General features: G+C 34.0%; 52 protein-coding genes, 2 tRNA genes, 1 pseudogene and 1 riboswitch (1 of these 56 cut by a window edge). Of the genes and pseudogenes, 37 read left to right on the plus strand and 18 right to left on the minus strand.

Annotation, left to right across the window (positions count from 1 at the left end; all coding sequences use genetic code 11):
- Window positions 1–14: 14 nt before the first annotated feature.
- Window positions 15–85, minus strand: a tRNA-Gln gene (locus ACFFLS_RS14530).
- A 116-nt stretch (window positions 86–201) separates the two neighbouring features.
- A tRNA-Gln gene (locus tag ACFFLS_RS14535) sits at window positions 202–272 on the minus strand.
- A 245-nt stretch (window positions 273–517) separates the two neighbouring features.
- Here ACFFLS_RS14535 and ACFFLS_RS14540 point away from each other — a divergent pair.
- Together ACFFLS_RS14540 and ACFFLS_RS14545 are read left to right on the plus strand one after the other, a co-directional pair.
- Window positions 518–3,844: a glycosyltransferase family 117 protein gene (locus ACFFLS_RS14540; RefSeq protein ID WP_379684773.1), complete on the plus strand. Its 3,327-nt coding sequence runs from the start codon at window positions 518–520 to the stop codon at window positions 3,842–3,844.
- Window positions 3,845–3,937: 93 nt separating this feature from the next.
- Window positions 3,938–4,579, plus strand: a complete 642-nt coding sequence (locus ACFFLS_RS14545; protein WP_379684772.1) for a polysaccharide deacetylase family protein — start codon at window positions 3,938–3,940, stop codon at window positions 4,577–4,579.
- Window positions 4,580–4,604: 25 nt separating this feature from the next.
- Here the strand turns inward: ACFFLS_RS14545 and ACFFLS_RS14550 are convergent, their stop codons facing one another.
- The 6 genes from ACFFLS_RS14550 to ACFFLS_RS14575 all read right to left on the minus strand — a co-directional run bounded on the left by ACFFLS_RS14550 (window position 4,605) and on the right by ACFFLS_RS14575 (window position 9,085).
- A complete protein-coding gene (locus tag ACFFLS_RS14550) occupies window positions 4,605–4,907 on the minus strand; it encodes a thioredoxin family protein (RefSeq protein ID WP_379684771.1) in 303 nt (100 codons plus the stop codon).
- A 74-nt stretch (window positions 4,908–4,981) separates the two neighbouring features.
- Window positions 4,982–6,217: a metallophosphoesterase gene (locus ACFFLS_RS14555; protein WP_379684770.1), complete on the minus strand. Its 1,236-nt coding sequence runs from the start codon at window positions 6,215–6,217 to the stop codon at window positions 4,982–4,984.
- Window positions 6,218–6,390: 173 nt separating this feature from the next.
- Window positions 6,391–6,594: a hypothetical protein gene (locus tag ACFFLS_RS14560; RefSeq protein ID WP_379684769.1), complete on the minus strand. Its 204-nt coding sequence runs from the start codon at window positions 6,592–6,594 to the stop codon at window positions 6,391–6,393.
- Between the two features lie 104 nt (window positions 6,595–6,698).
- The gene (locus ACFFLS_RS14565; RefSeq protein ID WP_379684768.1) at window positions 6,699–8,027 is read right to left on the minus strand and encodes a sensor histidine kinase; all 1,329 of its coding nucleotides are present in this window, start codon (window positions 8,025–8,027) and stop codon (window positions 6,699–6,701) included.
- 8 nt (window positions 8,028–8,035) lie between these two features.
- Window positions 8,036–8,710, minus strand: a complete 675-nt coding sequence (locus ACFFLS_RS14570) for a response regulator transcription factor (protein ID WP_379684767.1) — start codon at window positions 8,708–8,710, stop codon at window positions 8,036–8,038.
- 177 nt (window positions 8,711–8,887) lie between these two features.
- A complete protein-coding gene (locus ACFFLS_RS14575) occupies window positions 8,888–9,085 on the minus strand; it encodes a hypothetical protein (protein WP_379684766.1) in 198 nt (65 codons plus the stop codon).
- 324 nt (window positions 9,086–9,409) lie between these two features.
- Here ACFFLS_RS14575 and polA point away from each other — a divergent pair, with 324 nt between their 5' ends.
- The 6 genes from polA to ACFFLS_RS14605 all read left to right on the plus strand — a co-directional run bounded on the left by polA (window position 9,410) and on the right by ACFFLS_RS14605 (window position 17,561).
- Window positions 9,410–12,241, plus strand: a complete 2,832-nt coding sequence (gene polA / locus ACFFLS_RS14580) for a DNA polymerase I (RefSeq protein WP_379684765.1) — start codon at window positions 9,410–9,412, stop codon at window positions 12,239–12,241.
- A 63-nt stretch (window positions 12,242–12,304) separates the two neighbouring features.
- Window positions 12,305–12,811 carry a hypothetical protein gene (locus ACFFLS_RS14585; RefSeq protein WP_379689475.1) on the plus strand — a complete coding sequence of 169 codons (507 nt, stop codon included), beginning with the start codon at window positions 12,305–12,307 and terminating at the stop codon, window positions 12,809–12,811.
- A 185-nt stretch (window positions 12,812–12,996) separates the two neighbouring features.
- Window positions 12,997–13,488 (plus strand): DUF4280 domain-containing protein, encoded by a 492-nt coding sequence (locus ACFFLS_RS14590; RefSeq protein ID WP_379689476.1) that lies wholly within the window; start codon window positions 12,997–12,999, stop codon window positions 13,486–13,488.
- Between the two features lie 7 nt (window positions 13,489–13,495).
- Window positions 13,496–15,490, plus strand: a complete 1,995-nt coding sequence (locus ACFFLS_RS14595; protein WP_379689478.1) for a phospholipase effector Tle1 domain-containing protein — start codon at window positions 13,496–13,498, stop codon at window positions 15,488–15,490.
- A 320-nt stretch (window positions 15,491–15,810) separates the two neighbouring features.
- Window positions 15,811–16,989: a DUF2931 family protein gene (locus ACFFLS_RS14600; protein ID WP_379684759.1), complete on the plus strand. Its 1,179-nt coding sequence runs from the start codon at window positions 15,811–15,813 to the stop codon at window positions 16,987–16,989.
- A 212-nt stretch (window positions 16,990–17,201) separates the two neighbouring features.
- Window positions 17,202–17,561 (plus strand): hypothetical protein, encoded by a 360-nt coding sequence (locus tag ACFFLS_RS14605; RefSeq protein ID WP_379689480.1) that lies wholly within the window; start codon window positions 17,202–17,204, stop codon window positions 17,559–17,561.
- A gap of 40 nt (window positions 17,562–17,601) precedes the next feature.
- Here ACFFLS_RS14605 and ACFFLS_RS14610 read toward each other — a convergent pair whose 3' ends face one another.
- On the minus strand, window positions 17,602–18,627 hold the full coding sequence (locus tag ACFFLS_RS14610; RefSeq protein WP_091493493.1) for a LacI family DNA-binding transcriptional regulator: 1,026 nt from the start codon (window positions 18,625–18,627) through the stop codon (window positions 17,602–17,604).
- Between the two features lie 208 nt (window positions 18,628–18,835).
- Between ACFFLS_RS14610 and ACFFLS_RS14615 the strand changes: the two genes are divergently transcribed.
- From ACFFLS_RS14615 to tsf, 6 genes are all read left to right on the plus strand, one after another.
- Window positions 18,836–19,582, plus strand: a complete 747-nt coding sequence (locus ACFFLS_RS14615; RefSeq protein ID WP_379689481.1) for a ferritin-like domain-containing protein — start codon at window positions 18,836–18,838, stop codon at window positions 19,580–19,582.
- Between the two features lie 26 nt (window positions 19,583–19,608).
- The gene (locus ACFFLS_RS14620) at window positions 19,609–20,421 is read left to right on the plus strand and encodes a ferritin-like domain-containing protein (protein ID WP_379689483.1); all 813 of its coding nucleotides are present in this window, start codon (window positions 19,609–19,611) and stop codon (window positions 20,419–20,421) included.
- Between the two features lie 193 nt (window positions 20,422–20,614).
- Entirely contained in the window at window positions 20,615–21,070 is a 456-nt protein-coding gene (gene rplM, locus ACFFLS_RS14625) for a 50S ribosomal protein L13 (protein ID WP_379684753.1), read from the plus strand.
- Entirely contained in the window at window positions 21,070–21,456 is a 387-nt protein-coding gene (gene rpsI, locus ACFFLS_RS14630) for a 30S ribosomal protein S9 (RefSeq protein ID WP_026728618.1), read from the plus strand. Before rplM ends, rpsI begins: the two co-directional genes overlap by 1 nt.
- Window positions 21,457–21,632: 176 nt before the next feature.
- Window positions 21,633–22,397 (plus strand): 30S ribosomal protein S2, encoded by a 765-nt coding sequence (rpsB, locus tag ACFFLS_RS14635; protein ID WP_379684752.1) that lies wholly within the window; start codon window positions 21,633–21,635, stop codon window positions 22,395–22,397.
- A gap of 140 nt (window positions 22,398–22,537) precedes the next feature.
- Window positions 22,538–23,500, plus strand: a complete 963-nt coding sequence (tsf, locus tag ACFFLS_RS14640) for a translation elongation factor Ts (protein ID WP_379684751.1) — start codon at window positions 22,538–22,540, stop codon at window positions 23,498–23,500.
- A gap of 97 nt (window positions 23,501–23,597) precedes the next feature.
- Here tsf and ACFFLS_RS14645 read toward each other — a convergent pair whose 3' ends face one another.
- Window positions 23,598–25,718: a M3 family metallopeptidase gene (locus ACFFLS_RS14645; protein ID WP_379684750.1), complete on the minus strand. Its 2,121-nt coding sequence runs from the start codon at window positions 25,716–25,718 to the stop codon at window positions 23,598–23,600.
- Window positions 25,719–25,888: 170 nt separating this feature from the next.
- Here ACFFLS_RS14645 and ACFFLS_RS14650 point away from each other — a divergent pair, with 170 nt between their 5' ends.
- From ACFFLS_RS14650 to ACFFLS_RS14715, 14 genes and pseudogenes are all read left to right on the plus strand, one after another.
- The gene (locus ACFFLS_RS14650) at window positions 25,889–26,569 is read left to right on the plus strand and encodes a queuosine precursor transporter (protein WP_379684749.1); all 681 of its coding nucleotides are present in this window, start codon (window positions 25,889–25,891) and stop codon (window positions 26,567–26,569) included.
- Entirely contained in the window at window positions 26,566–27,192 is a 627-nt protein-coding gene (locus tag ACFFLS_RS14655; protein WP_379684748.1) for a hypothetical protein, read from the plus strand. The genes ACFFLS_RS14650 and ACFFLS_RS14655 overlap by 4 nt, the downstream gene beginning before the upstream one ends.
- Window positions 27,192–27,756 (plus strand): annotated as a pseudogene (locus ACFFLS_RS14660) (DNA-3-methyladenine glycosylase I). Before ACFFLS_RS14655 ends, ACFFLS_RS14660 begins: the two are co-directional and overlap by 1 nt.
- A 100-nt stretch (window positions 27,757–27,856) precedes the next feature.
- A riboswitch (TPP riboswitch) is annotated at window positions 27,857–27,953 on the plus strand.
- A gap of 66 nt (window positions 27,954–28,019) precedes the next feature.
- Window positions 28,020–28,226 carry a sulfur carrier protein ThiS gene (gene thiS / locus ACFFLS_RS14665; RefSeq protein WP_379684747.1) on the plus strand — a complete coding sequence of 69 codons (207 nt, stop codon included), beginning with the start codon at window positions 28,020–28,022 and terminating at the stop codon, window positions 28,224–28,226.
- A gap of 145 nt (window positions 28,227–28,371) precedes the next feature.
- The gene (gene thiC / locus ACFFLS_RS14670) at window positions 28,372–30,195 is read left to right on the plus strand and encodes a phosphomethylpyrimidine synthase ThiC (protein ID WP_379684746.1); all 1,824 of its coding nucleotides are present in this window, start codon (window positions 28,372–28,374) and stop codon (window positions 30,193–30,195) included.
- Window positions 30,196–30,234: 39 nt separating this feature from the next.
- Window positions 30,235–30,858, plus strand: a complete 624-nt coding sequence (locus ACFFLS_RS14675) for a thiamine phosphate synthase (protein WP_379684745.1) — start codon at window positions 30,235–30,237, stop codon at window positions 30,856–30,858.
- Entirely contained in the window at window positions 30,816–31,556 is a 741-nt protein-coding gene (locus ACFFLS_RS14680; RefSeq protein ID WP_379684744.1) for a hydroxymethylpyrimidine/phosphomethylpyrimidine kinase, read from the plus strand. The genes ACFFLS_RS14675 and ACFFLS_RS14680 overlap by 43 nt, the downstream gene beginning before the upstream one ends.
- Window positions 31,549–32,199, plus strand: coding sequence for a thiamine phosphate synthase (locus ACFFLS_RS14685; protein WP_379684743.1), 651 nt, complete (start codon window positions 31,549–31,551; stop codon window positions 32,197–32,199). Before ACFFLS_RS14680 ends, ACFFLS_RS14685 begins: the two co-directional genes overlap by 8 nt.
- Window positions 32,168–32,944, plus strand: a complete 777-nt coding sequence (locus ACFFLS_RS14690) for a thiazole synthase (protein WP_379684742.1) — start codon at window positions 32,168–32,170, stop codon at window positions 32,942–32,944. Before ACFFLS_RS14685 ends, ACFFLS_RS14690 begins: the two co-directional genes overlap by 32 nt.
- A 130-nt stretch (window positions 32,945–33,074) precedes the next feature.
- A complete protein-coding gene (locus ACFFLS_RS14695; protein ID WP_379684741.1) occupies window positions 33,075–33,452 on the plus strand; it encodes a GxxExxY protein in 378 nt (125 codons plus the stop codon).
- A 69-nt stretch (window positions 33,453–33,521) separates the two neighbouring features.
- The gene (thiH, locus tag ACFFLS_RS14700) at window positions 33,522–34,649 is read left to right on the plus strand and encodes a 2-iminoacetate synthase ThiH (protein WP_379684740.1); all 1,128 of its coding nucleotides are present in this window, start codon (window positions 33,522–33,524) and stop codon (window positions 34,647–34,649) included.
- Between the two features lie 110 nt (window positions 34,650–34,759).
- Complete coding sequence (locus ACFFLS_RS14705) at window positions 34,760–35,470, plus strand: HesA/MoeB/ThiF family protein (protein WP_379684739.1); 711 nt, start codon at window positions 34,760–34,762, stop codon at window positions 35,468–35,470.
- Between the two features lie 104 nt (window positions 35,471–35,574).
- A complete protein-coding gene (locus ACFFLS_RS14710) occupies window positions 35,575–37,461 on the plus strand; it encodes a DUF3858 domain-containing protein (protein ID WP_379689485.1) in 1,887 nt (628 codons plus the stop codon).
- Complete coding sequence (locus ACFFLS_RS14715) at window positions 37,458–39,350, plus strand: DUF3857 domain-containing protein (RefSeq protein WP_379689487.1); 1,893 nt, start codon at window positions 37,458–37,460, stop codon at window positions 39,348–39,350. The genes ACFFLS_RS14710 and ACFFLS_RS14715 overlap by 4 nt, the downstream gene beginning before the upstream one ends.
- Here the strand turns inward: ACFFLS_RS14715 and ACFFLS_RS14720 are convergent.
- The 4 genes from ACFFLS_RS14720 to ACFFLS_RS14735 all read right to left on the minus strand — a co-directional run bounded on the left by ACFFLS_RS14720 (window position 39,347) and on the right by ACFFLS_RS14735 (window position 42,215).
- The gene (locus tag ACFFLS_RS14720) at window positions 39,347–40,141 is read right to left on the minus strand and encodes an MOSC domain-containing protein (protein WP_379689489.1); all 795 of its coding nucleotides are present in this window, start codon (window positions 40,139–40,141) and stop codon (window positions 39,347–39,349) included. The genes ACFFLS_RS14715 and ACFFLS_RS14720 overlap by 4 nt on opposite strands.
- Window position 40,142: 1 nt before the next feature.
- Window positions 40,143–40,781 carry a leucyl/phenylalanyl-tRNA--protein transferase gene (aat, locus tag ACFFLS_RS14725; protein ID WP_379684731.1) on the minus strand — a complete coding sequence of 213 codons (639 nt, stop codon included), beginning with the start codon at window positions 40,779–40,781 and terminating at the stop codon, window positions 40,143–40,145.
- Window positions 40,782–40,937: 156 nt separating this feature from the next.
- Entirely contained in the window at window positions 40,938–41,309 is a 372-nt protein-coding gene (locus tag ACFFLS_RS14730) for a DUF3127 domain-containing protein (protein ID WP_379684730.1), read from the minus strand.
- Between the two features lie 30 nt (window positions 41,310–41,339).
- On the minus strand, window positions 41,340–42,215 hold the full coding sequence (locus tag ACFFLS_RS14735; RefSeq protein ID WP_379689490.1) for a flavin reductase family protein: 876 nt from the start codon (window positions 42,213–42,215) through the stop codon (window positions 41,340–41,342).
- Between the two features lie 161 nt (window positions 42,216–42,376).
- Here ACFFLS_RS14735 and ACFFLS_RS14740 point away from each other — a divergent pair, with 161 nt between their 5' ends.
- The gene (locus tag ACFFLS_RS14740) at window positions 42,377–43,528 is read left to right on the plus strand and encodes a sensor histidine kinase (protein WP_379689492.1); all 1,152 of its coding nucleotides are present in this window, start codon (window positions 42,377–42,379) and stop codon (window positions 43,526–43,528) included.
- Window positions 43,529–43,579: 51 nt separating this feature from the next.
- Here the strand turns inward: ACFFLS_RS14740 and ACFFLS_RS14745 are convergent, their stop codons facing one another.
- Both ACFFLS_RS14745 and greA read right to left on the minus strand, forming a co-directional pair.
- A complete protein-coding gene (locus ACFFLS_RS14745) occupies window positions 43,580–43,969 on the minus strand; it encodes an HIT family protein (protein ID WP_379687908.1) in 390 nt (129 codons plus the stop codon).
- Between the two features lie 9 nt (window positions 43,970–43,978).
- Window positions 43,979–44,455 carry a transcription elongation factor GreA gene (greA, locus tag ACFFLS_RS14750; RefSeq protein ID WP_091493555.1) on the minus strand — a complete coding sequence of 159 codons (477 nt, stop codon included), beginning with the start codon at window positions 44,453–44,455 and terminating at the stop codon, window positions 43,979–43,981.
- A gap of 159 nt (window positions 44,456–44,614) precedes the next feature.
- On the opposite strand from greA, the gene ACFFLS_RS14755 reads away from it, so the two are divergent.
- Entirely contained in the window at window positions 44,615–45,031 is a 417-nt protein-coding gene (locus tag ACFFLS_RS14755; RefSeq protein ID WP_379687909.1) for a Rieske (2Fe-2S) protein, read from the plus strand.
- Window positions 45,032–45,075: 44 nt separating this feature from the next.
- Here ACFFLS_RS14755 and ACFFLS_RS14760 read toward each other — a convergent pair whose 3' ends face one another.
- Together ACFFLS_RS14760 and ACFFLS_RS14765 are read right to left on the minus strand one after the other, a co-directional pair.
- Window positions 45,076–47,250 (minus strand): TonB-dependent receptor, encoded by a 2,175-nt coding sequence (locus ACFFLS_RS14760; protein ID WP_379687911.1) that lies wholly within the window; start codon window positions 47,248–47,250, stop codon window positions 45,076–45,078.
- A 389-nt stretch (window positions 47,251–47,639) separates the two neighbouring features.
- A complete protein-coding gene (locus ACFFLS_RS14765; RefSeq protein WP_379684726.1) occupies window positions 47,640–50,774 on the minus strand; it encodes a leucine--tRNA ligase in 3,135 nt (1,044 codons plus the stop codon).
- 194 nt (window positions 50,775–50,968) lie between these two features.
- On the opposite strand from ACFFLS_RS14765, the gene ACFFLS_RS14770 reads away from it, so the two are divergent.
- The 7 genes from ACFFLS_RS14770 to truB form a co-directional block, all read left to right on the plus strand.
- Window positions 50,969–51,316 carry a winged helix-turn-helix domain-containing protein gene (locus tag ACFFLS_RS14770; protein WP_379684725.1) on the plus strand — a complete coding sequence of 116 codons (348 nt, stop codon included), beginning with the start codon at window positions 50,969–50,971 and terminating at the stop codon, window positions 51,314–51,316.
- 96 nt (window positions 51,317–51,412) lie between these two features.
- Window positions 51,413–53,416: a TonB-dependent receptor plug domain-containing protein gene (locus ACFFLS_RS14775; protein ID WP_379689494.1), complete on the plus strand. Its 2,004-nt coding sequence runs from the start codon at window positions 51,413–51,415 to the stop codon at window positions 53,414–53,416.
- 21 nt (window positions 53,417–53,437) lie between these two features.
- Window positions 53,438–54,031 (plus strand): molybdopterin-dependent oxidoreductase, encoded by a 594-nt coding sequence (locus ACFFLS_RS14780; protein ID WP_379684723.1) that lies wholly within the window; start codon window positions 53,438–53,440, stop codon window positions 54,029–54,031.
- 832 nt (window positions 54,032–54,863) lie between these two features.
- Complete coding sequence (locus ACFFLS_RS14785) at window positions 54,864–55,739, plus strand: cell division protein FtsX (RefSeq protein ID WP_379684722.1); 876 nt, start codon at window positions 54,864–54,866, stop codon at window positions 55,737–55,739.
- Window positions 55,740–55,816: 77 nt separating this feature from the next.
- Window positions 55,817–56,089: a DUF3098 domain-containing protein gene (locus tag ACFFLS_RS14790; protein WP_379684721.1), complete on the plus strand. Its 273-nt coding sequence runs from the start codon at window positions 55,817–55,819 to the stop codon at window positions 56,087–56,089.
- Window positions 56,090–56,161: 72 nt separating this feature from the next.
- Window positions 56,162–56,971, plus strand: a complete 810-nt coding sequence (locus tag ACFFLS_RS14795; protein WP_379684720.1) for an undecaprenyl-diphosphate phosphatase — start codon at window positions 56,162–56,164, stop codon at window positions 56,969–56,971.
- A gap of 5 nt (window positions 56,972–56,976) precedes the next feature.
- A protein-coding gene (gene truB, locus ACFFLS_RS14800; protein WP_379684719.1) for a tRNA pseudouridine(55) synthase TruB crosses the window boundary here: on the plus strand, window positions 56,977–57,671 show its 5' portion. The gene runs 1 nt beyond the window's last position; 695 of the gene's 696 nt are visible here — the first part of the coding sequence; it begins with the start codon at window positions 56,977–56,979; the stop codon is cut by the window's right edge — 2 of its three bases fall inside, at window positions 57,670–57,671.

Here is a 57,671-nt window from a genome sequence, read left to right on the forward strand (position 1 = left end):
AGAGGCTTTTTACGTTGGTCTACTAGGACTCGAACCTAGAAAGACGGCACCAAAAACCGTAGTGTTACCATTACACCATAGACCAATACATGTGTCGCGGTTAAGCGGGTGCAAAATTAGAATTTTATTTAATCTATGCAAATTTTTAAGGCAACTTTTTTTGCATAAAAAAAAGCCTCTCATTTCTGAGAGGCTTTTCTGTTGGTCTACTAGGACTCGAACCTAGAAAGACGGCACCAAAAACCGTAGTGTTACCATTACACCATAGACCAGCAGTGCTGTAAAGCGAGTGCAAATTTAAGGCTTTATTTAGTTTGTGCAAACTTTTTAACCAAAAAAAATCATTTTTTAGTTTTTTTTTCACTTTGAAATTCTCTTGGACTTCAGAAGCACTTCAAAGACAACAAATTACCACCCCTAGAGAGTTTTGTAGAATTTTTTGTTAATGCTCGTTTCTTTACATAAAAAAACATTTTCTTTGTAGGATAGAAAAAATACAAAATTTTAACACCTAAATATGGCACAATTCAATTTCAATAAATGGAATACAATTATTGGTTGGTTTGCATTTGCAATCGCTTTAATTACTTACACACTAACTGTTGAACCTACAATGAGCTTTTGGGATTGCGGCGAATATATTGCTACCGCAGCCAAACTAGAAGTAGGCCATCCTCCGGGAGCACCGCTCTTTCAGATGATGGGAGCATTTTTTGCGATGTTTGCTATAGACGCACAGCATGTAGCGGTAATGGTTAATATGATGTCTGTTTTTTCAAGCGCTTTTACAATTCTTTTTATGTTCTGGTCTTCTTCTATGATTTTGAAGAAAATTGTGGAACAGACTTCAGAAATTACACAAAGCAATTCTATCGTTATTTTAGGAAGCTCATTGGTTGGGTCTCTAGCCTATACTTTCTCTGACAGTTTCTGGTTTAATGCAGTAGAAGCCGAAGTTTATGCAATGGCTTCTTTATTAATTGCACTGCTATTCTGGCTTGGATTACGCTGGGAACAGGATATGGATAAACCAAAAGGAAACAAATGGCTTTTGATTATTTCTCTTGTTATCGGGCTTTCGTTTGGTGTTCACTTTATGGCGCTTTTGACTATTCCTTCCATCGGGTTCCTATACTACTTTAAACATTATGAAAAAGTTACACTTAAAAACTTCATTATTGCCAATATTGTAGTAATCGGAATTCTGTTGTTTATCTTCAAGTTGTTGCTTCCGTTGACAATGGCATTTTTTGGAGAAAGCGAAATCATAATGGTAAACAATATGGGATTACCATTTAACTCGGGAACTATTTTTGTTGCGCTTTTATTTATTGCATTTTTCTATTTCGGATTAAAATATACCAGACAAAATGGTTTTATTTTTTACAATACTATTATTCTCTGCATCTTATTTATATTGATTGGTTTTTCTACTTGGCTAATGCTTCCAGTACGTGCCAATGCAAATCCGGTTATCAACGAAAACAAACCTTCAGATGCTGCAGAGGTTCTGGCTTATTACAACCGTGAACAATATGGTGTAAACCCATTGTTTTATGGTCCTCAATACACTGAAGTTTTTGCTGGTCTTGATGCTGAAACCCCTTATTTGGATAAAAAACCAAACTACGAAAGAGATTATAAAACTGGAAAGTATATCATCACTAACAACTATAAGAATGCAGAACAAAATTCTGATGACAATCAGAAAACGGTACTGCCAAGAATGTGGAGTACAGAAACGCCTCATATTCAAAACTATATAAACTTTACAAATCCTCCAAAATTCAAGATTGACCCAAATCATGACTATGGAGAAGATTTGTCCAAATACGGAATCGACGCACAGCAATTATCAGAAGAGGAATACAACAAAGCTGTTGCACAATTGCGTAACGAAGTTGAAAATACAGTTTCTGAATTTAGAAGAGCTTTTGCTCAAAAACAGATCGACAACGAAGGCTATGTTAAATTCTTGAAAAGTTATGGCGAATATTTGGTTGTTGAAAAACCTTCAACAGTAGATAATCTTGCCTTTATGTTTGAATACCAATTCGGATATATGTACTGGAGATATTTGATGTGGAATTTCGTAGGACGTCAGAATGACATTCAAGGTAAATATGACAACCTAGACGGAAACTGGATCAGCGGTATCAAACCTTTAGACTCTATTCATTTAGGCTCTCAAAACAACCTACCAGCAGATGTTTTAAATAATAAAGGACGAAATGCCTATTACTTCCTACCATTTATTTTAGGCCTAATCGGTATTATGTATCACGCCAACAAAGACCTGAAGAGCTTTTATGTGCTTTTGGCTTTATTCTTATTCACTGGTATTGCACTTAAAATTTATCTTAACGAAAGACCTTTTGAACCGCGTGAAAGAGATTATGCTCTTGTAGGATCATTTTATGTTTTTGCCATCTGGATTGGTTTTGGAGTTTATTCATTATATGAAAGCCTACGAAACTATATTGCTCCAAAAATTGCCGGACCGATAATTATTGCTGGAAGTTTACTCGCAGCCCCAGTACTAATGGCGTCTCAAAACTGGGATGATCACGACAGATCTAATCGTTATACTGCAGTTGCAATGGCAAAAGCATATTTAAGTTCGTGCGACAAAAATGCCATTTTGTTTACGATTGGAGATAATGACACTTTCCCGCTGTGGTACGCACAGGAAATTGAGCATTTTAGAACCGATGTTAAGATTGTAAACACAAGTCTTTTCATGACAGACTGGTATATCGATCAAATGAAAGCCAAATCATACGAATCTGATCCGTTACCAATATCATTTAAACATGAACAGTATGTGGGAGATAATCTTGATTATGTTGCGCATATTCCTAAAATTGAAACCCGTTGGAACATCCATGATTTCCTTGATTTCATCAAAAATCCAAAATCGACTGTAGGGCTTCAGAATGGGCAAACTATTCACTTTTTCCCAACTAATAAAATCAGGGTAAATGTTGACAAAGAAACTATTATAAAGAACAAAGTCGTGAATCCTAAATACAATGATTCTATTGTTCCTTATCTAGATATCGACATTAAAGGAAGTGCATTATACAAAAACAGATTAATGATGCTTGACATTTTAGCAAACAATAACTGGAAACGTCCTATTTACTTTAGTGGTGGTGCATTTGATGACGAGGATTATTTATGGCTAAAAAACTATTTGCAACTAGACGGAATGGTTTATAAACTTGTACCAGTTAAAAACACGCCTTCTAAAGATGGCGGACCAATGGATATGGGACAAATTGATGCTGATAAAATGTATGATATTGTAATGAAATGGGATTGGGGCAACAGCGAAAGCGATAAAATCTATCACGATCCTGAGACCAGAAGAAACAGTATTACCTACCGTACCAACTTATCACGTTTGATGGACCAACTGATTGCAGAAGGGAAAATAGACAAAGCCAAAAATGTAATCAATCTGGCAATGACTAAACTGCCTTTGGATAAGTTTGGCTACTATTCTCTAGTTGAACCGTTTGCAAATGGTTATTACAAAGTTGGAGAAACTGCCAAAGCCCAGGATCTGTTAAATAAACTGGTAGAAAAATACAAAGAAAACCTAAATTACTACAGTACCCTGCAGCCTACAGATCAAGTTGATTTAGCGATGGATATTGTTACAGACATTGAGCGTTACAGAAGCTTGCTTCATGTAATGAAAAACAACAAAGACAAAGCTTTTTATGAAAAACACAAAATCGCATTTAACACCTATATAAATGTATTTGAACGTTTTGACAGAGATCCTGAAAGAAATCAGGAACCAGACGCTAAAAATGATTCTGTGAAAACTAAATAATATACAAAAAAACTAATAATTAAAAAAATGCAGCACGGTTTGAAAAATCGCGCTGCATTTTTTAATTTTATAAGGTCTAAAAATAATCATCAAATGGGCTTTTATTGGGTAAAAACTAACGCATTTATCAAAAAGGTGTTTTCTAAATATTGCTGGGATATTCCTAACAATGAGAAGAAAATATACCTTACTTTTGATGATGGCCCAACTCCTGAAATTACAGACTGGGTGCTTTCTGAATTAAAGAAATTTGATGCAAAGGCCACTTTTTTCTGTATTGGAAAAAACATAAAAGCCAATTTAGCTTTGTTCGAAAAACTGATTACCGACGGTCATTCGATAGGAAACCACACTATGAACCACGTAAACGGATGGAAGATTCACACTGATGACTACATACGTAACGTACAGAATTGCGCTGAAGTTTTAGAAGAACAAAAAAAAGCACCAAACAGATTATTGTTTCGTCCGCCTTACGGAAAAATCAAAAAGGCGCAATCTAAAATCCTTAGAAAATTAGGCTATAAAATTGTTATGTGGGATGTTTTAAGCGCCGACTTCGACCAGAACATTACTCCCCAGAAATGCCTTGAAAATGTTACGAAAAATGTAAAATCAGGAAGCGTAATTGTATTTCATGACAGCATTAAGGCTTCGCCAAACTTAAAATTTGCGCTGCCAAAAACCCTGCATTTTTTAAAAGAAAATGGATATCAGTTTGATATTATTCACTAAACAAAATCAAACCTAAAGAAGTTTTTTAAACATTAAACTGCTCCTGAACAATTCCGATCAGCGTATTTGCGTCAAGTTCTCCGGATTGTCTCCAAATCATCTGTCCGTCTTTATAAATCATAAGTGTAGGAAGTCCTTTTATACGAAGTGCTTCGGCAAGTTCCTGATTTTTATCTACATCAATTTTGATTACCTTCGCCTTATCGCCAAGCGCAGCTGCAACATCCTTAATCACAGGATGCATAGAAACTGATGATTCGTTCCAGTCTGTATAAAAATCAATTAAGACAGGGACTTGTGCATTTATTAGTTCTCCAAATTTTGACATAAAACCAAAAATTTAATTCTTTTCTAATTTAATAAAAAGAGGTAATTATATACAAATGTAGCATTTTTAACGAATTAAGCCACATTGTTGCCCTTTTTTAGTTCTATCACTGTTATTTCGGGCATAATACCAACTCGACCTGGATAGGCATGAAAACCGAATCCGCGGTTTACATAAATGTATTTTCCGGCTGTTTCGTACAAACCAGCCCATTGTTTATAAAGGTATTGCGCCAGACTCCATTTAAAATAACCTGGAATCTCAATTCCAAACTGCATTCCATGTGTATGACCTGCAAAAGTCAAATGAAAGTTTTTAGGATGCTCTCTAATTTCTGCATCCCAATGGCTCGGATCGTGACTCATAAGCACTTTAAAATCGTCTTGAGCAACATCTTTTGAAGCTTTATTCAAATCTCCAGCTTTTTTAAAATCAACACCCCAGTTCTCTACTCCAATCAAAGCAATTTTATCATCGCCTTTCTGAATATATCGGTGTTCATTCAGTAATAATTCAAAACCAATTTTACCATAAAGTTCTTTGATTTCTTTAAAATTCTCTTCTTTTTGTTTTTCTGAAGGCCAAACCACATATTCGCCATAATCGTGATTCCCTAAAACCGAAAACTTACCGTATTTGTAATTTTTAATACGGCTAAAAGTCTCCAACCACGGATGCATTTCTTTTGCATGCGTATTTACAATATCTCCTGTAAATAAAATCATGTCTGCTTCCTGCTGGTTGATCAAATCAATTGCATAATTTATCTTTTCAGGATTATCAAAACTCCCGCTATGTACATCTGAAATCTGAGTAATTCTAAAACCATCAAAAGCATCTGGCAAATCAGGAAAAAAGACAGTTTGCTTAATTACTTTAAAATTATATTTCCCTTCAAAAATTCCGTAAATCAGAGATAAAAATGGCACCGCTGCGAGGCCGAGTGCAATCTGACTTATAAACTTTCGCCTGTCTGGCATTATTTCTTTTCGGGGAGCATTGTAAACAAAATAATTCAGGATGCTCGCCCCTATTCTAAAAATGTCTTCTCCAAATAAAACCAGTGTCATTACAATTTTAGGAACATAAATGAGCAGCATCAAACCTGTTGTAAACATAAACTGTTTGGTTTGACCAACAGATCTATCTATTTGAGAAAAAGAATATATGATGAATACCAAAATCAAAAAACTGATAATCTGGCAGGTTATTAAAACCCATCTCAATTTAATAAGAGTTCGTAAAACTTGGTAGGAATAAAATTCAATAAGCAGCAAGAGGCCGCAAAGAATTAAAAATTTAAGGATCATTAAATATAGTTTTAAGCAAAGTAACAAAGAATGAAAATTCTATTGCTTTTCATTATAAAAAATTTAACGCTCTTAAAGCCAAAAAGCCGACAGATTTCTCCATCAGCTTTTACATTACAATTTTTTTCAAGTTTACCTTTCTCAGCCTTTTAATTGACTAAAAACGATATTTTTTATTTTTTAGCTTTTGTTGCTTCTGGTTTTGCTTCTGTTTTTTTCTCTTCTTTTGCTTTTTTGTGCCCTTTTTTATCGTGTTTAGAAACCTTAACTTCTTTTGCTGGAGCCGCTGAAGCTGGAGCTGATTGAGCATTTACCATTGAAATTGTTCCTAATACTGCTACTGCTAAAAATGCTAGTTTTTTGATTTGTGCTTTCATGACTTTTAAGTTTTTATGATTATTATTTCATTATTTATAAGTCAAAACTACATCTGAAACATGAAGACAAAATGAAGAAAAAGTCTTATATTAAAATTTAACTTTTAATTGGCTATCGGGAACAACAATCGAAAAATACTGCCTTCGTTCATTTTTGATTCTACCGTAATCTGAATGTGATGAAAAACGGCAATACTGGAAGCAATTGCAAGTCCAAGCCCCTGCCCGTCCTGATCTGAATTTATTCTCGCGAATCGATTAAAAATCTTTTCCAACTGAGAATTGTCCATTCCAATTCCCGAATCACTAATCTGAACAAAATAATAATCCTGCAGAAAACCGTCTGAAATTGTAATACTCCCATCAGTTTTATTGTATTTTATTGCATTGGTGACTAAATTGTAAATTAAAATGTGAATCAAAGTTTTATTTCCTCTAAAAGTGAAATCATGCTGCATTGTATTGGTAAATACAATTTTCCTGTCTTCAATACGGTCTTGAAGATCTTCATAAAGATCGCACACTATTTCTTTTAAATGAATTTCTTCATTTGCTTCATATTGATTGTTTTCTATTCTCGAAATCAGCAACAGATTGTTGATGATTTTTTTCAGCATGTCTAATGTTTTCAAAGAACCCGCAATTTTATCTACCGCGATATCGTCTAATGACTCGTTCTGAAGCAAATTTTCGAGTTTATTTTTAAGAAGTGCAATTGGAGTTAAAAGTTCGTGCGAAACGTTGGAGATAAATTGTTTTTCTTTTTTGAAAAGCTCTGCAATGCGATCCATCATTTGGTTTAAAACAAAATCCAGTTCCCTAAAATCTCTTGAAGCCGCTTTTATCGGAGTGTGATCAAAAGCTTCAGGTTCGTTTACGCGCCTAATTTTTGTATCTATAATGCGATAAAAAGGTTTTAAAAGATATTCGATGTAAAAAGTATCAGCCAAAAAAGTAATAAACAAGATGACCACAAAAACGATGATAATAAAAAAACGGATGATAAAAGTAAGATCATTCACTTCACTTAAACTGCTTCCAATTTCGAGCTGATAGTTCTCATTTTCATAGCTGAAACAATGTTTTAGTATTCGGTATTCGTTCTCTTCTCCTTCTATAATTCTGTATTCGTTTGAAAAAGTTGTTTGTTTTTGAGTGGGTTTGATTGTACTTTTTGAAAGAACCAGAAATTCACTGTGAAGAGTCGAAAACTGAGAGTATGTCTCAGTATTATTGTCTTCATTTTCTATAAAATCATCAATTTCTTTTCGGTTTAAATGATCTATAAATTTTTTCTTTTTTTCAATAAGCCCATTGTTTATGTGCCTGTACACTACATTTTGCACCAAAATAGGAAGCATCAACCATAGAATGAGAATCACCAGTAATCTGGTCAGGGCATTAAAAATGGCTAATTGATGTTTGATTTTCATCCTGAATATTATTCGTTTATTCGATAACCCACATTGCGAACGGTTTCAAACCAATCAATAGATCTGTGTTTGTCTAGTTTTTTTCGGAGATTCCGCACATGTACATCAATGAAATTAGAATCTGAATTGACTTCCAAAATATCTCCCCAAATATGTTCTGTAAGCTGTAAACGAGTAATTACGCGATTTTTATTCAAAACGAGATACTGAAAAATATCAAATTCCTTTTTGGTCAAATTAATCGGAACATCATTAAAAGTCACTTTATAGTCCTGCAATTGAAGCAGGAATCCGTGAATGCTTAAATTATTCAATGTAAATCCGTGTATCCTGCGGATAACGGCAAATAATCTTGCGCTGAGTTCTGTAAGCGCAAAAGGTTTCGTCAAATAATCATCTGCTCCAAGATGTAGTCCGTTGATCCTGTCGTCGAGTTCGCCACGCGCGGTAAGAACAATTACCGCCATTTTTGATTTTGTTTTACGAACGGTTTGCAGGACATCAAAACCATCGCCGTCAGGAAGACCAAGATCCAGCAACATTGCATCATAATCATTACCCGTAAATTCTTCAAGAGCATCACTGCAATTATTTGCGATTTTACAAATGTAACCGGCTTTGCAAAGAAAATCATAAACTTCTGCCGCGAGTTCTTTATTATCTTCTACAATTAAAACATTCATCAGAAATTAGGTTTAAGCACCGTTAAAATTAATCAATATATAAAACTGATTTTGTGCATTATTAAAAAATTAACGAATAAAAAAAGCTGACAAATTTCTTCATCAGCTTTCTCCATCTGCATTCAGCATAAATATTCTTATCTGGTTTTAAAGATTCAGAACCAGACAAACAAATATTTATTTTTTCACTTTCTCTGTTTCTGTTTTAGAAGTTTCTTTTTTATCTGATTTCATTTTTTTATCAGATTTATGTTTTGGATGTTTTACCGCTTTAACCTCTTTTACAGGAGCTGTTTTTACATCTTTTGCAGGGAACGCTTGAACCATTGCACTTGTTCCTAAAACTGCCACTAATAACATTAATAAATTTCGCATGATTTCTAAGTTTTAAATTAATAACCTTTTATTTTACAGTTCAAAATTACCTTCGTAAAATGAAGAAAAAATGAAGAAACCACTATCACTAAACATTTTAACTTGATATTAACTCTTCGCAGTTTTTCTACCATATTTAGTTATATAAATTCATTTAAATAATATTCATAAAAAATATTAGACGCACTGCGGTGCGTCTCTACAGAAGATATCTTTACTAAAATGAACTTATATAACTTATATGGTTTCAAAAAAATTAATTTTCATGAACAAATCTGTTTTTAAAACCCAATTGTTTATTTTTACAGACTAATATTTTTAAATATGTCAACTCAAAAACGCCTTTTTCTTCTAGATGCTTATGCATTAATTTTTCGTGGTTATTATGCCTTTATTAAAAACCCGAGAATCAACTCAAAAGGAATGGATACATCTGCAATTATGGGTTTTATGAACTCACTTCTAGATGTAATCAAAAGAGAAAAACCAGATCATTTGGCTGTTGCTTTTGATAAAGGCGGAAGCCATGTAAGAACCGAAATGTTTGTTGAATACAAAGCCAATCGCGATGCTACTCCAGAAGCAATTAAGATTGCTGTTCCTTATATTCAAGAATTATTAAAAGCCATGCACATTCCGATTATTGAAATCGAAGGCTGCGAGGCTGATGATTTAATTGGAACAATTGCAAAACAGGCAGAAAAACAGAACTATAAAGTTTTTATGGTAACTCCAGATAAGGATTTTGCACAATTGGTTTCTGAAAATATTTTCATGTACAAACCTGCCCGAATGGGTAACGGAATCGAGATTTGGGGAATTCCTGAAGTTCTAGCAAAATTTGAGATTGAAAGACCAGAACAGGTAATTGATTTTCTTGGAATGATGGGCGATGCTGTCGATAACATTCCTGGATTACCTGGCGTTGGTGAAGTGACTGCTAAAAAATTCCTGAAAGAATTTGGCACAATAGAAAACCTTTTGGCAAATACAGACAAACTAAAAGGCAAAATGAAAGAAAACATTGAAGCCAATAAGGAAAAAGGAATTTTATCTAAAAAACTCGCAACCATTATCTGTGACTGTGATGTTGTTTTTAACGAAGATGACTACGAGCTTTCTCGTCCAGATATTGAAAAAACAGACGCAATATTTCAGGAATTGGAATTTAGAAGAATGGCAGAACAGTTTGACAATCTTTTTAAAACAGATGGAACGCAGACTTCAACTCCGGCTTCGGATGCCAAATTGTATAAAAAACAACAAAAAAACGAAGATCAATTTGACCTTTTCGGAAGTACTACAGATGAGGATTCGGAAACTTCGAGAACTTCATTCTACAATACTTTAGAAAATACGGAGCATTCTTATCAGACGATTCAAGGAGATTTAGGAATTAAATTGCTTTTGCAGAATTTAGAAAAGCAGACTTCCGTATGTTTTGATACTGAAACTACAGGAATCGATGCTTTACATGCAGAATTGGTCGGAATATCGTTTTCTTATGAAAAAGGAAAAGCATTTTATGTTCCGTTTCCAGAAAATCAAGAAGAAGCAAAAGTTTTAGTTGAGAAATTTGTTCCGTTTTTTGAAAATGAAAACATTGAAAAAATAGGTCAGAATTTAAAATACGACCTAAAAATCCTTTCTAATTACGGCGTTACTGTAAAAGGAAAACTTTTTGACACCATGATTGCGCATTATCTAATTAATCCGGATATGCGTCATAATATGGATATTTTGGCAGAAACCTATTTAAAATATTCACCAAAATCAATCGAGACTTTAATTGGTAAAAAAGGAAAAAATCAGCTTTCGATGCGCGATGTTGCTTTAGAAGATATTAAAGAATATGCCGCAGAAGATGCCGATGTGACTTTACAATTAAAAGAAATCTTTACCACAGAATTAGACAAAACAGAAACTAAAAAGCTTTTCGACGAAATCGAAATTCCGTTAGTAAGTGTTTTGGCAGCTATGGAAACGGAAGGAATTCGTTTAGATGTTGATTTCTTAAAAGAAATGTCTAAAGAGATGGATGTTGAAATTAAATCTCTTGAACAACAAATCTATGAAACTGCCGGGGAAAAATTCAATCTGGCTTCTCCAAAACAATTAGGAGACATTTTATTTGAAAAGCTTAAAATTGGAGGCGCTAAACAAAAGAAAACTAAAACAGGGCAATACGCGACGGGCGAAGAAGTTCTAACTTATTTAGCAAACGATAATCCAATCGTAAAACAAATTTTGGATTGGCGTCAAATGGTGAAATTACAAAGCACTTATATTTTGGCCCTACCAGAGCAAGTTGACAAAAAAACACAACGCGTTCATACCGATTATATGCAGACTGTTGCTGCAACAGGACGTTTAAGTTCGAATAATCCGAACTTGCAGAATATTCCAATTCGTACCGAAAGAGGCCGTCAGATTCGTAAAGCTTTTGTGGCACGCGATGAAAATTACACTTTAATCTCTGCCGATTACTCGCAGATTGAATTGCGTATTATTGCAGCTTTGAGTGGAGAAGAAAATATGATTAAAGCTTTCCAAAACGGCGAAGATATTCACAGAGCAACTGCTGCAAAAGTTTTTGATGTGGCGTTGGAAGAGGTTTCTCGCGAACAAAGAAGCAACGCTAAAACCGTAAACTTCGGAATCATCTATGGTGTTTCTGCTTTTGGATTAAGTAATCAGACTTCATTATCCAGAAGCGAAAGCGCTGCTTTGATCGATGCATATTACAAAACCTATCCGCGTCTTAAATCTTATATCTCAGAGCAAGTTGAGTTTGCTCGTGAAAAAGGATATGTACAAACTATTTTAGGTCGTCGCCGTTATTTAAAAGATATTAATTCTGCAAATGCTGTGGTAAGAAGCGCTGCTGAACGAAATGCTGTAAACGCACCAATCCAAGGAAGTGCTGCCGATGTGATTAAAATCGCCATGATTAATATTCACAAAAAACTTCGTGACGAAAACTGGAAATCTAAAATGTTGCTTCAAGTGCATGATGAGCTTGTGTTCGATGTTCACAAAGATGAACTCGAAAAAATCCAGCCGATGATTAAACACGAAATGGAAAATGCATTTAAAATGTCGGTTCCTTTAGAAGTTGAACTTGGAATGGGTAAAGACTGGTTAGAGGCGCATTAAATAGGATTTTAGATTTCAGATTGTTGATTTTAGATTTATGAATAACTTAAATTATAGTTTTTAATGAAAGAAAGAACAATCTTAATCAAGATGTTTTTTATTTTGATTATAATAATGCCGAAATTTGGCAATGCTCAAGTAAAAGACGAACATTTAAGACTTGAAGTTCTTCATAAAAACAAAATTGGAAAAGAATTTATTTTTGGGAAATGGAATGACAAAGGAGGAACAGAGACTTCTCTAACCTATTTAGGAATTTTAAAAACCGACAAAGGCAAGGCTTACAAAATCATGAATTCCGTCTGGACATGGGGTATGTCATGCAGAAGCACAAGTAGAATCTTAATTTTTAATGCTAAAAATCAATACCTAGGAAATTATTACATTTTTAGAGAAAGTGAATTACCAAAAGAAATTAAAAATGACTTTTTGATTTTTAACAATACAGCTGATACTGAATGCGACAAAAAGGTTTTCACAAAAATTAGTTTCAAAAATGGACTGCCTAAAAAAATCTTTATAGAATGCAAAAATAGATACGGAAACTTTTATCCGTTTGAAGGAGATTAAGCAAAGACCTACAACAAGCACATTAAAAATAACTTTAGATTACCCATAAAATTAGAGCCATATTTTCAAAAAGAAAATATGGCTCTTTTGTTTTAATAATCTATTTATGTTTAAGAAAAATATTACATTTTTTTAGCGTGTATAAGATTTTATTTGATATTTTTAACTTCTTAAATTAACTGGCAATGGCAAAAAAACATTTAGTAGTACAAGGCGCAACAGTAAAATGTAAGTTTAGCGTTGTGCCTAAAACGGACATTCTTTTAGTAAAATCACATCAAAAACATTATGCCAACGATAACGATGCTGAGAACAAACTAGTGGCAACAACTAAAGAGATTGGACAAACTCTAGAAAAAAACACTTTTGGAAAATGTAAAAAACAACCATCTGGAAATGATTATTTGCCATGTCAAGTGATACTAACCGAATGGAGTGAATTTTACGAAAAAGTTACTCTTAGTAATCAAGGCAAGATTTTACTAGAAGACAGCAAAGCTACATGCCCAATAGGAGGAAAAGATTGCATCGAAGTGGTTAATCACGGACAAAAAGTTGAAATTTCTATATCAAATATAATGAGTACAAATGCTATGCTTCACAAGCAGATAAATCCATTAGTAGATATGGAAGCTTTTCAAAATAGATTAGTTGGTAAGCCTGAAGTAGAAAAATAAAGAAATCATGAATATTCATATTATAGGAAATCCAAAACCGATACTTGGAAAAAACATTTATGTTTTAAGTGGTAATAATATTAAAGAACAACATTGGAAACTTTTAAAAAACGGTAAAACCATATTAGACTTAGGAACAGATGGCGGCATTACTTTTAATCAAACAAGTCTTGGTGAAAACTATATTATTGAGGTAAACTATGTTAATGAGAAAGGGATAAGAGGTTCTGATAGATTAAGCATAACCCCTATTGCAGGAAAACCCGAAATACAGCAAGTAGCTTGGAAAGATGAGTATTATAATGAAATTGGTGAAAAAATAGTAGGCTATGCTGACAATATAAGACTGTATATCTTTACACTCAACATACCTGCAGGAGAAACACTCAACATAACTATTTGGGAAGACCAAGGAACAGATGGTCACGCCGACAGCTCTCGCAATATGGGAACTTACACCGCAAAGGTCGATAAATATGGTAAGGCCGAAGTTTACTTCAACAATATAAAGGTTTTCATGAATAACCTCAATAGTAAAGATATATTTAATGAGTCTGAACATGAATTTTATGCTCAAATTAAATATAAAAATGTTCTCAATAAATTTGAAGACACAACGCAGTTAAAAGTAAAAAACACTTTAGAAAAACTAATTTCTCCTCCCAAACATAACAAGGTCGCAGTTGTCGATATTCCAGACAAAAAGAAAAAACCTGAAATTAAAACTGGTGTAAAAATTACTGTCAATGTATTTTTTGATGGCACTAAAAACAATGCTACCAATACAGAAGCAAGATTATTATATCTCAAACAAAAAAAAGGCATCCAACTAACCGACAAAGAAACAGAAAAAGCTGACGCCTACAAACGCAATAAAGAAGCTGAAAGCAGTTACGAAAATTTTTTCTCGAATGTAGCAATTATGCACCAACTTAACTCTGTTAATAAAACAAATAGAGAAATTAAGGTTTACATTGAAGGTGAAGGCACTGAAAATTTATTAAATGACGATAATATGGGTTATGCTTTTGGCGGTGGCATAACAGGAATTCGCTCGAAAGTTACCAAGGCCTTTAAAAAAATAAAAGAAGACATCGACAGCCTAAGAAAAGACAATATAATAAAAGAGAATGAATTTGTAAACGAAATTCATCTTAATGTATTTGGCTTTAGTCGTGGTGCCGCCGCTGCCAGACATTTTGTATCGAGAAGGCATGAATTGCAAAACATATTTACTCATGTGGAGTCTAATAATTTTCACATCATGTTTGTTGGACTATTTGATACTGTTTCTTCTTATGAAGAAGAAGGCGAGCACGGTTCACCTGGAGCTGCACTTTCACACGATTTTGATAATGATGTTGAAGAATTAAAATTAAAATTAGAAGGAAATGTTGCCAAAGTAGTGCACTTGACCGCTGCAGATGAGTATCGTAAGTTTTTTTCGCTCACAAATATCAAAAGTTCTATTGAAGCCGGTATAGGTTATGAACTTCAATTACCAGGCGCACATAGCGATATTGGTGGAGGCTATGGCGAAACCGAAAATGAAGTACGTGATTTAAATTTAGAACAAGAATATGACAACATCAAAGAATCTGTTATAAAAGAAGGATGGTATTTACCCTACCAAATTGTTAGACCCCAACAAAGTAATACCACTATTAGAGCAACTCGCAATGGAATACCAAACAGTTATCAATACATTCCTTTAGCAATTATGATACAATTAGCTGAAAAATATGGCTTAAAATTTAATAAATCTTTGACATATACAGAAGGCTTAGATTATAGTGTTCCTGATGATTTACTTGAGGCAAAGGAATCACTATTGAAGTATGCTTTGGAAAATGACGCAGCAAAAAGCGAAAAAATAACGATTCGTTCAGAATATTTACATCCGATTCGAAATAAATATTTACATCGTTCCGCTTACATTGCTATTGGCAAAGTAGGAAGATATAAAGATGGCAAACCTTACAGAAAACATCACGATGGTTAAAAATGTAAACTTATAAATATAATAAATCACATGAATAAATTAAATCTTTTTCAAAATAAAATATTATCCATACTACTTATTCTCATTCTTACATTTTTAAGCTATAAGTTACTTCCTGATAATTTCAAAGATGCCAAAAGTATTCAAGGGATTATTTACAATGCTATTCCTGTTTTTACTATATTTTTTTCAGGTTTTGTATATGTATATGAGTTCAAAAAAAAACTATCAAAAATACTGTTTGCATTATTGATATTACTCACATTGTCTAATTTAATACTTCGTGCAATTGTACTTCAAATAAAATAACAACACTTTAAATGAACTATTTAAACAAAATATATATTGCCTTAGTCATTATTTTATTGGCTTTTGTGGGACGCAAATTATGGCAAGAAAAAGGAACGGAACTATTTTATTATTTTTTATCAGATAAAAAACAAAAAGAAATGCTTGTAAAAACAGAAAAATTTGAATGGCTGGCAAATGTAGGCGCAGACCTTACAGCCCCTATGGAAGTGGTACATGGCGATTTTACAGATTCTAAAGGAGAATCACAATGGATACCAAGCGGCGAATATTTAGGCAACAATCGTTGGGAAGACGGTGGCGGTATTTATGTTGTGGGCAATGAAAAAAGAAGAATACCTGAACGCATGAGCATTACTTGGTTTTCGTATGCAGAAGATAAATTTTATACGGGAGATTTTGAACTCCCTCAAAAAAAAATATACGATCTTTTTAAAAAAGATTACGGAACCTACAAAAATGATAATGGAACGGAATCTGAAAACAAATACAGCACTTTTTTATTAGGCATAGCCCCAAAAGGTTTGGTAACCTTATGGATTAGTGGTTGTGCTGTTATTGAAATAGGCACCTATCAGGCGCATGAAACACAAATGAATTGGAACGATTTTCATAAAGGAGATAAATCTGTACTATTAGAAGTATATCGAAAACAAATGCCTCTTTTTGTTCAAGAAGAAATCAAACAAAACAAAATAAGCAATGAATATTACAAAAACCGTTTAAAACGTTATCATTATACTATTGTTGTTAATAATCCCGATTTTAAAATTTACGATTATTCGCTTCACTTTATAAACCATGAGAACTATTATATATACAATAACGGTTTAGATTTTTTAACAGACACAACAAATACAAAAGCCCTAGTCTCAGAAATGGTGCTTTATATAAAAGATCGTTTTCATCATCAGCTTGAAGTTCGTATTAATATTGGTCTGCTTGATGGTAAAATCCCCTATCAAAATTTAGAGCCTCTTGAAGCGAGACAATATAACAATCAATTAATGAATCGTTTTCAAACTTTTTACGAACATAATATAGACGTGCAATTATATATCAAATTTGATGATAAAATCGTAAAAAGCAATATCAAAAAGCCTGTTTATTGTGGCAAAGTTTGTCTGAAATCACCAACAAATGAAATGGAAATACCAAACTCATTTGTAGAAGTATTTGATGCAGAATAATAAAATAATAAAAAATGAAAAGTCACACACTATTAGCAATTATAGCAATAAGTATACTTTTACTAGTGCAACTCTGTAGATTTATTCGTTTAACAATACCTATGGATCAGGATGCTTATGATTGGTTGTTTCGTATTTTTGAAGTTTTATCATATGTATGTTTATTACCTTTTTTTATAAAATTATATAAAAAACAATAAATACAAAATACAATGAACCAAGAACTAAATGAACTATTTGAAATTAAAAAACCTAATTCCAATAATACTGATACAAAGATTTTTGATGTGATGATACATATTGCTGCCAGAATTTTAATCCCATCAATCATATTTTTTCTATTGTACTTAATTGGAGAATTTGTAAAAATGGGATTAGAAGGTCTTTTGATACTTATCTTTTTTTCAACTTTTATCCTATTTCTAATTAATATAGCTCTAATAATGGAGGTACTTGATTTTAGTAAACACAAAAAAATAAATCTAAGAAATGCAAATTATTTTTTATTGTTGTTATTTTTCCCAACTTTAATTATTGGATTTTATGCATGTTTTGGGATTTTAAATTTTTAAACAAAAAACCATCAGCTAAAACTGATGGTTTTTCTCTTATTTAGACTTTTCTAGTCGATTCTCGTTCTTTTAATTTCGTCTTAATCACGATTGTTTCATATTCTGAAACCGTTCCTTCCGGTTCTTCTAATCTTTCGATTAATCTTTTAGCCGCTACTTCTCCAATTTCAACTCCATGTTGGCTTACAGTTGTCAAACTTGGCGATAAACGTCTAGAAGCTAAAATTCCGTCAGCAAAACCAATGATTGAAATATCTTCTGGAACTCTGTATCCTTTTTTCAAACTTACTCTTAATGCCGCAACCGAATCATTTTCATCCAAAGCAAAAATTCCGTCGATTTTATGATCAAAAATTCCTTCGATCTTAGCTTTCATATCCTCTTCCGAATCAGTACGAAGAATAATTTTTTCGTTTATCGGAATATTATTGTCTTTTAGTGCTTTTAAATATCCTTCTGTTCTTAGTTTTCCGACACTAATATTATCTACAGAAGAGATTAGAGCAATATTTTTACAACCCAAATTAATCAAATGCTGCGTGGAGTTGATAGCCGAATCATAATCGTCTACAACTACTTTGTCACAATCTACTTCATCAGCAATACGATCAAACATTACGATTGGGGTTCCATCATTTATAATTTCAGAAAAATGATTGTAATCTTGAAGTTTTTGAGCTTCTTGCGAAACAGACAAAATAAATCCGTCGATGGTTCCATTGCTCAGCATTTCTAATGTATGAACTTCTTTCTCTAAAGATTCATTAGAGATACACGTAATTACATTGTATCCTTTTTTATCGGCAACTTTTTCGATACCACTAAAAACTTTCGCAAAGAAAGAGTTCAATATATTAGGTATAATTACTCCAATCGTTTTGGTTTTACGATTCTTTAAATTCAGACCAATAACATTTGGCTTATAATTTTTGAGTTTTGCATACTCCTTAATCTTCACCTTCGTTTGCTCACTAATTTCTGGACTGTCATTCAACGCTTTAGATACAGTCGAAACAGAAACACCAAGTTCTTTCGCAATTTGTTTTAGAGTTGCTTTAGCTTTCATCCAATTGAATTTTATGTAATTAATACAAATATAGTAGAATTACCGAAAATAAAACAAAAAGAAGCTATTAGTATTTAAAAATCTCAGTCATTTCGAAATAATAAATAAATAAACCCATTTTCTAAAACCGCCCTTACAAAAATTTCGTTAATACTTAAATACCAAATAACTAGAGACCAACTGTTGTTAACTATTAAAAAACTTAATTATGAAAAACGAAGTTAAAATTCATGAAGTTGATCCCTCACTGAATAGCAGAAGAAGCTTTCTTAAGCTCAGTGGATTAACATTAGCGACAACAGGTCTGGTTTTGGCCGGATGTAGCGACAATGACAATAATGATGATATGGAAGACACCTCTCTTCCTGGGATACGAAATGGCGTCTTCGATTTAGGTTCTGGAGATTTCGGCGTTCTTACCTATGCCTATGCTTTAGAACAATTAGAAGCCGATTTTTATACAAAAGTTGTAAATGCAAGTAGTTTTAATACCGTATTCAGTACTGTTGAACGTCAAGTGTTAACAGATTTATATCATCACGAAGTTATTCATAGAGATTTTTTTAAAGCCGCTTTAACCGGAGCACTTCCAAATCCGAGCTCTCAATTACTTCCTTCTTTAGCTTTTAATTACGGTTCTTTAAATTTCAACAGCCGTACAGAAGTTTTAGCTACAGCAAAAGCATTAGAAGATACAGGCGTTGCTGCTTATAATGGAGCAGGCAAATTAATTAAAACTGCAGACTATTTATTGTTAGCAGGAAAAATTGTATCAGTAGAAGCGCGTCATGCTTCTGCCATTAGAAGCTTGATTAATCCGAATTCTAAAGATTTTGCCGGAGATGATATTGTAAATATGTCAACAGGTTTAGACGATGCAAAAGATCCGTCTAAAATCCTGCCGATTGCCGCCAATTTTATTACCACAAAATTTACTGCTAAATACTTGCCTTAATCCTAACCAGCTAAAAATCAGAAATTATGAACATCTTAAAATTTATAGAATCCTTTACGGATGACAACTTAATGAATAGTACTGGTTCTAGAAGAGACAGTTTTTCACAGTTTGGGAACATTGGAAAAAATTTAGCCTTAGCATCTATCCCTTTCGGATTATCGGCACTGGCGAATAAAGCATTAGCAAAAGACATTACAGCAACGCCTGCTACTCCAATTGGAGCTTTACAATTTGCACTGACGTTAGAATATCTTGAAAATGAATTTTATGCCATGGCATTAGATTCTGGCGTAATTCCGGCCTCTGAAAATGGCGGACGTGATTTAAAAGTATTTCAACAAATCGCTGCACACGAATCTGATCATGTAAAATTTTTAATTGCGGGATTAGGCGGAACTTCCAGCGCCAATTTTGTTCCAAAACCCACTTTTGACTTTACAGTAGGAGGCGCTTTTGACCCTTTTCACGATTACCCGACTTTTTTAGCTTTGGCTCAAGCCTTTGAAGATACAGGAGTAAGAGCCTATAAAGGACAGGCTGCAAATCTAATTACTACTCCAGATTTATTAACAGCTGCTCTTCAGATTCATTCGGTTGAAGCTCGACATGCTTCTGAAGTAAGAAGACTTAGAGGTTTAAAAGGATGGATTTCCAATGCCGAAAGAGGTGCTGGAATGCCCGCCGCAACACAAGCAGTATATGATGGCGAAGGCGTAACGATGCAGGCTGGATTTAATACTGCAACGGCATTTGGAGCGGCAGCAGGCTCAGAAGCTTATGACGAACCACTTACAACACAGCAAGTAGTTGACATAGCCAATATTTTTATTGTATAATAATTATTTTTCCAAATATTTAACCGTCTTTACTTTATTGTACAGACGGTTTTTTTATTCCCTAATTAATTCAAAAACTGAATGCCTGATTTTCAGCCAATAAAATATTCTTTCAGGTATTTGGTTTTAAAATAATTAATTGTACTTTTGCATCCCCTTTATTGGGGATGGAATGTTTAATTAAAATAATATTATGGACGCATTAAGCTACAAAACAGTTTCGGCAAACAAAAGCACTGTAACTAAAGAGTGGATTGTTGTTGACGCTGAAGGTCATAACTTAGGACGTCTTGCTTCAAAGGTCGCTATGATCTTAAGAGGTAAGTACAAACCAAGTTACACACCGCACGTTGACTGTGGAGATAACGTAATTGTTATCAACTCAGAAAAAATTAACCTTACAGGTACAAAAATGAATGACAAAATTTACATGCGTCATACAGGTTACCCAGGAGGACAAAGAACTTTAACTGCTAAAGTATTGCAAGCTAAAAATCCAGCTGCATTAGTAGAAAAAGCTGTAAAAGGTATGTTGCCTAAAAACAAATTAGGAGCAGAACTTTTTAGAAATCTAAATGTTGTTGTAGGATCTGAGCACAAACACGGAGCTCAAAAACCTAGAACTGTTAACCTAAATGATCTTAAGTAATGGGAGTTATTCACAAAATCGGTAGAAGAAAAACCGCTGTTGCACGTGTATACGTTTCTGAAGGAACTGGAAACATCACTGTAAACAAAAAAGAATTCGCAACTTACTTTCCAACTGCAACTTTACAATACAAAGTTTTACAACCGCTTTCTATGACAGAAAACGCTGGTAACTTTGATGTAAAAGTAAACGTTTACGGAGGTGGTACAACTGGTCAGGCAGAAGCTGTAAGAATGGCATTAGCACGCGTAATGTGTGAAGTTAACGCTGAAAACAGAGCTATCCTTAAACCAGAAGGTTTGTTAACAAGAGACCCAAGAATGGTTGAACGTAAGAAATTCGGTCAGAAGAAAGCTCGTAAGAGATTCCAGTTCTCTAAACGTTAATATTACCTGTCTTGTTCAGATGGGACAAGACATTATCAATTATTTATTGAAATTAAAAAACACAGTTATTGTTGCTCTCCTATCGAGGTAGGATATAGTTTAGCATCTAAATGTATAAAGCCAGAGAAATCGCCATTTATACATTGCTAATCAACAGAACGTAAACTAGTACAAAAATGGCAAACAAAATAGAAGTAAAAGAATTACTAGAAGCAGGTGTTCACTTCGGACACATGACTAGAAAATGGGATCCAAACATGGCTCCTTACATTTATATGGAGCGTAATGGTATTCACATTATCAATCTATATAAAACTGCAGCTAAAATTGAAGAAGCTAACGAAGCTTTGAAAAAAATCGCTGCATCAGGTAGAAAAATCTTATTCGTAGCTACCAAAAAACAAGCAAAAGACATCGTTGCTGATAAAGCAAAAGCTGCAAACATGCCTTACATCACTGAAAGATGGCCAGGTGGAATGCTAACTAACTTCGTAACTATCAGAAAGGCAGTTAAAAAAATGTCTTCTATCGATAAAATGAAGAAAGATGGTACTTTCATGACGTTATCTAAAAAAGAGCGTTTGCAAGTTGATCGTCTACGTGCTAAATTAGAGAAAAACTTAGGTTCAATCGCTGACATGTCTAGACTACCAGCTGCATTGTTCGTAGTAGATATCAAAGCTGAACACATCGCAATAAAAGAAGCTCAAAAATTAAACATTCCAGTTTTCGCAATGGTTGATACGAATTCTGACCCAAGAGAGGTTGATTACGTGATTCCTGCAAATGATGATGCTTCTAAATCAATTGACAAAATTTTATCTTTAGTAACTACTGCTGTAATCGAAGGTCTTTCTGACAGAGGTGCAGAGAAAGAAGTTGAAGTTGCTGAGGAAGAAGCTCCTGCTGTTGAAGCTGAAGCTCCTGCAACTGAAGAATAAATCAAATTTTAAATTCCAAATTTTAAATTCCAAAATCCAACCAGAATTAAAAACGTTATGTTGATAATTTATTAAAATTGGAGTTTGGGATTTAAAAGCTGGAATTTTTTACTTTTAAACACATTAAAACTTAAAATATTATGGCAACAATTACTGCTGCAGACGTAAATAAATTAAGACAATCTACAGGTGCCGGAATGATGGACTGTAAAAAAGCTTTAGTTGAAGCTGAAGGAGATTTCGACAAAGCTATACAAATCCTTAGAGAAAAAGGACAAAAAGTTGCTGCTAATCGTTCTGACCGTGAGTCTTCTGAAGGAGCTGCTGTTTCTTTTATCAATGCAGACAACACTAAAGGAGCTATCATCACTTTAAACTGCGAAACTGACTTCGTAGGTAAAAATGAAGCTTTCGTAACTTTAGCTAAAGATTTAGTTGAAAGAGCTATTAACTTCTCTTCTAAAGAAGAATTCTTAGCTTCTGATTTCAACGGAATTACTGTTGCTGAAAAATTAATCGAGCAAACAGGTGTTATTGGTGAAAAAATCGAAATCGGTGGTTTCGAAATTTTAGAAGGTGCTTTCGTTGGATCTTATGTTCACGTTAACAAAATTGCTGCTTTAACAGCTATTTCTTCTCCAATCGCTAATGCTGAGACTTTAACAAAAGACGTTTCTATGCAAGTTGCTTCTATGGGAGCTGACACATTATCTTACAAAGATTTTGATCCTGCTTTTGTTGAATCTGAACTTGCTGCTCGTATTGCTGTAATTGAAAAAGACAATGAAGAAGCAAAACGTTTAGGAAAAACTTTAAAAAATGTTCCTAAATACATCTCTTTCTCTCAATTAACTCCTGAAGTTTTAAAACAAGCTGAAGAAGATGCTAAAGCTGAATTAAAAGCTGAAGGTAAACCAGAGCAAATTTGGGACAAAATTATTCCTGGAAAAGTACAGCGTTTCATTTCTGACAACACTACTTTAGACCAAGAAAAAGCTTTACTTGATCAAAACTTCATCAAAGATGACAGTAAAAAAGTTGGTGACTACGTAAAAGGATTCAACGTTGAAATCACAGGTTTCAAAAGAGTTACTTTAGGTTAATATATTATTTTTTCAATATAAAAAGCCCGAATATTTATTTATTCGGGCTTTTTTATTTGGTAATGCAGACGCACAAAGCACGCCTGCATTCCATTATTTATTTTTTAGTTCCAACAACCGGAAAGTTTCTTGCTCGCATTAAAGCATCAGATTTAGGAGCTCTTCCTCTGAAGTTTTCGTATGCTTTTTCCTGATCAATTGTATTTCCTACACTGAAAACACTTTCATATAGACGTTTTGCCACCGCTTTATCATAAGCACCTTTTCCTTCTGTAAAAGCTTCCCAAGCATCAGCATTTATTACATCTGCCCATAAATAACTGTAATATCCTGCAGAATATCCATCACCTGAAAAGATATGTCCAAACTGTGGAATTCTGTGTCTCATTACAATTTCTGAAGGCATATGAAGCGCATCTAAAGTTTCTTTTTCGAATTTCTTTGGATCTATTTTTTCTGTTGCCAAATGTAGCTTCATATCAACCAATGAACTTGAAATGGTCTCAACAGTCGAAAATCCTTCTCCAAAAGTTCCAGCTCTCTCAATTCTATCTACTAAAGACTTTGGAAGCGGTTCTCCGGTTTTATAATGCAATGCAAATTTGTTTAATACTTCTGGAGTCGCCAACCAATGCTCCAATAATTGAGACGGGAACTCAACATAATCACGAGCTACTGAAGTTCCTGCTAAGCTCGGATAAGTAACATTTGAACATAAACCATGAAGTGCATGTCCGAATTCGTGGAATAATGTAGAAGCATCTTCCCAAGAAATCAAGATTGGCTCATTTGCCGCTCCTTTAATAAAGTTACAATTGTTAGACACAATAGTAAGCACTTCTCCATCCATTCTCTGCTGATTGCGATAAGCATTCATCCAGGCGCCAGAACGTTTTCCTGCACGAGCATACGGGTCAAAATACCAAAGTCCAACAGCTTTTCCTGTCAATTTATTACTTACTTCCCAAACACGCACATCTGGGTGGTAAACTGGCACATTGGTAACTTGTTTGAAACTTAAATTAAACAACTCACCTGCTACCCAAAACATTCCTTCACGAAGGTTTTCTAACTGCAAATAAGGCTTAACTTCGTTCTGATCTAAATCGTATTTTGCTTTTCTAACTTTTTCCGCATAAAAACGATAATCCCAAGGCTGAATTTTAAATTTCCCTCCTTCTGCATCTACTATTTTCTGCATTTCAGCTACGTCTTCGTGTACTTTTTCAACTGCAGGCTCCCACACAGAAAGCATTAGATCTAAAGTTTTCTGCGGATCTTTTGCCATTTTGTTTGACAAACTCCAATTTGCAAATGTTGGAAAACCTAACAATTTCGCTTTTTGAGTTCTTAATTCTAAAATAGAAACTGCTGTAGAATTGTTGTCGTTTGCATTTCCGTTATCACCTCTTTTTACGAAGATATCAAAAGCTTTTTCTCTTAAATCTCTACGTGTCGAGAAAGTTAAAAATGGCTCAATTGACGAACGTGTATTAGCAATACATCCTAAAACATTCAATTTTCTTGTTTTAGCTTCTGCCATAGCAGCTTTTTTCACCTCATCAGGAAGACCGTCAAAATCGCTTTCTTTTTCTAAAGCCACGTACTGGTTCTGCTCTTCTGCCAATAAATTCTGGCTGAAACGAGTATAAAGTGACGCTAGTTCTTTATTGATTGCTGCTACTTTCGCTTTATCAGCTTCATTTAATTTCGCTCCCTGACGAACAAAATTAGTGTAGTACAACCAGATCAAACGTTGTTGTTCGCTGGTTAGTTTTTTGCTTTCTTTTGAATTGTAAAGTGTTTCTATTCTTGTAAAAAGCTTTTTGTTTTGATTGATTTTGTCGCTAAATTCAGAAAATTTTGGTGACATTTCTCTATCAATAGCACTAAATTCAGGACTGCTTAAATTAGACCTGTAGATTCCGTACACAGTAGAAATCCTGTCGATTGTTTTTCCTGAACGCTCCATTGCGGCAATTGTATTGTCAAAAGTCGGTGCTTTCGGATTGTTTGCGATAGCATCAACTTCGCTGAGTTTTTCCTGAATTGCGAATTCAAGTGCCGGTTTAAAATCTGCGACCTTATATTCATTAAAAGCCGGAACACCGCCATAAGGTCCTGTCCAGGGTTTTAGTAAAGGATTGTTTGAATTGGTCTGTGCCTCTGCACTCAGAAAGGTTGTACCCATGAGAAAAAATGTTAGTATTCTTTTCATTACTCTAAATTTGATTATATAAACTTGTTATGTTTCAAAAATAACGAAAATCAACCGCAAAGAAGAAATTTTAACTTTTATGTTAGCACAAGAGTTCCTTTTAATAGAAATAAGCATTTTTTAAGTCAACAGAAAAAGATTAATTTTGGAATATCATTTATAAAATTAAAATGTTTAAAACCAAAAAAGAAATCGTATTTGTTGTACTTGCTGGTATATTTATAACAAATGCCGTTGTGGCAGAACTTATAGGAGGAAAATTAATTCAGATTGGTCCATTTGTAATGAGTATCGGAATTCTGCCTTGGCCAATCGTATTTTTAACTACTGATTTAATTAATGAGTATTTTGGAGAAAAAGGTGTCAAAAAACTTTCTTTTATAACGGCTTGTTTAATTGCCTATGCATTTCTTATACTTTTTATGGCCATTGCAATTCCAGCCGCGAAAGGCATTAGTCCTGTAAACGATGATCAATTTGAAGCCGTTTTTGGACAGAGTATGTGGATTATTTTTGGAAGCGTAATCGCCTTTATGGTCTCGCAACTCATTGACGTCTGGATATTCTGGTTTTTTAAGAAACGTACTGGTGAGAAAAAAATATGGCTCAGAGCTACTGGGTCTACAGTCATTTCGCAGTTATTCGACTCGTTTATTGTTCTCGGAATTGCCTTTTGGCTTCCCGGAAAAATCGATTTTAAAACCTACATTACCTCCGGACTAACAGGTTATATTTTTAAACTTACGCTTGCCATCGTGTTGACACCGTTAATTTATGTCGGACATCATTTGATTAAAGAATATCTTGAAAAAGATAATCACCCAAAAAGCGAAGAACATTTACAAGAATGAAAAATTACAAAATATACTTTTTAGGAATCATAGCGAGCTGTTTTATAAGTTGTTCAAAAAATGCTAAAAAGCAATTATTAGAAGTCACGGACAAGATTTCTGATCAAATAGAAAATATTTCAGAAAGCACTGTTGAAACCGTAAAAGAATATAAAAACTCAATTGTAGACAAAATCACCAAAACGGAAGTTGCTACTGAAAACAAAGAAACTGTAAATGATAGCATTGCGGTGGAAAAAATAGAAAACGAAAAGTTTTTAGGAATAACCTATTTCAAGAAATTTATATCGGATTGTAAAACTGGAGAAACCCTAACACAAAAGGAGCTTATTGAAAATCATAACATTCCAGCTGACGGAATAAAGTTGATCAAAAGCATTACCAAAACAGCTGAAGATGAAATTGAAATCAAATGGAAATCGACTTGGCTGGTAGAAAAAATTTCGGATGCAAAATTTACTGATGCCAAAATAAAATTCAAATTCGAAGCCAATAAAATGTACACCTCCGGACAAGCCATCGGAATTAAATACAAAAAGAAAATCTACACCGATCTAATCATAATTGGAACAAAAGCTTATATACCGAGCGTAAAAGGTTATCACTGGAAAATTGGAAAATGATGGAAGACAAAGTAAGATGCAGTTGGTGTAATGCCAGCGATTTGTACAAAAGATATCATGATGAAGAATGGGGCGTTCCGGTTTATGACGACCCAACTTTATTCGAGTTTTTAATTCTCGAAACCTTCCAAGCTGGTTTAAGCTGGATTACGATTTTGAATAAGAGAGAGAACTTCAGAGCAGCTTTTGATTATTTTGATTATAAAAAAGTAGCGGATTACTCCGAAGAAAAAATCGAAGAATTAATGCAGAATACTGGAATTATTCGAAATAAATTAAAAATTAAAGCCGCAGTTACAAACGCTCAGGCTTTTATGAAAGTTCAAGAAGAATTTGGCACTTTCTCTGATTATATCTGGAAATATACAGACGGAAAACCCATCATAAACAACCTAAAGACTTCAAAAGAAGCTCCAGCCACTACTCCCCTTTCAGATGAAGATCAGCAAAGATTTAAAGAAAAGAGGCTTTAAATTTGTCGGTTCAACCGTAATTTACGCACACATGCAAGCAACCGGAATGGTCAATGATCACGCCGAAGATTGCTGGACTAGAAATCAGTAATTCAGTGTTCAGTCAACAGTTTTTAGTGTTCAGTTTACAACTTGAAACCTGAAACTTGAAACTTTTTTAAACTCTCAAACAAAATTTTCATTACATTTGCTTCACACTTTAGGGGTGTCTGCAACATGCAGGCTGAGATTTTACCCTCTGAACCTGATCTAGTTCATACTAGCGTAGGGAAAAGTAAGATGACTTCTTAGCGCATTTTTATGCGCAATTGTAGCCATTCCTATTGTGTATCTGTACACTAAACTCAAAAAGGAATGGAACTAAAAATCAATCAACAAACCAAACAATTCAATGCTGAATCGCTAAGCGTTCAATCATTGCTCGATCTCGAAATTCCGCATAAACAAAACGGAATCGCCATTGCTGTCAACAATACCGTTGTTCCAAAAACCAAATGGAACGAATTCTTCGTTCAAGAAACCGACGAAATTTTAATTATTTCTGCTACTCAGGGAGGTTAATTTTTGAAATTCCAATTCAAAAAAACCAAATTCCAATTATATACTGGACGTAGACGCACTGCAGTGCATCTATACAGAAAAACGTTTTAAAAACAATCAGAATCAACTTGAAACTTTAAACTTCAAACCTGAAACAAAAAACACTATGACTACAGAAGAACAAATATCCAGAACCCCATTTCCAAATTCTAAAAAGGTTTATATCGATGGAGAAATACATCCGATAAAAGTGGCCATGCGCGAAATTTCTTTGAGCGACACCAAACTTTCAAATGGTGGCATTGAGAAAAATCCACCCGTAACCGTTTATGATACTTCTGGGCCTTACACTGATCCAAATATCGAAATTGATATCAGAAAAGGATTACCACGCTTACGCGAAAGTTGGATTCTAGACCGAAATGATGTTGAAATTTTAGACGAAATCACTTCAGATTACGGTCAAAGCCGCTTAAAAGATGAAACGCTAAATCATTTACGTTTCGAATATTTACATCAACCAAAACGCGCTAAAAAAGGTGCCAATGTAACACAACTATATTACGCCAAACAAGGCATTATCACTCCAGAAATGGAATACATCGCGATTCGTGAAAACCAGCGAATTGAACTTTTAAATGAGCAAACTAAAGCAATGCAGTGTCAGCACAGCGGAAACAGCTTTGGCGCGAATACTCCAAAAAACAAAATTACACCAGAATTTGTTCGTTCTGAAGTCGCTTGCGGAAGAGCGATTATCCCGAACAACATTAACCATCCAGAAAGTGAACCGATGATTGTAGGACGTAATTTTCTTGTAAAAATCAATGCAAACATCGGAAACAGCGCAGTAACTTCGAGCATTGAAGAAGAAGTTGAAAAAGCCGTTTGGGCCTGCCGCTGGGGAGCTGACACGATTATGGATTTGTCAACAGGAAAAAATATTCACGAAACCAGAGAATGGATTATTAGAAATTCTCCAGTTCCAATTGGAACTGTTCCTATTTATCAAGCTTTAGAAAAAGTAAAAGGAATTGCCGAAGACCTAACTTGGGAAATTTTTCGAGATACATTGATAGAGCAGGCAGAACAAGGTGTTTCATACTTTACAATTCATGCCGGAGTCTTACTTCGTTACATTCATCTAACTGCCAATCGTGTTACGGGAATCGTTTCACGAGGCGGATCGATTATGGCAAAATGGTGTTTATTTCATCATAAAGAAAATTTCTTGTACACGCATTTTGAGGAAATCTGCGAAATCATGAAACAATACGACGTTGCTTTTTCTCTTGGAGACGGTTTGCGTCCAGGCTCGATTGCCGATGCGAATGACGCTGCGCAGTTTGCCGAATTAGAAACTTTGGGAGAATTGACCAAAATTGCTTGGAAACACGACGTTCAGGTTTTTATTGAAGGCCCTGGACACGTTCCGATGCACATGATCAAAGAAAATATGGACAAGCAATTAGAACATTGTCATGAAGCTCCGTTTTACACATTAGGCCCTTTAACGACTGATATTGCACCGGGGTACGACCATATAACTTCAGCAATTGGCGCCGCCATGATTGGTTGGTATGGCTGTGCGATGTTATGTTATGTAACACCAAAAGAACACTTGGGTTTACCGAATAAAAAAGACGTAAAAGATGGTGTAATCACCTATAAGATTTCTGCTCATGCGGCTGATTTGGCAAAAGGTCATCCGGGAGCGCAATATCGTGACAATGCTTTAAGCAAAGCCCGTTTTGAATTCCGTTGGGAAGACCAGTTTAACTTGGCTTTAGATCCAGATACGGCGAGAGAATTCCATGATGAAACACTTCCTGCCGATGGTGCAAAAGTGGCCCATTTCTGTTCGATGTGCGGGCCAAAATTCTGCTCTATGAAAATATCTCAAGAAATCAGAGATGTCGCCGCTGCAGAAAAAGGAATGCAAGAGAAATCAGAGGAATTTATTGAACAAGGGAAAGAGATTTATATTTAGAGTTTTTAGAAAATAGAGAAAAGAATATAGAAAAAAGATATGATTGTAATTTCTAATCCTTTTAATGTTGTAAACGAAATTGAAACAGTTCATTCTTTACTAGCAGAAGGATTGCCCTTATTTCATATCAGAAAACCGGATTTTTCAAAATTAGAACTGGCGCAGTTTATTCATCAAATAAAATTGGAATTCAGGACTAATCTGGTTTTGCACAATCATCATGATTTGGCGGAAGATTTTGGTATTCAAAGATTTCATTTCTCTGAAAAAGAAAGAAAAAATGACCATGAACATCCTGCAAAGTTTTCAAAACTTTGTAGAGATAAAAACGAATCTAAATCAACATCAACACATTCAATTGAAGATTTTAATTCCCTAAAAAAAGATTTTGATTATGCCTTTCTAAGCCCTGTTTTTAAAAGTATTTCTAAAGAAAATCATCATCCTGAAAAAGATCTTTTCGAAGAAATGAAATTACGAACAAACCAACTGACAAAAGTGGTCGCTTTAGGCGGAATCGATTCCGACAACGTTCAGAAAGTCTTGGAAAAAGGTTTTGACGATGTGGCGCTTTTGGGAAGTATTTGGAAAAATGAAAATCCATTAAAACAATTTAAATTATGTCAGAAGAACGTCCTTTCGTACTCACAATCGCTGGTTTAGATTCTTCGGGAGGTGCTGGAATTTTGGCGGATATCAAAACATTTGAACAGCACAAAGTAACTGGTTTTGCTATTTCGACAGCAAATACCATTCAGACCGAAAATCAGTTTTATGAAATTCAGTGGACGGATTTGAGCTTTGTTATTCGTTCTATTGAAACCTTGTTTTTGAATTATAAAATCTGTGCGGTAAAAATTGGAATTGTATCTTCTGTATACGATTTAAGCCGAATTGTTTCAACCATAAAACTGCTTTCTCCTTCAACGAAAATTATCTGGGATCCCGTTTTAAAATCGACAACAAAGTTTGAATTTATGGAAGTTCAAAATCATTTTGATTTAAATAAAACGCTCTCAAAAATCGATTTGATTACGCCAAATTATCATGAAGCCGAAATATTGTTTCCTGATTTTAATTCTAAGGAAAATGAGTTTTCAACGAACATTTTGTTGAAAGGCGGACATAACGAAAAAGCTTTGGGGACAGATCGTTTATTTCTAAAAAATGAAATTTTAGAATTGTTTCCGTCAAACCAAAAATGTTCTGAAAAACATGGTTCGGGCTGTGTTCTTTCGTCTGCAATTGCTTCCAATTTAGCTTTGAATCAAACGATAAAAGAGGCCTGCAAAAATGCTAAAATCTATATCGAAAATTACCTGAGTTCAACATCAACTTTAATCGGATATCACTATGTCTAGCAAACTTCAATATATCTCGCAGGGCGAAACCATCGAAAAACAATTGCATAACATTCATCAAGCACTTGACGCTGGCTGTAATTGGGTGCAAATGCGTTTTAAAGACCAAACGCAAAAAGACACTTTTGCTTTAGCGGAAGCGGTAAAACCTTTATGCGAAAAATATGCCGCCAATTTTATTGTAAACGACGATTTACATCTGGCCAAAGAGATAGATGCCGATGGCGTTCATTTAGGTTTAACCGATACCAAAATCGACGAAGCAAGAGCTTTTTTAGGAACTTCAAAAATAATTGGAGGAACTGCTAATACTTTTGAAGACATTGAGAATCATGTCAAAAATGGCTGTGATTATATTGGTTTAGGGCCTTTTCGCTTTACTGCTACAAAAGAAAAACTTAGTCCGATTTTAGGATTATCTGGTTATTTTGATATTCTTCAAAAACTGAAAAAAAATAAAATTGAGATTCCAGTTTATGCTATTGGCGGTATTACATTGCGAGATGTGAGTCCGTTAATGGAAACTGGAATCTTTGGAATTGCCGTTTCCGGAATTATTACCGAAAGCGATGAAAAAGAAAAATTGATTCAACAATTAAACGAAAAACTATATGCAGACCTCATTGTTCAAAATAGGAGATAAAGCTCTTAAATCTCGTTTGTTTTTAGGAACCGGAAAATTTGGTTCAAATGAAGAAATGGAGCAAGCAATTTTAGCCTCAGAAAGCGAATTGGTTACTGTTGCATTGAAACGAATTGATTTTGAAACAGATACTGATGCCATTTTATCGCATTTAAAACATCCGAATATTAATTTATTACCCAATACTTCTGGCGCAAGAAATGCTAAAGAAGCTGTTTTTGCTTCGCAGTTAGCTCGTGAAGCATTAGAAACCAATTGGGTAAAACTGGAAATACATCCTGATCCAAAATATTTAATGCCTGATCCTGTTGAAACATTAAAAGCAACTGAAGAATTGGCGAAGCTTGGTTTTATTGTGCTTCCGTACATTCATGCCGATCCCGTTTTATGCAAACATTTAGAAAATGCCGGAACTTCTGCTGTAATGCCTTTGGGTTCGCCAATTGGAAGTAACAAAGGCTTAAAAACTATTGATTTCTTAGAAATAATAATTGAACAAAGTACCGTTCCTGTTATTGTCGACGCTGGAATTGGCGCTCCGTCCGACGCCGCAAAAGCAATGGAGATTGGTGCTGATGCTGTTTTGGTGAATACTGCAATTGCCGTTGCAGGAAACCCAAGTTTAATGGCAGAGGCTTTTAAGGAGGCTGTTATTGCAGGAAGAAAAGCTTTTGAAGCTCGAATTGCTAATCAGCAAAACTTTGCTTCGGCTTCTAGTCCTTTGACTGCTTTTCTTTATGAGTGATTTTTTTTTTTCACGCAGATTTGGCAGATTTAAGCAGATTAAATACGATTTTATTTCTCTTAAATCTGTAAAACATGAAATAAAAAAGAAAGAAAATTCTTTAATTTGTTTTTTTTTAAATTAAAGAATTATGACTGAAAATGAAATATCATATTTGATAAGAGGAGCAATTTTTAAAGTGTATAACAATTTAGGTCCAGGTTTATTTGAATCTGTTTATGAGAGTGCTTTGTTTTACGAATTAGAAAAATTGGAATTAAAAATTCAAAAACAAGTTGAAGTTATAATTCCTTATGAAGAAATAACTTTAGATCCTGCTTTTAGGATTGATATTTTAGTTGAAGACAAAGTAATAATTGAACTAAAATCAGTAGACGATTTAGCTGCAATTCATTATAAACAACTAGCTACTTATTTAAGATTAACAAACAAAAAATTAGGACTGTTAGTAAATTTCAATACTACAAATATTCTTAATGACATTAAAAGAATAGCAAATAAATTTTAACGACAGATTAAAAATTAAATCATTTTTAATCAGCTTAAATCTGCCAAATCTGCGTGAAATCAAAATAAAATGAAAACATTCAAATCTATCTTTGAGCAATACAATTGGGATGAAATTCAATCCAGAATATACCAAACTACATCAAAAGATGTCGAACGGACTTTGGCTAAAACCAAATACAATCTCGATGATTTTTTGGTTTTGATTTCTCCGATTGCACAAAATTTTTTAGAGCAAATGGCACAGAAATGCCATGAAATCACCAAGAAACGTTTTGGAAAAACCATTCAAATGTATGCACCGCTTTATTTAAGCAACGAATGCCAAAACATTTGCACCTATTGCGGATTCAGTCTCGACAATAAAATCAAAAGAAAAACGCTCTCTGATGCCGAAATAAAACTCGAAGTCGAGGCATTAAAAAACACAGGCTTCAATCATGTTTTATTGGTAACTGGCGAGGCAAATTATACGGTAAACATCAATTATTTTCTGAATGCAATCAACTTAATCAAAAAAGATTTTTCGATAATTTCTGTTGAAGTACAGCCTCTTTCTACAGAAGATTATGAACGTTTGCATAATGCTGGAGTTTATTCTGTTTTAGTTTATCAGGAAACCTATCATCAGGAAGTTTATAAAAAGTATCATACAAAAGGCAAAAAATCCAATTTTGATTACCGACTGGAAACTCCCGACCGAATAGGAACTGCAGGAATTCATAAAATTGGTTTAGGCGTTTTATTAGGTTTGGAAGATTGGCGGACAGACAGCTTTTTCAATGCCTTGCATTTAGATTATTTACAGAAGAAATACTGGCAGACCAAATATTCGGTTTCTTTTCCGCGTCTTCGCCCAGCTGAAGGCATTATCGAACCAAATTTTATTATGGACGATAAAGATTTGACACAATTAATTTGTGCTTATAGATTGTGGAATGAAGATTTGGAAATTTCGATTTCAACGCGTGAAAATGAAAAATTCAGAAACCATATAATACCAATTGGCGTTACGAGCATGAGTGCTGGTTCTAAAACAAATCCAGGCGGTTATGTGGTCGATCCGCAATCTTTGGAGCAATTCGAAATCAGCGATGAACGTTCGGCAGAAGAAATTTCAAAAATCATAAAAAATGCAGGTTATGAACCTGTTTGGAAAGATTGGGACAAGAGTTTTATTTCGGAGTTTAGAGTTTAGATTTCAGATTTTTTATCTGCTAATCATTCAATCTAAAATTATAAATTCCAATCTCGAATCCTCAGGATAAATTCCAAATTCCAACATCAATCTAAAATCTAAAATCGAAAGTGAGCATTATACAAGAATTCCTTCGTTACAACAGACAAACGATTCTCCCTGAAATTGGAGACGAAGGTCAAGAAAAACTAAAAAAAGCACGTGTTTTGGTAATTGGAGCTGGCGGTTTAGGTTGTCCGGTTTTACAATATATTGCAACCGCTGGAGTTGGTTTTATCGGAATTATGGATTTTGATACTGTTGAGATTCATAATCTACATCGACAGATTTTGTATACCGAAAACGAAATTGGGCAACATAAAGCAATTGTTGCTCAAAAAGCAGTTTCAAAATTAAATCCATTAATCGAAGCTGTTTCAATCAATGAGAAACTAACGACTGAAAATGCTTCAAAAATTATAGCGCAATATGACGTAATTGTCGATGGTTCTGATAATTTCTCGACGCGTTATTTGGTGAATGACACTTGCGTTGAGCTGAAAAAGCCGTTGATTTATGGAAGTATTTTAAAATTTGAAGGGCAAGTTGCTGTTTTCAATCATAACGGAAATAAAAATCTTCGCGATTTATTTCCAGAAATGCCTAATCCAAAAGATGTTCCGAATTGTAATCTGAATGGCGTTTTAGGAACATTGCCTGGAATTATCGGCAACATGATGGCGCATGAAACACTCAAATTGATTCTCGAACTTCCAACTCTAAATAATGAATTGATACTTTTTAATACTCTAAATTGGAGTTTTACGAAGCTGCATTTTTAAGTAAGAAATCTTTTAAAAAATAAAAAATTTGGTATAACTAATTTGAATTTAATTTGTTATTATTGCTTAAAATTTATTCTAAGGGCATCAAATTATATTCTTAAATGATTAAAAAATTACAATACCTTTCATCCTTATTTTTTTTAGTCTTTTTTACTGGTACCGCTCAAAGTACGAAACAAAAATCATACATCTCAGAAAAAAAAGATGCCTATGAGATCATGGTAAAGAATAATCAACTATCAATTATTCTTTCTTCAGCTGAAAGTAAATGGATAGGAGACAAAACTGACAAATCTGTATCAGGAAACACTATCAATTATATAGAATCTTTTGAAAAGGTTTTCGACATTAACGCTTACAGCATCTCACCAGACAACAAAAAACAAAAAGTTGGGTTTATTGGAACTGAAAATAGAGAAATTGGAAATATTTTTGTTCATGACATGAAATTCAAATATTACAATTTTTTAAATCTTGAAGAAGGATCGCTGACCTATTCTTTCTATAAAAAAGAATTTAAAAAACCTCAATTTTTAGAAAGTTACTATTTTAAAGACCATCTGGAATGCAAATCGTCTAAAATTGTTTTGAAAGTATCAAAGGATGTTGAAATTGGATACATCATTCAGGGAAATACGAGCAATGAAAATATCGAATTTAAAAAAGATACTGAAGGTGATTTTACCATTTACACATGGTTAATGTTAAATACCGCAAAAGAAGAAAAAGAAAAAGATTCTCCTGCATTTTCATACTATAGCCCACACTTGATTTTTTACATCAAAAGCTTTAAAAATGACTCTGGGATTCAAAACGTTGTTGGAAACATCAATAATCTTTATCGTTTTTATTCTGAGACAATTAAAGACATAAACAAACAAGATCAGACGCAGGTCAAGGAAAAAACCAATGAGTTAATTAGTGGCCTAACAACCGATTATGATAAAACTAAAGCTATTTTTGATTACGTTCAAAGCAAAATAAATTACGTTGCTTTTGAAGACGGAATGGGTGGCTTTATTCCTCGTGAAGCGGCATCTGTGCTACAAAAAAAATATGGCGATTGTAAAGACATGGCTAATTTGTTAAATGAAATGTTGCATTATGCAGGCGTAGAATCGAATATTGCTTGGATAGGAACGCGTCATAACAATTATACTTACGAAAATGTCCCAAGCCCAATTGTTGACAATCACATGATTGCAGTTGCCAGAATTAACAACAAAGATGTCTTTCTTGACGCAACTGGCAGCTATTCTTTGTTTCCAAACGTAACTCCATTTCTTCAAGGAAAGCAAGCTTTGGTTAGAGTTGATAATGAAAAATATAAAATCATTCCGGTTCCTGTTATACCTTCTGATCAGAACAAAATAAATGGCAAATTTAAAATCAAACTTGGTTCAGATTTACTAATTGGACAGACAAATTTGGACTTAAATGGATTTTTAAAAACGGAATTCATGGGTAATTACAAAACCAGCTCTGATCAAAATGAAATGCTTAGAGATTATTTTGCCCATTTTATCCAGAACATTAAAACTTCTAATGTCACTGTCAAAAATGATGACTTATCTCAAAATCCGCTCGAAATTCAATATCAATTTGAGTTAGATAAATGGATTAAAAAAACGGATAATCAATTGCTTTTCAAGCCAATTTTATTTTTCCCTTATTCGGATGCAAGAATTAATATCGAAAAACGAAAAACTCCTGTCGAAAATAACTTTAAAAAATCATATGCTTTTGAATATGAATTTACTATTCCCGAAGGATATACGGTAGATTATTTGCCTGAGAATTTTAATTTCGGCAATAATCTATTAACAGCAAATATAACGTATAAAAAAGGCAACAATTCGATTATTATTAGTCAAACAATGGCAATAAACACCTTACTAATTGAGAAAACCGATTTTGAAACTTGGAACACTGCTGTAAAAAACATAACAAAACAATACAATCAAAATATTATTCTTCTTAAAAAATGAAAAAGCTAATTTTACTAATTACCCTTTTACTGGCACAAGTTTCATTCTCTCAGGAAGAAGAAGTAAAACATTACAAATGGGACGAAATTCCTAAATTTCAAGAAATCCCTGCTGAGTTTGCAAGTTATCCAGCAGTTGTTTTAAAAGATTATCGCCTTTATGAAAATAAAGTCGGAAGCTACGCCTACAGCGCATTTATTGTAAGACATCAGGCTATAAAAATAGTATCTGAAACTGGAATCAACGAGTATAACAAGGTTAGTATAAACAATCGCTATGTAAGAGATTACAGAGATTTGAAAGTTCGCGTAATCAAACCCGACGGTAAAATTGAGGAACTTCCAAAAGAAAAAATCATAGAAAAACAAGGCACTAGCGAAAAGCAGTTTGTTTTTGAAGGTGTTGAAAAAGGTGATATTATTGAATATTATTATGTTATTAAAGATTTTCCAGAATTTAGTGGTGTCGATTACTTCCAAAGAGATATTCCTGTTCTGAATGCTAAATTTCAAATCAATAAAATCAGTCAGGCACAAACTTACACAGCCGCTTATAATGGAATGAAGAAGGAAAGCTTCGGCAAAATTACCATTTACACTGCATCAAATCTGCCTGCCTATAAATTTGAAAAAAACGCCGCAAACCTAGCAAATCTCGCAAAGGTTTATTACTTTCTAAATACGTCAAAAGCGTATGATTATATTAGCTATTATAACTCTCTTTACAATTTTGCTGATGGCGTAAGTGCCAAATCAATGATTAGAGGTTTTGTAGAAGATCATAAATTAAATGACCCTGCTCTATCAACCGATGAAAAAATAAAATTCATAGATATATTTCTAAAAGAAAACATAGAGATTGACAAACAATATGTTTATAAAAAAGCGCTGGAAACCAAAAAAATGACTAGAGCTATGGTGCTGTATTTTTATAAAGATGTTTTAGATTATCTTAAAATAAAATATCAGTTTGTGGCTTCAACCGATAAATTTGACGACAAATTTGATAGAGAAAATGTAGTTCCAGATGCATTATCAGAAATTTTGATTTACATTCCTGAAACAAAAAAATATCTATCTCCTTTTCAATTCTGGATGCCTTATGGCCAACCAAATGCACTTTCGGTAAACAATGATGCTGTCTATTTTGATCAGGAACCTAAACAGCAGGTCACTTACGAATTCAAAAAAATCGAGAACGTCTTAATGGAAGATAATGTTGTAAAAACAGCAAGCGACATTACAATAGATGATGATATGGAAACCGTTTCGGTAAGCAAGAAAAGTACATATGCTGGTTATCTAGCTACCTATTTTAGACATGTGGTAAAGTATATTTCTCAAGAAAAAATAAATGATTTTGTAAAGAATAATACATTTAGCGATATAGATGTTGAAGTTCTAAATTACAATTTTGAAAATAAGGAATACAAGTATAATTATGACTTAGAAAAACCTTTTACAATTAACGATGAAGTAAAAGTAAAAGAATCTTGGATTGAAAATGCTGGAAAAAACAACTTGATTACGATTGGAAAAGTTTTGGGAAAACAAATAAGCCTACATCAAGAAACCGACAGAGTAAATCCTATTGTATTGTCTTATCCAAATAAAAAAATCAATTCTATTACTCTAAAAATTCCCGCAGGATATACCGTTAAAAATGTTTCTAATTTAGTTTTTAACAAAGAAATTAAAAACGACAGCAATGAGACAATCGGTTCATTTAAATCAAGTGCAAAAATTGACGGAAATACTGTAAAGATAGAGGTCGAAGAACTTTATAATTTCACTTATTTGGAAAAAGAAAAGTACAAGGAATACAGAGATATGATCAACGCTTTGCATGATTTTAATAATAGCACACTTCTTTTGACTAAAGTAAATTAAAACACAACCTCATCACCAACACTAATAATTCCCGAATTCAGACTAACGATATTAGTTCCGAACAAAACAGAATTATTTACATCTCGATATTTGCTCAACGTTTTTAGAGGCTCTTTTTTTACAATTCCTTTCTGCGGATCGTTATTCACCATGATGCATCTACCGCAAGGCTTTATATTTTTAAACTGAACTTCTCCAATTGTAAAAGTCTTAAAATCATCTTCTTCATGAGCATTTTTCGTGCTTACAACAATATTAGGACGAAATCTTTTGATGGTGATTTTTTCTTCTAATTTTTCATTTAAAAAATCAAGGCTTTGGGTTCCAATCAACAAATACGGATAACCGTCTGCGAGACTTACATTATAGATTTCATTGGTTCGCGAACTTTCATGTTTTCTATCGCCACTTTTTATAATCTTTACCAGCCTGCATTCAAAACCTAATTTATCGCTAAACCATTTTGAAGAAGTTTTACTGACTTCGAAAACTTCACTTTTATCCTCCCAAACATTTGACTTTATTGGATTTTCTAAAAATTCGTCCATCGAGAACTCATGATTTTCACTCTCAAAAGCAATTTTAATTTTGCCATCTGAAATCTGCGGATAAAACTGACTCATTATCGGGTATTCCCTTTGGGTCACATGAACATTTTCCGAATTAATCAGCATCCATCTTCTGTCATTTTCGAACCCCATTTCTTCAGTCTTGGCTTGGTTCAGACTAATTCCAGCAAGACTTTTTATAGGATAAATATAGATTTCTGTTACCTGATAAACTTCACTCATTTTATTTACTTTTTAAAATAGACATAAAATCTTCACGGTCAATTTCTCTGCAACCTAAACTTTCCAAATGCGGATTGTAAACTTGGCAATCCAATAATTTGTAATTCTCTTTTTTTAGATACAAAGCTAAAGCAATAAAAGCTGTTTTAGATGCATTTGAAACTTTAGAAAACATACTTTCGCCACAGAAAACATTACCTAAATCAATCCCGTATAAACCGCCGACCAGCACTTCATCCTGCCATACTTCTACAGATTTTGCCATTCCCTCTTCGTTGAGTTTACAATACGCTTCAATCATTTCATCTGAAATCCAGGTTCCGTCCTGCCCTTCTCTTTTGATTTTTTGGCAATTTGAAATTACTTCTTTGAAACTCTTATTAAAGGTAACCTTAAAAATCTTTTTGTTGAGGATTTTCTTCATGCTTTTGGAAATCACCAATTCGTCAAAAAACAAGACCATTCTAGGATCTGGCGCCCACCAGAGAATTGGCTCTCCTTCATTAAACCACGGAAAAATACCGCTTTTATAAGCCAGTTGTAAACGTTCTGGACTCAGGTCACCGCCAATTGCCAAAATACCTTCTTCATCGGCTTCTGTGACTGGAGGAAAAAATAAATCTTTAAATAAATAATACATTCTTTAAAATTTCAATAATTACTTAAAATTCCAGTATTTTAAATTCCAAATTCCAATCCCGACAGCTTTCGGAATCAAATAAAAAATTCCAAATCCCAAAATCAAGTGAATGAATTGGAATTTGGAATTTAATATTATTGGAATTTAAACCTTTTTTTAGAACGGTAAATCGTCTGGTTCGTCTTCGTTTATGCTTGTTGCAGGAGCAAAAGTTTCTGCTGAAGGCATTGGTGGTGCTTGAGAAGGTGATTCTGCAGCCATTCTCTCGATTCTCCAACCTTGAATACTATTAAAATAACGAGTTTCTCCTTGAGGATTAACCCATTCTCTTCCTCTTAAATTGATAGAAACTTTTACTGCTTCTCCTTGTTTATAGCTGCTTAGCAAATCACACTTGTCTTGTGTAAATTCGATTAAAATATGTTGTGGATACTGCTCTTCCGTTGTAACTACCAATTCTCTCTTTTTGAATGAGGCACTTACTTGCTGCTCTGGATTCACCACTTTTACTTTTCCTATAACTTCCATCTTCGTCTTTATTTATAATTGTTTCTATTTCTATCTTTTAGCTAAAAGCACTTTCCATGCCGACTCAACATCTTCTTTATCGAGGTATTTCTTGGCTTCTAAATGAATTTTCTCCTGATCGTCGGAACTTAAAACTGCCTTGACCGAGAAATTTTCCTTCACAAATATAGTAACTTCTTTTGTCGTAGGCAAGGCTTCTATATTGCCTAATTTACCTAAATCATTTCCGTTAAAAACTGCGCTTTCTTTAATGAAATTTGGAATAGCGTCTACTCCTACTCCTAGTGTTGTCAAGGGTTTTGCGACTTCAAACAGTCCTTGGTTCGATCTTGAATACCAGTTGTTTCCGAGTCTTGACACTAAATCGATTTTATGCTGATCGATTGCTCCTTTTTCATCTAAAATAGATTCATGAATATGAATTTTTACCACTTCGCATAAAATCAGGTTTCCAGCACCGCCTTCATCACCAAGCGGAATAATTTGCGTCACTTTGCATTCAAACTGAACCGGAGATTCTTTTACGCGATAAGGTTTTACAAAATCTGACGGAATTTGTGTCAATCCAGCTTTTATAAACTCATTTACGCCATCTCCATATTCTGTACTGGCCAAAGAAGTCTGTTGCACTAAATCAAAATTAACAACATTTATTACGACTTCACGTGTTGCTTCTGCGTTTATCAAAGTATGTTTGATGGTATTATCGCGAACACGGCGCGCAGGCGAAAAAACCAAAATCGGTGGGTTGGCACTAAACACATTAAAAAAGCTGAAAGGCGATAAATTCGGAATTCCTTTTTCGCTTATTGTACTAGCAAAAGCTATGGGCCTCGGTCCTACGGCACTCTGCAGATATCCCTGTAATTGAGCCGTTGGGATTTCTTTTGGGTTAATACTAATCATACTTTTTTAGTTTAAGCTGAATCTCATTTCAGTACATGCAAAAGTATAGAAATCGTTTAAGGTTTAGAAATAGTTTAGCGCATAAAAACTTAAATCTTTTAAAGTCGGTCAAAATATTAAATGTGTATATTTCGTTATATTTATACCTCAAAACAATAGATATGTCTTTTTCTGAAAGAACAAATACAACCCGCTGGATTATTATTTCGGTCTGCTTTTTAATCATTTCACTGATTCTCTGGAATACTTATAATTTCTTCCTAATCTTTAAAAACGAAGAACGTCTTAAGATGAACCTTTTTGTGAATGCACAAATTACAATTGTAAACGCTGACGAAAATACCGATGTAGAACTTCCGCTTCAGATAATTGACAACAATACCTCAATTCCCGCCATTGTAATATTGTTTGATAAAGTAGTAAGTGCCAAAAACGTACCAGATGAAATTCTCAACAACAAGAAAAAAAGAGATATTTTCTTGAAAAAACTAAAAAGCGAGAATGAGCCGATTACTTTTGAATATGCTCCCGGAAAATACCAAACGTTGTACTACGGAAACTCTGCTCTGCTCAACAAACTAAAATATTATCCGATTGCGTTATTGTTAATTGTGTTTTTATGCATTGCATTAATCTACAATTTTTACAAAAGCACCAAAATGGCTACCCAAAACAAACTCTGGGCTGGTATGGCAAAAGAAACCGCACATCAGATCGGAACACCTTTGTCTTCTTTAATAGGATGGGTTGAAATCTTAAAAACTGAAAATATTGAGCAGTCCATCACAGCAGAAATAGAAAAAGATATTGAACGCTTGCAAACCATAACCGATCGTTTCTCTAAAATTGGTTCTATTCCTGTTCTGGAACCGCATGATATTGTAACCGAAACATTGAACAGTTACCAATATCTGCAATCTCGTTTTTCTAAACAGATTGCATTTTCATACCAAGCTCCTCAGGAACCAATCTTGTCTTTAATAAATCCGACGCTGCACAGCTGGACTATCGAAAATCTAGTTAAAAATGCAATTGATGCGATGAAAGGAAAAGGAAGTCTAGAATTAAAAATCGAACAGGATGCACAACATATAAAAATCAACATCAAGGATTCGGGAACCGGAATTCCTAAAAAACAATTCAAAACGATATTTGAGCCGGGTTATACGACCAAGAAACGTGGCTGGGGTCTCGGACTTTCTTTGACTAAAAGAATTGTAGAAGAATATCACAACGGAAAAATAAAAGTATTGCAATCAGAAATCGGTAAGGGAACTACGTTTCAGATTATGCTCAACAAAAAAGTGCAGTAAATTTCTTTACTGCACTTTAGTTTTTGTCCGGTTAATTCCTAACCAGTTATTTTATAAATTCGAATGTATTTCTTTCGCCAAAGCTTCGAATTCTTCTTTTGAAAGCGAAACCTTGTTTATGAAACGCATTTCATCCATTTCGTTTAGCGGAATCAAATGTACGTGTGCGTGAGGCACTTCGAGACCTACAACTGCAATTCCGACTCTTTTACATGGAACTGTTTTTTCTAAGGCTGCTGCTACTTTTTTAGAAAACTTCATCAGACCTAGATACAATTCTTCATCCATATCAAAAATCTTATCGATTTCTTGTTTCGGAATACAAAGCGTATGTCCTTTAGCGTTTGGATTTACGTCTAAAAAAGCTAAATAGTTATCATCTTCAGCAATTTTATAACAAGGAATTTCGCCGTTTACTATTTTGGTAAATATTGAGCTCATAGTACTATTTTAGTCTCTTGTAATTTCAAGAATTTCAAATTTCAAAACTCCATTAGGAACTGTAATTTCAGCTACTTCTCCGACAGATTTTCCTAATAAGCCTTTTCCGATTGGAGAGGTTACAGATATTTTTCCGGTTTTTAAATCGGCTTCACTTTCAGCTACAAGTGTATATTTCATCTCCATTCCGTTGCTTTGGTTTTTGATTTTCACATTCGACAAAACCAAAACTTTAGAAACGTCCAATTGAGACTCGTCTATTAATCTCGCATTTGCATATACTTCTTCCAGTTTAGAAATTCTCATTTCCAATAAACCCTGTGCTTCTTTTGCCGCATCATATTCTGCATTTTCAGACAAATCTCCTTTATCTCTTGCATCGGCAATATCTTGAGATGCTTTTGGACGCATTACGCTTTTTAAATGCTCCAATTCATCTTTTAATTTTTTTAATCCTTCTGCTGTATAATAAGATACTTTACTCATAACTTCATCGTTTATATAAATACAAAAAATCCCATCGCGACGGGATTTTCTTACCACAAATATACTATAATTTTTTATAGTACATAATTATATGTTAATCATATGTAAAATTCAAATCTAAATAAATTATTTTTGTTTCACTAATCCTTATTTCAAATAATGAAAAAAATCTGGCTCTTTATCGCGTTTACGGCTGTTTTATTCTCTTGCAGCGACAATAACAGAAACAACAACAATCCGAATATCCCGAATTATTCTGTAAATGCTTATCTGGACAGCAATCTGCCTACTTACAACAATCTAAAGTATGTAAGCAGTCCGGTTTTTGTGACAGGTTATGGAGCAAAAGGAATCATTGTGATGAAAACCGGAGAAGGAACTTATAATGCCTTTGATGCTGCATGCCCGAACCAAGCTTTTAATTCCTGCACCGCCATGACTATCGACGGAATTTATGCTGTTTGTTCTTGTGATAAAACTTCTTATAATTTATATACCGGACTTGGAGGCCAAGAATACCCAATGAAACAATACAGGGTCGAAGTCTCTGGAACTGTGGTTCATGTTTATAATTAACTAAAAAAGCCTGAAAATTTAAACTTTCAGGCTTTTTTTATTCCTTAAAACTTCAAACTCAAACCAACCAAAAAGTTAGTTCCTGCCTGAGGATAATAGTATGGATAAACATCCCACATCGCTCCGTTTGATACATATTTCTTATCAAAGATATTATTGACCAAAGCGGTAATCGTAATTGATTTAAAGATTGAGTTTGGCTTAATTTCGTAAGAAGCATTAAAATCATTTACAAAATAATCGGCCAATTTTGCCGCCGGAAGCTCAATATTGTTCATGTATTGTTCGCCAACGTATTTTTGCAACAACGAAAGATAAAGTCCTTCTATTGGCTTGTAAACAATAATATTTCCGGCAATAACTTCAGGAGAATAGGCAATTTTTGTTGTTCCATAAAATTGTCCTTCAACTGCTAAATCAACATTTTTATTACTACTCAAAGTGAAGTTTGGTCTCAGAATGAATTTTTCTGAAAGCGCAATTGTCGCATCAAATTCAAAACCTAAACGATAACTTTTATCGGTATTCGAACGAATTGGGTTTCCAACATCGTCTAATGTTCCTGTCAGAATCAGCTGATCTTTGTATCTCATGTAATAGAAATTAGAATTCAATTGCACTTTCTCCGAATTAAATCTCCATCCTAATTCAAAATCGTTTAATTTTTCTGGTTTTACGTTTCCTCCTTCATAATCAGTTCTGTTTGGCTCACGATTGGCGCGGGCATAAGAAAAGTACAAAGTGTTTTTTTTATTGATTTCGAAATTCAGACCAGCCTTCGGATTAAAGAAATTAAATTCATCGTCTACCAAACCTGTATCGGCGCTATTGGCTTTATATGTTACTCTTCGGTATTGTAAATCGCCATAAAAACTTAACTTTTCTATCAGTTGGTAATTCGCTTTTGCGAAAACATTCCCGTCGGTTTTTGCAGAATAATCGTCATAATAATGATCTCCTAATTCAGATTGGGAAGCGTATCTTGCCCAGATTACTTTTCCAAAATGATCTCCTTCGTATTTATTCCAGCCGCCGCCTATAATCACATTCAGCTTTTCTGTTGTGTATTTAGCAGAAAAAGTAGTTCCGTAAAAATCATTATCCAACCATTTCTGACGAATCAAATCGGTTTCGGTAACGACTCCAACCGGACTAAGATTATATTCTGCCATGTCGGCATCTTCTTTATAATTCTCAAAATATCCTTTTCCTTTTGTATAATGAAAAGCAAGATTGGTACTCCATTTCTCAGAAATAGATTCACTCCAATGCAACTGATAATGATCTTGATTGTAATTATCGGTTTCGTTATCGTAATAACGTGTATTTCCAAACTCGTCTGTGTATTTACCAGCCGAATTGTATCTGCGGTTTTCGTTTAGCATTTCTGCATCAATACCGTTCCAAGATTGATAGGTCTTTTGAGTTCCTCCAAAAACCAAAGCTTTAATCAAAGTTGTTTTTCCAACATAAGTTCCTTGAAGAAAATACGATTTCAAGTCAGAACTTGCTCTGTCTACATATCCGTCCGATTTCATTGCAGACAAACGTCCTGCAATTTCAAAATGATCATTTAAAAGACCTGTGCTGAATTTTACCGTATTTTTTAAACTGTTGAATGATCCAGCTGAACTCGAAATTTCGCCTGTTGCTTTACTGGCATAACTGTCTGTCAGCATATTTAAGCTCGCACCAAAAGCTCCGGCTCCATTTGTTGAAGTTCCAACACCGCGCTGTAACTGCAGACTTTCTACAGACGAAGCAAAATCGGGCATATTTACCCAAAATGTTCCTTGACTTTCAGAATCGTTGTACGGAATTCCGTTAATCGTTACGTTTACACGAGTTGCATCGCTTCCGCGGACGCGTATTCCTGTATAGCCAATTCCAGCTCCGGCATCAGTTGTAGTCACTACTGAAGGAAGATAATTCATCAAAACAGGAATGTCCTGACCAAGATTTCTGTACTTAATTTCTTTTTTGTCCATATTACTGAAACTCACAGGCGTTTTTGAAGTAACACGAACTGCCGAAACCAAAACCTCATCTAGAGAATTGACTTTGGTAGAATCTTGTTGCTGTGCAAAAGAAAAAATAGAATAGAAGAAAGAAAATAGAAGAAAGAAAATAGATTTGGTTCTACAGAGATTTTCAATCTTTGAGCCTTTGTGGCTTTGTAACTTTGTACCTTTAAAAGTACCTTGAAAAATAGTTTTCATTCGTAAAAATTTACGAATAAAAGGGGGAATTATTCTTTTTGTTAAATTAATAAATGTGTTTCTTACGACAAAATATAGTGCACGCTAACAATTGTCGTTTTTTCCCTTAGCAACATTACTCGCTCAGGTTCTTTGGGTATGATCTCAGCTCGTTATTTAGAGCACCCCTTTGAGACAGCGCAAATGTACTTAATTTCCGCCACGAATTCATGAAATACTTTTAAAAAAATCCCAATTTGATTTCCGCCAGGAATTCACGAATTTCCTTTAATTTATTCGTGAATTGCTTCACCTGTTCGCTATCACTCGAATCTTAACAGAAAAAATAAAAAAATCCCAAACCCCAACAGAATTGGAATTTGGGATTTAAAATATTGGAATTTATTTGGTTAACCAACCAAATTGATAATTTTTCCAGGAACAATAATCACTTTATTTGGCGTTCTGCCGTCTAATTGTTTTTGTGTTCTTTCGTCTTTCATTACGATTTCTTCGATTTGTGCTGCCGTTAAATCCAAAGGCAATTCGATTGTGAAACGCATTTTTCCGTTGAAAGAAACTGGGTATTCTTTATTAGTTTCAACTAAGTGTTTTTCTTCAAAAATTGGGAAAGCAACTTCAGAAATTGAAGTTGTATGCCCTAACTGTGACCATAATTCTTCAGCGATATGCGGTGCATAAGGCGAAACCAAAATAGCTAAAGGTTCTAAAATCGCTCTTGAATGACAGTTTTGAGAAGACAATTCATTTACACAAATCATAAACTGAGAAACTGAAGTATTAAAAGAGAAATTCTCAATATCATCAGCCACTTTTTTGATGGTTTTATGCAATGATTTCAAGTTGTCTTTTGTTGGTTCGTCGTTGTTTACAATTAAACCATTATCATCAAAATACAATCTCCATAATTTTTTCAAGAAACCAAATACACCAGAAATCCCCGCAGTATTCCAAGGTTTTGCTTGCTCTAACGGACCTAAGAACATTTCGTATAAACGTAAAGTATCTGCTCCGTATTCTGCGCAGATATCATCTGGAGTTACAACATTGTATTTCGATTTCGACATTTTTTCGACTTCGCGACCAACGATGTATTTTCCGTTTTCTAAAACAAATTCAGCATCCTCATAATCTGAATTCAACGGATGATTTATAAATGCGCTTATATCTAATTCATCTGACGAATTTACTATTGAAACATCAACATGTAAATCGTTAATATCTAAAATATCAAATGAATCTCCATAAATAGTTATTCCCGTTGTGTTATTTGTTGTTTTTTCAAATAGCAAATTTGAAAGTTCAGTTAATACATCATTCTTTTCTCCATTTAAAATAATATCACTACCTCTATTAAATGAAATATTAAAATCGCTATTAAGATTGGAACTTCTTTTATATTTAATAAATTCTTTATAATATTTTGAACTTATAAATGTTGTTTTTCCATAAAGATTATCTCCAACTGTATCTTGCCCAAATTCATTTCTACCTCCTACAACACTTGTAACTACCAATCTATAAACAAACGCACTCGTCCCCAAAATCATTCCCTGATTAATCAGTTTTTTGAATGGTTCTTCTGTTGGAGCAAAACCTTTGTCTTTTAAGAATTTGTTCCAGAAACGAGAATACAATAAGTGGCCGGTTGCGTGTTCGCTTCCTCCAATATATAAATCTACACTTTCCCAGTAAGCTAATGCCTCTTTACTTGCAAATTCATTTTCGTTGTGTGCGTCCATATAACGCATCCAATACCATGAACTTCCTGCCCAACCTGGCATGGTGTTCAATTCTAAAGGAAAAATAGTTACATTGTCAATCAACTGAGTACTAACCACTGAACATTTCACACTGTCCCAAGCCCAAACTGCTGCGTTTCCTAATGGAGGCAAACCGTCTTCAGTTGGCAAATATTTCTCTACTTCTGGCAAAATAATTGGCAAATGTTGAGCGTCAATCATTTTCGGAAGTCCATTCACGTAATAAACCGGGAACGGTTCACCCCAATAACGCTGACGAGAGAAAACAGCATCACGCAAACGGTAATTTGTTTTACCTTTTCCTTGACCGATTTCTTCCAATTTTTCAATCGCTTTCTGCGTTCCTTTTTTATAATCTAATCCGTTTAAGAAATCAGAATTAGCGATTTCAACGTTGTCTTTTGATCCGTAAGCAGCTTCAGAAATATCAACATTTGCGAAAATGTTTTTGATTTCCTGCATTCCGTTTTGACCTTTAAAGAAATTAGCAAAAGCGTAATCTCTTTCGTCTCCACAAGGAACCGCCATAACCGCTCCAGTTCCATAACCAGCCAAAACATAATCTCCAATCCAAACCGGAATTGGTTCTTTTGTGAATGGATGTTCTGCATAAGCTCCTGTAAATACTCCAGAAATGGTTTTTACATCGGCCATACGCTCACGCTCAGAACGTTTTGACGTTTTTTCGATATAGGCTTCAACTGTTGCTTTTTGTTCTGGAGTTGTAATTTTAGCCACCAAATCGTGCTCTGGCGCCAAGGTCATAAAAGTAACGCCGAAAATAGTATCAGGACGAGTGGTGAAAACTTCAATAAAAAGTTCTGAGTTATTAGTTATAAGTTCAGCGTCTTTGACTTTAAACTTAACCATTGCGCCTACCGATTTTCCAATCCAGTTTCTTTGTGATTCTTTGATTGATTCACTCCAATCAATATCATTTAAACCGTTAAGCAAACGTTCTGCATAGGCAGAAATTCGCATGCTCCACTGCGTCATTTTTTTACGAATAACTGGAAATCCGCCTCTTTCAGAAACTCCGTTTACGATTTCGTCATTTGCCAAAACTGTTCCCAAACCAGGGCACCAGTTTACTTCGGTTTCTGCCAAATACGTCAATCTATATTGCAAAAGGATTTTTTCTTGCTCGTCTTTAGAAAATGCATTCCATTCGCTTGACGAAAAAACAACAATATTATCGTCTGAAACTGCATTTACATTTGCATTTCCTTCTTTTTCGAAAACAGCAACTAAAGTCGAAATATCTTCAGCTTTATCTGTCGTTTTATTGTACCATGAATTGAACAACTGGATAAAAATCCATTGTGTATGTTTGTAATAATCTGGATTTGAGGTACGAACCTCACGTGCCCAATCAAAAGAGAATCCGATTTTATCTAATTGTTTTCTGTATCCTGCAATTTGTTTTCCTTCTTTGTCTACTCCACCGTCAATATTTACACGTGTTGTATCTTCTGGACGTTGTCCAGTCTGAATCGCATATTGTTCTGCTGGCAATCCGAAACTATCGTAACCCATTGGATGCAAAACATTAAAACCTTGATGTCTTTTGAAACGAGAATACACATCTGAAGCTATATAACCCAGCGGATGCCCTACGTGTAATCCCGCTCCAGACGGATAAGGAAACATGTCGAGAACATAATGCTTCGGCTTTTCAGAGTTGTTTTTTGCTGCAAAAGTTTGATTTTCTGCCCAATATTTTTGCCATTTGGCTTCAATTTCGTTTGGATTGTATTTCATCTTAAAGGTTCAAAGTTGCAAAGAGACAAAGTTACAAAGCTTTAGCTCTTTAAATTATGGCGCAAATTTACATTTATTGCGCATTGTAGCAAAGCTATTTCATTGCCAAACAAATAAAATAACAAATTACGTATTACACATTAAGTAAAAATACGTATTATTGCAATTAAAAATACTTATTTATACTGAAATTAATGACAGAAAATAAGAACTATACTATAGAAGTACGCGTTTGGATTGAAGAAACCGAAGGACCTTTTTTGGGAATTGGAAAAATCTGGCTTCTTGAAAATATAAGGAAGACTGGATCGATTACCAATGCTGCAAAAGAAATGAAAATGGCATATCGTCAGGCTTGGCAATTGGTTGAGGAAATGAATCGGCGTGCAGAATCTCCATTAGTAGAAAAACTTCTAGGCGGAAAAGGCGGTGGCGGTGCCCGATTAACCGAAGCTGGAGAAAAAGCTATTGCTATTTTTTATGAAGTTGAAAAACGCATTAAGGAATTCGCTCAAAAAGAAACTCAAAATCTGAAATTTTAATAAAATCCAAACATTCAAAAAAAAAATTAATTAACCAAAACCTATTTTTTCAACCAGCAGTATTCATTTTAAAACATACTGAAAACATCGCAATTTATGAAACTAAATTTTTTGTCATTCCTGCTCTTTCCGCTCATCGGATTTTCACAGCAAAACAATTCAAAACCAACAGATTCCTTAAAAAACTCAAATGTCTTTAATCTTGGAGAAGTCATCATTACCAATCATCAAAATAAGGATACTTTAAATAGAATAACCTCAAAAAGCATGGAATCTCAAAACAAAATGGATGTTTCGAGGGCATTAAATATGCTTCCAGGAGTAAGTTTGACGGCTTCTGGACCACGAAACGAGTCTATGGTTTCTGTTCGTGGTTTCGATTTAAGACAAGTTCCGGTTTATATGGACGGAATTCCGGTTTATGTACCGTACGACGGTTATGTTGATTTGGCGAGATTTACTACTTTTGATTTGGCGGCGATTGATGTTTCAAAAGGATTTTCATCCGTTCTCTACGGACCGAATTCGCTTGGAGGCGCCATTAATCTTGTTTCGAGAAAACCTTCCAAAAAACTAGAATACGATGGGTCTTTAGGAATGATTAACGAAAACGGTTATCGAGGAAATGTAAATATCGGTTCGAACTTAGGCAAATTCTATTTTCAAGGCGGATTTTCGTATTTAGACAGAAATTCGACAAGAATGTCTTCGAATTTTGTTCCGACTGTCAATGAAAATGGCGGACAAAGAGATAATTCGTACCGAACAGATCAAAAAATAAGTTTCAAAATTGGCTGGACTCCGAATGAAAAAAGCGAATACGCCATTGGCTACATCAATCAACAGGGCGAAAAAGGAAATCCGGTTTATGCTGGTTACGACACGCAAAATTCACTATTGTTGAGGCCTCGCTTTTGGCAATGGCCTAATTGGGACAAAGAAAGTTTTTATTTTATTTCGAATTCTGCCTTTGATGATAAAAACAGTTTCAAAACCAGATTGTATTTTGACCGATTCAAAAACACATTAGAAAGTTATGACGATGCTTCGTACTCGGCTCAAACAAAAGCTTATGCCTTTGAAAGCATTTACAACGATTATACTTTTGGAGGAAATCTGGAGTACAACACCAAAATAATTCCGAAAAACGATTTAAAAATTGCTTTTCATTTTAAAGAAGATGTTCACCGCGAAAACAATCTTGGCGAGCCAGTTCGTCATTTTACAGACAATACCGTTTTGATTGGAATAGAAGACGTTTATAAAGTCAATTCAAAATTTACGATAATTCCGGGCATTAGCTACAATATCAGAAAAAACAATGAAGCCGAAGATTACAACAGCACTACAAAAGTAATTTCAGATTTTGCAGATGCAGGCGCAAGTGATGCTTTTAATGCGCAGGTTGGCTTATTTTATCAATTGAATGAGGAACAAAAATTAGGCGCAACGGTTTCGCAGAAAACGAGATTCGCGACTATCAAAGACCGTTATTCTTACAGAATGGGAACTGCTATTCCGAATCCGGATTTGAAGCCTGAGAAAGCAACTAATTACGAATTGAATTATACTGCCAATCTTTTCAACAAAATAACTTTTCAAACAGCACTTTTCTATAGCGAACTTTCAGATGCTATTTTAAGCGTAAGCAATATCGAACCAGGGAAATCACAAATGCAGAATTTTGGTAAAGCAGAATACAAAGGAATCGAAGCTCAATTGAATTATGCTCTTTTAGAAAACCTTTCGCTAAATTTGAATTATACTTATATCGAAAGAAAAAACATTACAAATCCAACTATTCATTTTACAGATGTTCCGAATACGAAAGTTATGGGAACTTTAGAATACAGTCCGATTAAAATACTGCGTTTAATTGCTAATTCTGAGTTCAATTCGCCACGTTTCAGCACAAGTTATGGCGCTCGAGTTCCAGATTACACGCTTTTAAATTTCTATGGTTCTGGAAAAATCACAAAAAATTTCAGCCTTGATGCCGGAATTAACAATATCTTCGATAGAAATTATAGGCTTGTAGAAGGATATCCAGAAGAAGGTCGTAACTTTTTTGTAACGCTTCGTTTTTTTAGCTTCAACTAATTCCAAACTTTATATTTACTTATGAAAGCACAAAATTATATTCTCGTTTTACTGATTGCATTTTCATGTACCATGTGCAATTCTTCTAAAAAAGACAAAGAAGAAATTACGGTAGAAAAAAACTCAAAAGCAGACAATGACAAACATCCAATTCTTACGCCGGAAGACAGCCTAAAAATGGTAAATCATGCCATAGAAGTAAAAGGTGATGTCGAATTTCCGCTAAGTTTAACTGTCGATTCTTTAAAAAAGATGAAAGTTATTACCCTTGACGATTTTAAAGTAGTCTGCCAAAGTGGTGAAGTTAAAAAAGACAATAAAGTATGTAAAGGTGTTCTCTTAAAAGATATTTTAGAGAAAGCCAAAATCAAGCAAAACGGACATAAAGACCGAAATTTTTATATTGTTGCAAGAGCATCAGACGACTATAAAGCTACTTTTTCTTGGGCAGAACTTTTCAATAATCCGACGGGAGAAAATGCTTATATTCTTTTTGAAGAAAACGGAAAACCTATCAAAAATGGCGAAATGATTGCCATCTGCAAAAACGACATCAAAACTGGCCCTCGTCATGTTTATTGGTTAAAAAGCATTGAAGTTTATAAGGTTAAATAAGATTCTGAGGCGCTGAGATTCTAAGCCACTAAGATTTTTATAGCCACAGATTAAAAGGATTCGCACAGATTTAAAAAATCATTTTTAATCCTTTTTAATCTGTGGCTATACTTTATGCTTTGCAAACTTTGCATTTAAACAAGTTTCAATATAGTTTTCTTTTAAAATCTTATTGTCAAACATAGCCCGTGGTTTCAACCACGGGACTACGAATTGTGACCATGATTAAAATCACAAATCAATGGATTGTCACCATGATTGTGTTCCCGTGGTTGAAACCACGGGCTATGTTTAAAATACAAAACGCAAGCTTTGCTTTTCTTGCCACAGATTAAAAGGATTTGTACAGATTTCAAAAGTCATTTTAATCCTTTTAATCTGTGGCTATATTTTATGCTTTGCAAACTTTGCATTTAAACAAGTTTCAATATAGTTTTCTTTTAAAATCTTATTGTCAAACATAGCCCGTGGTTTCAACCACGGGACTACGAATTGTGACCATGATTAAAATCACAAATCAATGGATTGTCACCATGATTGTGTTCCCGTGGTTGAAACCACGGGCTATGTTTAAAATACAAAACGCAAGCTTTGCTTTTCTTGCCATAGATTAATAAGGATTCGCACAGATTTAAAAAATCATTTTTAATCCTTTTAATCTGTGGATATACTTTTTCACTTTGCGGGCTTTACGATTAAACTTCACACAAAGCTTTTCGATTAAACTCCCAATTTATTCAATATTTAAATTGTACTTTTAAGTATAAAAGTTTGTTATTAACTTTAAATAAAGAAATTGTTTATTATTTTTACCACATAATTTAAATAGACTATGAGTTCTAACTTTGATAAATTTCAAAAGCGCAGGTTAATTTCCTCTTATTTTTCGGTTGTATTGAGTGTATTCTTGGTTTTATTCCTTTTGGGAGTACTAGGATTATTCATCATTAATTCTAAAAAACTGGCAGACGATTTTAAAGAAAAAATTGCCATGACCGTTTTCTTTAAAAATGAAGCTAACGACAGTGTCGTAAAAGCTTTTAACACCGAATTAAAGAGAGCGCCTTTTGCCTTATCATATGTTTATGTGTCTAAAGAAAAAGCGGCAAAAGAACATACCGATATTATTGGAGAAGACTTTCTGACATTCTTAGGAGAAAATCCGTTATTGAACTCTTATGACATTCACTTAAAAGCAGATTATGTAGAACGTGACAGTATCGTTAAAATTGAAAACCGTCTTCGTAAAAATGCTATGATTTCTGATATTGTGTACGACAAACAATTGATAAATCTAGTAAATGACAACATCAAAAAAGTAAGTATGTGGATTTTGATCATTAGCGGTTTCCTAACTGTAATTGCTGTACTGCTAATCAATAGTTCCCTTCGTTTATCTATACATTCGAACCGTTTTATCATCAAAACCATGCAGATGGTTGGGGCTACTAAAGCTTTTATTCGTAAACCTTTTGTAATGCGCAGCGTAAAACTCGGAATGCTTGGCGCTGGTCTAGCAATTATTGCTTTGATTGCTCTTCTGATTTATGTTGAAACTAATTTCCCTGGTTTGGTAATTCTAGAAGACAAAATCTTAATCGCCCTAGTTTTGGCTGCAGTCTTCGGATTAGGAGTTTTAATTACATGGGTAAGCACACATTTTGCGACACAACGTTTCCTAAATTTAAGAACAGACGACTTGTATTAATTGAGATTTAATACTTTAGAAATATTACAATTCATAAATAATCACTCGGAATTGCTTTCTGAGAACAAAAAACAAAAATGAAAAACATCAAACAACAGTCTGCAAAAGAGCCTCTTACATTAGAAAATCCAAAACAGGAATTTCTTTTTGACGGCATCAATTATAAAATTCTTTTGATTGGAATTGGCGTAATCGCGCTTGGTTTTATACTAATGGCAGGCGGTGGAAGCACTGATCCAAATGTTTTTAACGAAGAAATTTTCAACTTTAGACGTATTCGTCTGGCTCCGACTACTGTTTTAATCGGTTTCGGAATCACGATTTATTCTATTTTCAAAAAATCAAAATAATCGGATTTCAGATTTTGAATAAGGAAGAAAACCTTCAGTCTAAATCTAAAATCTAAAATCTAAAATCTTTCAATGAATACTCTACAAGCAATTCTTATTGCAATTGTAGAAGGCTTAACAGAATATCTGCCTGTTTCTTCTACCGCACATATGATTTTTACAAGTTCTTTTTTTGGAATACAGGAAGATGATTTTGTAAAATTATTTCAGGTTTCCATTCAATTTGGAGCTATTTTGGCCGTTGTCGTTTTATATTGGAAGAAGTTTTTTGATTTTAGTAAAATCAATTTCTATGTAAAATTGGCTTGTGCAGTAATTCCAGCTTTAATTTTAGGAAAATTATTTGATGACAAAATAGATGCAATTCTCGGAAATCCCATTCCAATTGCAATTGTATTAATTCTTGGAGGAATCATTTTACTTTTTATTGATAAGCAATTTAAAAACCCAACAATTATTCACGAAGAAGACATTACAATAAAAAAAGCTGTAACAATTGGTTTTTGGCAATGTCTGGCAATGATGCCTGGAACAAGTCGCTCTGCTGCTTCAATAATTGGAGGAATGCAACAAGGATTAGATAGACAAACTGCAGCTGAATTCTCTTTTTTTCTTGCCGTTCCAACAATGCTGGCCGTAACTACTTATTCTCTACTACTAAAAACATATGAAGTTTCACAACTTAAAGGATATGAATTACTAACACAATCACCAGACAATCTTAAATTGTTCCTGATGGGAAATGTAATTGCCTTTGTTGTTGCCATTATAGCAATAAAATCTTTTATTGGTGTGATTAAAAAATACGGTTTTAAGCCTTGGGGATACTACAGAATTATTGCGGGAATACTTTTATTGGCTTATTTTTCTTTAAACAAATAGATTAAATGACACCTGAAGAATATTTAAACGGGCAGGTTTTATTGATTGATAAACCATTAAAATGGAGTTCGTTTCAAGCTGTCAATAAATTAAAATACCTTTTAATTAATAAAGTTGGACTTCCAAAAAAGTTCAAAATAGGTCATGCAGGAACCTTAGATCCTTTGGCGACCGGACTCTTATTGATTTGCACCGGAAAATTCACCAAAAAGATTTCTGAACTTCAAGGACAGGCAAAAGAATATACTGGCACTTTCTACATTGGCGCCACTACTCCATCATACGATTTAGAAACCGAAATAGACCAAACATTTCCAACTGATCATATCGATGAAACCCTAATTAGAGAAACCGTAAAACAATTTTTAGGAGAAATCGATCAAAAACCGCCTATTTTTTCGGCTATAAAAAAAGACGGTGTTCGCTTATACGAACATGCTCGTGCGGGAGAATCTATCGAAATTGAAAGCAGAAAAACTACGATTCACGAATTTGAAATCACAAGAATCGCTTTACCAGAAATAGATTTTAGAGTAGTTTGTTCTAAAGGGACATACATTCGCTCACTAGCTTATGACTTTGGAAAAGCTATGAATTCTGGTTCGCATTTGACCGTTTTGCGCCGAACCAAAATTGGCGACTACGACGTAAAAAATGCAATTGATATTACTTTGTTTGAAGAAGAACTACTGAAAAAATA

This window comes from Flavobacterium procerum (genome assembly GCF_042431625.1).
GTDB lineage: Bacteria > Bacteroidota > Bacteroidia > Flavobacteriales > Flavobacteriaceae > Flavobacterium > Flavobacterium procerum.

What these genes read in the sequence shown, in the direction of transcription:
- ACFFLS_RS14565 (WP_379684768.1), bottom strand. Translation starts at nt 8,027, where the DNA reads ATGAAAATCAAACATCAATTAGCCATTTTTAATGCCCTGACCAGATTA.
- ACFFLS_RS14735 (WP_379689490.1), bottom strand. Translation starts at nt 42,215, where the DNA reads ATGATTAGTATTAACCCAAAAGAAATCCCAACGGCTCAATTACAGGGA.
- polA (WP_379684765.1), top strand. Translation starts at nt 9,410, where the DNA reads ATGTCAACTCAAAAACGCCTTTTTCTTCTAGATGCTTATGCATTAATT.
- rpsB (WP_379684752.1), top strand. Translation starts at nt 21,633, where the DNA reads ATGGCAAACAAAATAGAAGTAAAAGAATTACTAGAAGCAGGTGTTCAC.
- ACFFLS_RS14605 (WP_379689480.1), top strand. Translation starts at nt 17,202, where the DNA reads ATGAACCAAGAACTAAATGAACTATTTGAAATTAAAAAACCTAATTCC.
- ACFFLS_RS14755 (WP_379687909.1), top strand. Translation starts at nt 44,615, where the DNA reads ATGAAAAAAATCTGGCTCTTTATCGCGTTTACGGCTGTTTTATTCTCT.
- ACFFLS_RS14745 (WP_379687908.1), bottom strand. Translation starts at nt 43,969, where the DNA reads ATGAGCTCAATATTTACCAAAATAGTAAACGGCGAAATTCCTTGTTAT.
- ACFFLS_RS14765 (WP_379684726.1), bottom strand. Translation starts at nt 50,774, where the DNA reads ATGAAATACAATCCAAACGAAATTGAAGCCAAATGGCAAAAATATTGG.
- thiH (WP_379684740.1), top strand. Translation starts at nt 33,522, where the DNA reads ATGAAAACATTCAAATCTATCTTTGAGCAATACAATTGGGATGAAATT.
- ACFFLS_RS14785 (WP_379684722.1), top strand. Translation starts at nt 54,864, where the DNA reads ATGAGTTCTAACTTTGATAAATTTCAAAAGCGCAGGTTAATTTCCTCT.
- ACFFLS_RS14555 (WP_379684770.1), bottom strand. Translation starts at nt 6,217, where the DNA reads ATGATCCTTAAATTTTTAATTCTTTGCGGCCTCTTGCTGCTTATTGAA.
- thiC (WP_379684746.1), top strand. Translation starts at nt 28,372, where the DNA reads ATGACTACAGAAGAACAAATATCCAGAACCCCATTTCCAAATTCTAAA.
- ACFFLS_RS14645 (WP_379684750.1), bottom strand. Translation starts at nt 25,718, where the DNA reads ATGAAAAGAATACTAACATTTTTTCTCATGGGTACAACCTTTCTGAGT.
- ACFFLS_RS14615 (WP_379689481.1), top strand. Translation starts at nt 18,836, where the DNA reads ATGAAAAACGAAGTTAAAATTCATGAAGTTGATCCCTCACTGAATAGC.
- ACFFLS_RS14695 (WP_379684741.1), top strand. Translation starts at nt 33,075, where the DNA reads ATGACTGAAAATGAAATATCATATTTGATAAGAGGAGCAATTTTTAAA.
- ACFFLS_RS14740 (WP_379689492.1), top strand. Translation starts at nt 42,377, where the DNA reads ATGTCTTTTTCTGAAAGAACAAATACAACCCGCTGGATTATTATTTCG.
- ACFFLS_RS14600 (WP_379684759.1), top strand. Translation starts at nt 15,811, where the DNA reads ATGAACTATTTAAACAAAATATATATTGCCTTAGTCATTATTTTATTG.
- thiS (WP_379684747.1), top strand. Translation starts at nt 28,020, where the DNA reads ATGGAACTAAAAATCAATCAACAAACCAAACAATTCAATGCTGAATCG.
- ACFFLS_RS14720 (WP_379689489.1), bottom strand. Translation starts at nt 40,141, where the DNA reads ATGAGTGAAGTTTATCAGGTAACAGAAATCTATATTTATCCTATAAAA.
- ACFFLS_RS14570 (WP_379684767.1), bottom strand. Translation starts at nt 8,710, where the DNA reads ATGAATGTTTTAATTGTAGAAGATAATAAAGAACTCGCGGCAGAAGTT.
- ACFFLS_RS14620 (WP_379689483.1), top strand. Translation starts at nt 19,609, where the DNA reads ATGAACATCTTAAAATTTATAGAATCCTTTACGGATGACAACTTAATG.
- ACFFLS_RS14550 (WP_379684771.1), bottom strand. Translation starts at nt 4,907, where the DNA reads ATGTCAAAATTTGGAGAACTAATAAATGCACAAGTCCCTGTCTTAATT.
- ACFFLS_RS14730 (WP_379684730.1), bottom strand. Translation starts at nt 41,309, where the DNA reads ATGGAAGTTATAGGAAAAGTAAAAGTGGTGAATCCAGAGCAGCAAGTA.
- ACFFLS_RS14575 (WP_379684766.1), bottom strand. Translation starts at nt 9,085, where the DNA reads ATGCGAAATTTATTAATGTTATTAGTGGCAGTTTTAGGAACAAGTGCA.
- ACFFLS_RS14685 (WP_379684743.1), top strand. Translation starts at nt 31,549, where the DNA reads ATGTCTAGCAAACTTCAATATATCTCGCAGGGCGAAACCATCGAAAAA.
- ACFFLS_RS14680 (WP_379684744.1), top strand. Translation starts at nt 30,816, where the DNA reads ATGTCAGAAGAACGTCCTTTCGTACTCACAATCGCTGGTTTAGATTCT.
- ACFFLS_RS14715 (WP_379689487.1), top strand. Translation starts at nt 37,458, where the DNA reads ATGAAAAAGCTAATTTTACTAATTACCCTTTTACTGGCACAAGTTTCA.
- ACFFLS_RS14585 (WP_379689475.1), top strand. Translation starts at nt 12,305, where the DNA reads ATGAAAGAAAGAACAATCTTAATCAAGATGTTTTTTATTTTGATTATA.
- ACFFLS_RS14545 (WP_379684772.1), top strand. Translation starts at nt 3,938, where the DNA reads ATGGGCTTTTATTGGGTAAAAACTAACGCATTTATCAAAAAGGTGTTT.
- ACFFLS_RS14560 (WP_379684769.1), bottom strand. Translation starts at nt 6,594, where the DNA reads ATGAAAGCACAAATCAAAAAACTAGCATTTTTAGCAGTAGCAGTATTA.
- ACFFLS_RS14590 (WP_379689476.1), top strand. Translation starts at nt 12,997, where the DNA reads ATGGCAAAAAAACATTTAGTAGTACAAGGCGCAACAGTAAAATGTAAG.
- ACFFLS_RS14675 (WP_379684745.1), top strand. Translation starts at nt 30,235, where the DNA reads ATGATTGTAATTTCTAATCCTTTTAATGTTGTAAACGAAATTGAAACA.
- ACFFLS_RS14595 (WP_379689478.1), top strand. Translation starts at nt 13,496, where the DNA reads ATGAATATTCATATTATAGGAAATCCAAAACCGATACTTGGAAAAAAC.
- ACFFLS_RS14655 (WP_379684748.1), top strand. Translation starts at nt 26,566, where the DNA reads ATGAAAAATTACAAAATATACTTTTTAGGAATCATAGCGAGCTGTTTT.
- ACFFLS_RS14540 (WP_379684773.1), top strand. Translation starts at nt 518, where the DNA reads ATGGCACAATTCAATTTCAATAAATGGAATACAATTATTGGTTGGTTT.
- ACFFLS_RS14650 (WP_379684749.1), top strand. Translation starts at nt 25,889, where the DNA reads ATGTTTAAAACCAAAAAAGAAATCGTATTTGTTGTACTTGCTGGTATA.
- rpsI (WP_026728618.1), top strand. Translation starts at nt 21,070, where the DNA reads ATGGGAGTTATTCACAAAATCGGTAGAAGAAAAACCGCTGTTGCACGT.
- greA (WP_091493555.1), bottom strand. Translation starts at nt 44,455, where the DNA reads ATGAGTAAAGTATCTTATTATACAGCAGAAGGATTAAAAAAATTAAAA.
- ACFFLS_RS14610 (WP_091493493.1), bottom strand. Translation starts at nt 18,627, where the DNA reads ATGAAAGCTAAAGCAACTCTAAAACAAATTGCGAAAGAACTTGGTGTT.
- ACFFLS_RS14775 (WP_379689494.1), top strand. Translation starts at nt 51,413, where the DNA reads ATGAAACTAAATTTTTTGTCATTCCTGCTCTTTCCGCTCATCGGATTT.
- ACFFLS_RS14710 (WP_379689485.1), top strand. Translation starts at nt 35,575, where the DNA reads ATGATTAAAAAATTACAATACCTTTCATCCTTATTTTTTTTAGTCTTT.
- ACFFLS_RS14780 (WP_379684723.1), top strand. Translation starts at nt 53,438, where the DNA reads ATGAAAGCACAAAATTATATTCTCGTTTTACTGATTGCATTTTCATGT.
- aat (WP_379684731.1), bottom strand. Translation starts at nt 40,781, where the DNA reads ATGTATTATTTATTTAAAGATTTATTTTTTCCTCCAGTCACAGAAGCC.
- ACFFLS_RS14790 (WP_379684721.1), top strand. Translation starts at nt 55,817, where the DNA reads ATGAAAAACATCAAACAACAGTCTGCAAAAGAGCCTCTTACATTAGAA.
- ACFFLS_RS14795 (WP_379684720.1), top strand. Translation starts at nt 56,162, where the DNA reads ATGAATACTCTACAAGCAATTCTTATTGCAATTGTAGAAGGCTTAACA.
- ACFFLS_RS14760 (WP_379687911.1), bottom strand. Translation starts at nt 47,250, where the DNA reads ATGAAAACTATTTTTCAAGGTACTTTTAAAGGTACAAAGTTACAAAGC.
- ACFFLS_RS14770 (WP_379684725.1), top strand. Translation starts at nt 50,969, where the DNA reads ATGACAGAAAATAAGAACTATACTATAGAAGTACGCGTTTGGATTGAA.
- tsf (WP_379684751.1), top strand. Translation starts at nt 22,538, where the DNA reads ATGGCAACAATTACTGCTGCAGACGTAAATAAATTAAGACAATCTACA.
- rplM (WP_379684753.1), top strand. Translation starts at nt 20,615, where the DNA reads ATGGACGCATTAAGCTACAAAACAGTTTCGGCAAACAAAAGCACTGTA.
- ACFFLS_RS14690 (WP_379684742.1), top strand. Translation starts at nt 32,168, where the DNA reads ATGCAGACCTCATTGTTCAAAATAGGAGATAAAGCTCTTAAATCTCGT.